Here is a 57,671-nt window from a genome sequence, read left to right as displayed (position 1 = left end):
GTACGTCCGTCTTCGGCATCCCCTGCTCCCCTTCCGTCGCCGACCTGCCCGAGCAGGCCGATCTCGCCGTGCTCCTGGTCGCCGACCCTCTTCCGGTGATCGAGGAACTGGCCGAGACCAAGGTGAAGTTCGCCGTCGTCTTCGCCTCCGGGTTCGCCGAGACAGGCGAGGAGGGAGCCGCCGCGCAGGACCGGCTGACCGCCGCCGTCGAACGGTCCGGGATGCGGCTGCTGGGCCCCAACACCAACCTCAACGCCTTCGAGCGGTTCCGCGACGACCTCGACGGCCCCGCGATCGCGCTCATCACCCAGTCCGGCCACCAGGGCCGCCCCGTCTTCGCCCTCCAGGAGCTCGGCATCCGCCTGTCCCACTGGGCGCCGACCGGCAACGAGGCCGACCTGGAGTGCGCCGACTTCATCTCCTACTTCGCCGAGCGGCCCGAGGTCGGCGCGATCGCCGCCTATGTCGAGGGCCTCAGGGACGGCCGCGCCTTCCTGCTGGCCGCCGACCGCGCCGCCCGCCGCGGTGTGCCGGTCGTCGCGGTCAAGGTGGGCCGCACCGAGACCGGCGCCCGTACGGCGGCCTCCCACACCGGCAAACTGACCGGCGCGGACGCGGTGGTGGACGCGGCGATGCGGCAGTACGGCGTGATCCGCGTCGACGGCCTCGACGAACTCCAGGACACCGCCGCCCTGCTGGCCCGCGCCCGGCCGCCCCGCGCCGACGGCGTCGTCGTCTACTCCATCTCCGGCGGCACCGGCGCGCACTTCGCCGACCTGGCGACCGAGGCGGGCCTGCGGCTGCCGGCGCTGTCGGAGGCCAAGCAGGCCGAGCTGCACCAGTGGATACCCGAGTACCTGAGCGTGGCCAACCCGGTCGACAACGGCGGCCATCCCGTGGGCGACCGGCGTGGCCGGAAGATCATCGACGCGATCCTCGACGACCCCGCGGTGGGGGTGCTGATCTGCCCGATCACCGGGCCCTTCCCGCCCCTGAGCGACCGGCTCGTCCAGGACCTGGTGGACGCCGCCGAGCGCACGGACAAGCTGGTCTGCGTGGTGTGGGGATCGCCGGTCGGTACCGAGCCCGCCTACCGCGAGGTCCTGCTCGGCTCCTCGCGGGTGGCGACCTTCCGCACGGTGGCGAACTGCATCACCGCCGTGCGCGCCTACCTCGACCACCACCGCTTCGTCAGCGGCTACCGCTCCCCCTTCGACGAGGCCGCGCGCACCCCCTCGCCGTCCTGCCGCAAGGCGCAGGCACTGATGCGCCCGGGACAGCAGCTGAGCGAGCACGCGGCGAAGCAGCTGCTGCGGGCGTACGGGATCCGGGTCCCGCGCGAGCAGTTGGTGACCAGCGCGGCGGCGGCCGTACGCGCCGCGGGGCTGGTGGGCTACCCCGTGGTGATGAAGGCGTCCGGCGCACGGATCGCCCACAAGACCGAGCTCGGCCTGGTCAGGATCGGGCTGACCTCCGCCAGTCAGGTCCGCGACGCCTACCGCGAGCTGACCGACATCGCCCGCTACGAGGACGTCTCGCTGGACGGCGTCCTGGTCTGCCAGATGGTCGAGCGGGGCGTCGAGATGGTCGTGGGCGCCGCGCACGACGAGTTGTTCGGGCCGACCGTGACGGTCGGGCTGGGCGGGGTGCTGGTGGAGGTGCTGAACGACACGGCCGTACGCGTGCCGCCCTTCGGGGAGGAGCAGGCCCGCGACATGTGCGCCGAACTGCGCGGGCGGGCCCTCTTGGACGGGGTCAGGGGGCGGCCCCCGGCGGATCTCGACGCCCTCGTGGAAGTCGTCCTGCGGGTGCAGCGCATGGCGCTGGAACTCGGGGACGAGCTCGCGGAGCTCGACATCAACCCGCTGATGGTGCTGCCCAGGGGGCAGGGCGCGGTGGCGCTGGACGCGCTGGTGGTGTGCCGCTGACATGACGGGCCGCGACGAGACCACCGCCGAAGCCGAGCCGACCGCCGAAGCCCGGTCGGCCACCGAACTCCGGCCGGCTACCGACGCCGACCTGACTACCGACCGTGAGATGAACATGCCCGATTCCCCCCGTGCATCCGGAAATTCCGTCGATTCATTGGTACAGCACGCCACTGACAGTCAGGTCTGCCGCATCACCCTCAACCGGCCCGAGGCCCTCAACGCCATCACCCCCGACCAGCGCGACCGCATCATCCAGCTGCTCGCCGGCGCCTCCGCGGACCCGGACGTGCGGGCGGTGGTGCTGACCGGCACGGGCCGCGGCTTCTGCGCGGGCGCCGACCTGCGCGGGACGCCGGCCGGCACGGAACGCGTCGCCGGTGACGTCGCCCGTACGATCCGGCTCGGCGCCCAGCGGCTGATCGCGGCCGTGCTGGACTGCGAGAAGCCGGTGCTCGCCGCCGTCAACGGCACCGCGGCCGGCATCGGCGCGCATCTGGCGTTCGCCTGCGACCTCGTACTGGCCGCGAAGTCCGCGCGGTTCATCGAGGTGTTCGTGCGGCGCGGCCTCGTCCCCGACGGCGGCGGCGCCTACCTCCTCCCGCGCCTGGTCGGCCCCCACCGCGCCAAGGAGCTGATGTTCTTCGGCGACGCGCTCACCGCCGCGGACGCCGAGCGGCTGGGCCTGGTCAACCGGGTCGTCCCGGACGGGGAGTTGGACAGGACGGCCCGCGAGTGGGCCGAACGCCTCGCCGCCGGCCCGACCCGCGCGCTCGCCCTCACCAAACAGCTCGTCAACGCCTCCCTGGAATCCGACCGCGCCTCGGCCTTCGCGGCGGAGGCCGCCGCGCAGGAGATCAACATGACGACGCAGGACGCGCAGGAGGGCGTGGCGAGCTTCGTGGAGCGCAGGAGCGCAGGGTTCAAGGGGCGTTGACGTCGGCTCGGCCCCGCCCGCCCCGGGCCGGGGGCGTGCGGGCTCAGCACCCGGATCCACACCTCCGCGGCGCCCGGGTCGCCGGCGCCGGCCATGGCGTTCCTGCGCCCTCGCACACCCCTTCCCATCTGACGATCCGTCAGTTTCAATGGGTGGCGTGATGGGACACGCAGGAATGGCGGCCGCCGCCGTCCGCTACCTGAGGTCGGCCGACGCACCGCCCGTGCAGGCGCCCCCGCGCCCGGCGCTGCGCTGCGTCGGCGAGGACGAGCGCGCACCGGTCCCGCAGGACGAGTTCCGGCGGGTGCTCGGCAGCTTCGCGAGCGGCGTGGTCGTCGTGACGGCCCCGGCAGGCACCGAACCTCCGCATCCTCCCGCGGGCTTCGCCTGCCAGTCCTTCTCCTCGCTCTCCCTCGACCCGCCACTGGTGGCCTTCATGGTCGGCCGTACGTCGGCGACATGGCCGCGCATCGCCCGCGCGGGCGTGTTCTGCGTGAACGTGCTGAGCGCCGGCCAGGGCGGGCTGTGCCGCGCCTTCGCGGTGAGCGGGGCGGACAAGTTCGCCGGCGTGGCCTACGACGCCGCCCCCGTGTCCGGCTCCCCCCGCCTCGCGGACACGCTCGCGTGGATCGACTGCACGATCCACGCGGTCCACACGGGCGGCGACCACCTCATCGTCGTGGGACGGGTGGACGCCCTCGGTGTGAGCGACGGGGACGAGCCGCCGCTGCTGTTCCACAAGGGGCACTTCCTGCAGCCCGTACGGCCACCGGACCGCCAAGCCCCTGTACCGCCAAGCCCCCGTACCGCCAAGCCCCCGTACCGCTAAGCCGCCGTCCCCACCGCCGCCGGCCGCCGCCGGATCACCAGCGCCATCAGCGCCGCCGCCGCGCACAGCGCCCCGGACGCGTACCAGACCATGTCGTACGTACCGAAGACGTCCCGCGCGACGCCGCCGACGAAGGCGACCAGCGCGGCACCCACCTGGTGGGAGGCGAGGACCCAGCCGAAGACGATGGCGCTGTCGTCGCCGTACTGCTCACGGCACAGGGCGACGGTGGGCGGGACGGTGGCGACCCAGTCGAGGCCGTAGAAGACGATGAAGAACAGCATCGGCGGGTGGACGCTCGGCGCGAGCAGCATCGGCAGGAACAGCAGGGAGATGCCGCGCAGGGCGTAGTAGACCGCGAGCAGGCGGCGCGGTTCGAAGCGGTCGGTGAGCCAGCCGGAGAAGATCGTGCCGACGACGTCGAAGACGCCGATGACCGCGAGCAGCGAGGCGGCGGCCGTGATGGGCATGCCGTGGTCGTGGGCGGCGGGCACGAAGTGGGTCTGGATGAGGCCGTTGGTGGAGGCGCCGCAGATCGCGAACGTGCCGGCCAGCAGCCAGAAGGGGCCGGTGCGGGCGGCCGAGAACAGGACGGTCACGGCCCGCCGGGCGGCCCCCTGTGCGGGCGGCGGCTTCGGCACGAACTCCTTCGCGCCGTACGGCGCAAGCCCCACGTCGGCGGGGTGGTCGCGCAGCAGCAGCCACACGAACGGGACCACCGCAAGGGCCGCGAGGGCGACCGTGACGACGGCCGGGCGCCAGCTGTGGTTCTCCACCATCCAGGACAGCAGGGGCAGGAAGATCAGCTGGCCGGAGGCGGAGGCGGCGGTGAGGATGCCGGTGACCAGGCCGCGCCGCTCGGTGAACCAGCGGTTGGTGACCGTGGCGGCGAAGGCCAGCGCCATCGAACCGGTGCCGAGTCCCACCAGCAGGCCCCAGCACAGCAGCAGCTGCCAGGCCGCCGTCATCCAGTACGTCAGGCCGGAGCCGACCGCGATCAGGGTCAGGGCCGCCGCGACGACCCTGCGTATGCCGAAACGGTCCATCAGCGCGGCGGCGAAGGGAGCGGTGAGGCCGTACAGCGCGAGGTTGATGGAGACGGCGGCCCCGATCGTGCCGCGTGACCAGCCGAACTGCTCGTTCAGCGGGTCGATCAGCAGCCCCGGCAGGGAGCGGAAGGCGGCCGCGCCGAGGATCGTCACGAAGGCGACGGCGGCGACGAACCAGGCGCGGTGGACACGGGGACGACGCGGCCTCGTCGGGGACGTGGCCGCGGTGGCGGCGGTGGCGGGGGTTGTCTGCGTCACGACAACGAGCTTCGGGCCTGCGTCGCCCCGGAGCCATTGGCCCGAAGGACAGCATTCGTTAGGATCGGGCCATGAGCAGTGTGCCGGAGCCCCGTACGCCGTCGGATTTCCGCCCGCACCGGGTGGCCGTCCTCGCGCTGGACGGGCTGCTCCCCTTCGAGCTGGGCATCCCGCACCGGATCTTCGGCCGCCCCAAGGATGCCCGCGGGCGGCACCTGTACGAGGTCGTGACCTGCTCGATCCGGCCGCCGGGCCCCGTGCGGACCGACGCCGACTTCGCCATCCAGGTCGAGCACGGCCCCGAGGCGCTGGGCACCGCCGACACGGTGATCATCCCGGCGTCGTACGAGCTCGGCCCGGTCTTCGAGAAGGGCGTGCTGACCGACGAGCTGGCCGCCGCGTTCGCCCGCATCCGCCCCGGCACCCGGCTCGCCTCCATCTGCACCGGCGTGTACGTCCTCGCCGCGGCCGGCCGGCTCGACGGGCGCCCGGCGACCACGCACTGGGCCGACGCCGAGCGCTTCCAGCGGCTGTTCCCGCGCATCGAGGTCGACGCGGACGTGCTCTTCATCGACGACGGCGACGTGCTGACGTCGGCCGGGGTCGCGGCCGGGATCGACCTGTGCCTGCACATGGTGCGCCGGGACCACGGCACGGCGATCGCCACCGAGGTGGCCCGCCGCACGGTCGTACCGCCCCATCGCGACGGCGGTCAGGCGCAGTACATCCACCGCCCGGTCCCCGACCCGCAGCAGTCGTCCACGACCACGGCCCGCGCCTGGGCCCTGGGCCGGCTCCACGAACCCATCCAGCTGCGGGACATGGCCGACCAGGAGTCCATGTCGGTGCGCACCTTCACCCGCCGTTTCCGCGAGGAGGTCGGCAGCAGCCCCGGCCAGTGGCTCACCCAGCAGCGCGTCGAACGCGCCCGGCACCTCCTTGAGTCCACCGATCTCTCGGTCGACCAGGTCGCGGACGCCGCGGGCTTCGGTACCGCCCAGTCGATGCGGCAGCACCTACAGGCGGCACTCGGGGTCACGCCCACCAGCTATCGGCGCACCTTCCGCACCGCCGGCAAGGCCGACCGCCAGGTCACCGGGCGCTCCTGAGACGTCCCGCCGGGCCTCGCCCCACCAGCCGAGCACGGTGAGCAGCAGGGTCAGCGACACACCCGCCAGGACGGCCGTGGACGGCGCGACCACCTGGAGCAGGCCGCCCGCGAGGGAACCCGTCGCCGCGTAGCCGGCCCCGGCGGCCGCGTACAGCACGGAGTACCCGGCGGCCAGGGCGCTCTTGGGCAGCGCCTCGCGCAGGGACAGGTTGCGGGTGATCAGCGCGCCCGACTGGAGCACGCCGGCGAGGACGAGGGCGACCGTGATCCCGGCCCCGCCCGGTATCAGCGCGACCAGTGCCACGAACACCGCCATGCCGCCGATCAGCACCGCACTGCGCGAGCGCAGGCGTCCCGGCCAGGACCGCAGGCCGTACAGGAACGCGCCGAGTCCCGCACCCACGGCCATGCCCGCCAGCATCGGGCCGGACCAGCCCACGCCGATGCCGCGCTGCTCCAGCAGTGCGGGCAGGGTGAGTTCGGTGAGGCCGAGCAGGGTGATGCTGGCCGCGCCGGTGACGTACACCGGCCAGGCGTGCAGCAGCACGCGGGTCTTCGCCCGGCCCGTGTCCCCGTCCTGTCCGCCGCCGGCCCAGCCCGCGGGCAGCAGCCAGTGGCCCGCGATCGACGACGCCATGCAGGCCGCCGCGAGGAGCAGCGGCACCCGGGGCGCCACCGCGAGGGCCAGTCCGGCGACGGCGACCGGGGAGACGGCCCACACGCCGGACATCAGCATCGACTCGGCGGACAGTGCCTGCGCCACGGCACGCTCCGGGACCAGTGACGTGAGCAGCGCGCGCTGTCCGCCGGCGGCCGCCGAGGGGGCGGCTCCGGCCAGGAACGCGAACGCCCCCAGCACCACGGCGTGCGAGTCGGCGAACACCCCGAGTCCGGTGAACCCCAGCGCCCCGCCCGCGAGTCCGACGACCAGATGACGCCGGCCGCGAGCCGGGTCCAGCCGCATCCCGAGGACCGGGGCGCCGATGATCTCGCCGAGCACGTAGGCCGCCGCGAGCGTCGCGCCCAGGGTGTAGCCGCCGGGCCGCTCGCGCACCAGGAACACCAGCGCGAGCGGCGTCATGGCGACCGGCATACGAGCGGCGACGGCGGTGAAGGCCCAGATCAGCACCTGCTTGGTGGCGACGTCTCGATAGGTCATGAAGATGACGGTAAGTGCCCCCACCGACAACGCGGCAGCCGTTTTCCGGGCCTGTGGAAAACCCCGCCGCGCGGTCCCCGAGAGCTCAGAACATCAGAACGTCAGCACCCCGCGCGCCACCTTCCCCGCCTCCGCGTCCGCCGCCGCCCGTTCGAACTCCTGCACCGGGTACGTCCGGGTCACCAGCTCGTCCAGCATGAGGCGCCCGGCCCGGTACAGCTCGGCGTACAGCGCGATGTCCCGCTGCGGCCTCGACGAGCCGTAGCGGCAGCCCAGGATCGACTTGTCCAGGTACATCGAGGACACCAGGAAGGACGCCTCGGCGGTGGCCGCCGGCACCCCCAGCAGTACGGCCTGCCCGTGCCGGTCCAGCAGATCGACGGCGGCCCGGACCAGCTCGACGCGCCCCACGCACTCGAAGGCGTGGTCGGCCCCCGTCGGCAGCAGGTCCCGCACCCCCTCCACCGACGTCAGGAAGTCCGTCGCCCCGAACTGCCGCGCCACCGGCTCCTTCGCCGGATTGGCGTCGACCGCCACGATCCGCAGCGCGCCCGCGATCCGCGCCCCCTGGATGACGTTGAGCCCGATCCCGCCGGCGCCGATCACCACGACCCGGTCCCCGCGGTCGACCCGCGCCCGGTTCAGCACGGCCCCCACACCGGTCAGCACCCCGCACCCGATCAACGCGGCCGACGGCAGCGGTATGTCCTTCGGGATCCGCACCACCTGAACGGCCTTCACCACGGTCCGTTCCGCGAAGGCGGAGTTGGACGCGAACTGGAACACGGCCTGCTCGCCCCGCCGGAACGGCCTTCCCGGGCGCCCTATGGCCTGTCGGCACATGGTCGGCCGCCCCCGGTCGCACTCGGCGCACGCACCGCAGTTGGCGAGCGTGGACAGTGCCACATGGTCCCCGGGTTCGACATGGGTGACCCCCACACCCACGGCCTCCACCACCCCCGCCCCCTCATGGCCCAGCACCACAGGGACGGGGAAAGGTATGGTCCCGTCCACCACCGACAGGTCGCTGTGGCACAACCCGGCCGCCGAGATGGCGACCAGGACCTCGCCCGGCCCCGGGTCCCGTACCTCCAGGTCGTCCACGACCTCGACCCGCTTGCCGTCGAACATCACTGCGCGCATCAGACGACCCCCTTGGGCTCCCTGGGCAGACCGAGCACCCGCTCGGCGATGATCGTGCGCTGAACCTGGTCGGAACCCCCGTAGATCGTGTCGGCGCGGGAGAACAGGAACAGATGCTGAGCGTCGTCGAGTTCGTACGGCGCCCCGGGCGCCCACTCCCGCGGTCCCGCGCTCGCCGACGCCCCGCGCACCTGCACCGCCAGTTCCCCGAGCCGCTGATGCCAGCCGCCCCACAGCAGCTTGGCCACGCTGGGCGCGCCCGCGTCCCCCGAACTCCCCAGGGTCCGCAGGGCGTTCCACCGCATCACCCGCAACTCGGCCCACTGGCGCACCAGCCGGGCCCGTACGACGGGATCCTCCACGGCACCGGACCGCACCGCCGCTCCCACGACCCGCGCCAGCTCTGCGGCGAATCCGATCTGCTGGGCGAGCGTGGAGACCCCCCGCTCGAACCCGAGCAGGCTCATCGCGACCTGCCACCCGGAACCCGCACCACCGACGACGTGCTCCGCGCGCGCGCCGTCGAAGAAGACCTCGTTGAACTCACTGGTGCCGGTCATCTGCCGGATCGGCCGCACCTCGACGCGTCCCGGCTGGTCCATCGGGACGAGCAGGAAGCTCAGTCCGCGATGGCGCCGTGAGTCCGGCTCGGTGCGGGCCAGCACGAAGCACCAGTCCGCCTCATGGGCGAGCGAGGTCCAGATCTTCTGCCCGGTGACGCGGTACGTCCCGTCCGAGGCCCGCTCGGCCTTCGTGCGCACCCCGGCGAGGTCCGACCCCGCCCCGGGCTCGCTGTACCCCTGGCACCACAGCTCCTCGCCGAGCGCGATCGGCGGCAGGAACCGTGCCTTCTGCTCCTCGCTCCCGTGCGCGAGCAGTGTCGGCGCGAGCAGTTTCTCCCCGATGTGCCCGGAACGCGCCGGCGCCCCCGACCGCGCGTACTCCTCGGCCCACACGACCTGCTGCGTGAGCGTGGCGACCCGGTTCCCGAACCCGCCCTCCCCCCACCCGAGCCCGATCCACCCGGCTTTCCCGAGGGTCTGTTCCCAGGCCCGCCGCTCCAGTCCTCCTGCGGCGTGCTCGGCGAGCCAGGCCCTGACCTCCGTACGAAACACGTCATCCTCAGCACTGAACCCAAAGTCCACTGACGTCTCCTCTGATCGCCGGTCAGGGGCACCGCCCCAGGAGCGCGGGGCTGTGTCGGTCTGCGGCTCCGCCGCGTGGGCGCGGCCGGCCACAGCCGGCCCGCAGCCGCCCCACGACACACCGCCCCGAGCTATCGGGCGTTCGGCCGGTCCCCCGCCCGCGCGGCCCTCTCCATCGCCTCCACCCGCGCCAGCATCGGCATCGGATCCACCCCCACGGACCCGGGCAACGCCCGCGCGATCGACTCCGGCGTCCACCCGCCGGAGGCATACGCGGAACGCAGCTCCCGCGGCTGCGCCCACACCGCGATCTTCGGCCCGGCGACGGTGTACACCTGCCCGGTCACCCCGTGCTCCCGGGCCGCGTCCGACAGCAGGTACACCACCAGCGCCGCCACGTCCTCCGGCTCCCCGATCTCCGCGAGCTCCATGGGCACGTTGGCCGACATCCGCGTACGGGCGACCGGCGCGACGGCGTTCGCGGTCACTCCGTACTTGTGCAGGCCGAGCGCGGCGCTGCGCACGAGCGAGATGATCCCGCCCTTCGCCGCGCTGTAGTTGGCCTGCGAGACCGACCCCTGGTGGTTGCCGCTGGTGAACCCGATCAACGTCCCGGCCCGCTGCCCCCGCATCACGGCCGACGCGGCCCGGAACACGGTGAACGTCCCCTTCAGATGGGTGGCGACCACCGGGTCCCACTCCTCCTCGGACATGTTGAACAGCATCCGCTCGCGCAGGATCCCGGCGACGCACACGACCCCGTCGAGCCGCCCGTACGACGACAGCGCCGTGTCCACGATCCGCTGTCCGCCCGCCATGGTCGAGACGTCGTCGGCCACGGCGACCGCCTCTCCGCCCGCCGCCTCGATCTCCTTGACCACGGCCTCGGCGACCTCGCTCGTGGGCGAGACCCCGTCCATGGACACCCCGTAGTCGTTGACGACCACGCGCGCGCCCTCGGCCGCGGCGGCGAGCGCCACCGCCCGTCCGATGCCCCGCCCGGCGCCCGTCACGGCGACGACCTTGCCTGCCAAGAAGTTCCCCACGCCCCGGCCCCTTCCCGCAGTTTCTGACGGTCCGTTAGATTCGACTTGATTCTACGACCCGTCAGATACGCGGAGACAAGCCCCGGGGAGGGACTCATGTCACTGCCGGACGCGTTCCACGAGATCGCCAAGCGCGTGAACAACTGGGGGCGTTGGGGCGCCGGCGACGAGATCGGCACCCTGAACCTCATCACCGACGACGTCGTCCGCGAGGCGGCAGCCTGCGTCCGCACCGGCCGCCGCGTCCCGCTCGCGCTGCCCCTGAAGGAGGACGGCGTGCAGACCGGGATGATCCCCGGGCGCATCAACCCGCTGCACACGATGGTGCAGATCAACCAGGAGCTGTTCGGCCCCGGAACCGTGGCGTGCAGCGACGACGCCGTGACCATGGGCCTGCAGGCGGCCACCCACTGGGACGCGCTCACCCATGTCTCGCACTCGGGCCGGCTCTACAACGGCCGCCCCGCCCACACCATCACCGCGCACGGCGGCGCCGAGTTCAGCGGCATCGACAAGGCGCGGCACGTCGTCTCGCGCGGGGTGCTGCTCGACGTGGCACGCGCGCGCGGCGTCGCCCGGCTCGACGGCGGGCACGCGGTCACCCCGGAGGACCTGGAGGCGGCCGAGGAACTCGCGGGCACGCGCGTGCGCGCGGGCGACATCGTGCTCGTACGGACGGGGCAGATCCAGGTCCTCCTCGCCGGCGACAAGCACGCGTACGGCTACCCCTCACCCGGTCTGTCGATCCGTACACCGGAGTGGTTCCACGCGCGCGACGTGGCGGCCGTGGCCAACGACACCCTCACGTTCGAGATATTTCCGCCCGAGACAGCGGATCTGTGGCTGCCCGTGCACGCGCTCGACCTGGTGGAGATGGGGATGCTCCAGGGGCAGAACTGGAACCTCGAAGAGTTGTCCACAGCCTGTGGACAAGAAGGCCGCTACGCGTTTCTGCTGTCGGCGATGCCGGAGCCCTTCGTCGGCGGCACGGGCACACCCGTCGCGCCCGTGGCGGTGCTCTGAGGTCCGGCGAGGCCGGTTGGCGGCGCGGCTCCCCCGACCTCCGGCCGCGCCCGCAGGGAGGTGCCCCGTGCTCCCCGGGCCCGGCACCGCGCGCCGCCATCCGGCTCCGGCGCACCCGCCCCGGCCTCTCCTGGCCCTGGAGAGACCGACGCCGATTCACGACCCGCTCTCGGCAAGGGCTTCCGTCACCGAAGTCCTCGTCGTCCCCTCACGGCGAATCGCTGACCACAAGCGTGATCAACCGGACACGCGACGTCAACACCCACTCGGAGATTTATTACTTACGCCCCATTTCCCGAAGGCGCGCACAGAAGCATGCCCGGGCGCATCCGTACATGCCCGAGCCGAGAGGACGGCACTTCCTGCGACCGTGCTCCGAAATCCGCCGGAGTCACCGCTCCGTGCGCCCGTCACACCGCCTCGTACGCGAGCCCTTCATAGGCCGAGGACCCGCTGCCGCAGGCTGCGGCGGCGCTCTGCGAGTCGGCGTCGCGGTCCAGTTCGCACCAGATCCGCTTGCCGCCGCCCTCGGGGCACCAGCCCCACCGGTCCGCGAGGCCGTCGACGAGGGCGAGGCCGCGGCCGCCGGTGGCATCGCCGTCGACGCAGCGCGGCACGGGCGCGCGGCCGCTGCGGTCGGCGACTTCCAGGCGGACGGTGGCGGCGTCCTGGGCCGCTCCGGGAAGGGACAGGCGCAACACGGCCGGACAGCCGGTGTGCACGACGGCGTTGGTGACCAGTTCGGACACGAGCAGGATCAGGGTCTCCGCGAGCGGCTCGTCGGCGCCTATCCCGGACCCGGCGAGCCGGTTGCGGGCCCACCGCCGGGCTCGCCCCACCTCAGCGGGGTCGGGCCGGATCTCCAGCTGCACTTGAAGCACCTGCACCGCTCACACCATCCGAACCGGCGGACACAAAGCCCCGCGCCTCACGAGGGCCACGATCCTAGCCATTCTTTTCATGACCAGATCAATGGCCGGAGCCAGGGTCACGGAACGTGAATCCCTTAGCTGACAGCATGGTTGACGTACAGTCACCCCAACAAGCGCTTCGGGCATATTCCAGCGTGAAGGAGTACCCGTGCGGCATACTGTGCGACGCTTGTCCCGGGGAGTCGAACAGGCGGGGGCGGAGCGCCCTCGCGCCTTGCGAACAGCGGCGCGCACCGCCGGATCCGGAGCCGCCTCAAGGGCAACTCCGGCATGGCTCGTGCTCGGAACCACTCGCATCTCACACAAGGTACCGGAGCGAACGCCCGACTCCAGGCCGTGACGAGTCACACGTAGGACACAACCCGATATCAACGCTCCGTAATTCCGGTATGCCACAATCCGCGACATCCACTTCGGGGCTGTCGGCGACACCGCAGACCAGGGGCCTTCAGACCGCCCCGGCGAGAAGCTCGGCGGCCAACCGCTCCTCACTCTCCGTAGCATCGCTCGCACGGTGCGTTCGCACCCAGGCCCGCTTCAGATGCAGATGGACCTCGAACTCCCAGGTGAATCCCATGCCGCCGTGCACCTGGAGACAGTCGCGGGCGCCGCGCACGGCGGCGTCGTCGGCGAGCAGCCGCGCGGTGTCGACGTCGGCCGGGTCGGCGGTGACGGCGGCCGCGTAGACCGCGGCGCGGGCGGTCTCGGTGCGCACCAGCATCTCCGCGCACAGGTGCTTCACCGCCTGGAAGGCTCCGATCGGCCGCCCGAACTGCTCACGCGTCCGGGCGTGTTGCGCGGCGAGTTCGCACGCGCGTGTGGCGCTGCCCAGTTGTTCGGCGGCGGTGAGCAGCACCGCGGCGGGGTCGACGCCGGGTGCTTCGGGAGCCCGGTCCGATGGAGGGCCGGGCACCCGGTGCAGCGGGGTCAGCGGATCGACGGACCGCAGCGGTACGGCTCCCGCACCCTCACCCCGTACGACGTCCGCCGCCGGCAGCCACTCCACCAGCCCGCATCCGCCGACGTCCGTCACCACCGTCTCGCCGGTGGCCGCGCCCGGCACCTCGCCCGCCGCGAGGTGGGTGGCCACGAGCGGTCCCGGCAGCAGCGCGCGCCCGGCCTCCTCGAAGGCCAACACCGCCTCGGGCAGACCGAGTCCGACGCCGCCCTCGGTCCCGGGCAGCCGCAGCGCGAAGAACCCGGCCGCGCCGAGCTCCCGCCACAGCCCCCTCTCCAGGTGCCCGGGTGCCTCGACGGCGGCCCTCAGCTCCTGCGGGCCGAACCGCCGCGTCAGCAGTTCCCGTACGCCTGCCCGCAACGCCCGCTGGTCCTCGGTCAGTTGGAAACGCATCCGTCACCGCTCCTTCGGCAGCCCGAGAATCCGCTCGCCCACGATGTTCCGCTGGATCTGCGAGGTGCCGGCCGCGATGGTGTACGACAGCGAGGACAGCCTCTCGGGCATCCACGGCCGGTCGAGGTCCAGCGAGGCGGGCCCCAGCACCTCGGCGGCGGCGTCGAAGAGCTCCTGGCGGGCGTGCGAGTACCTCAGTTTGAAAACCGAACCTCCGATGCCGGGTATGCCGCCGGTGGCCTCCGCCTCGCTGACGTTCCACTGCGTCAGCCGCCACAGCGCCCGGAACTCGGCGTTCAGCCGCCCGAGCCGGCGGCGCAGCACCGGGTCGCCCCAGCGGCCGTTCCCGCGCGCTTCGGCGGCGAGTTCGCGCAGCACACGGCGGCAGGCGACCACTTCGCCCACGAAGGCCGTGCCGCGTTCGAAGGACAGGGTCACCATCGTCACGCGCCAGCCGTCGTTCTCCTCGCCGACCCGGTTGGCGACCGGCACCCGCACCTCGTCGAGGAACATCTCGGCGAACTCGGTGGTGCCGGCGAGGGTCTTGAGCGGCCGCACGGTGATGCCGGGCGTGTCCATGGGCATGGCCAGCCAGCTGATGCCGCGGTGCTTGGGGGCGTCGGGGTCGGTGCGCACCAGCAGCTCGCACCAGTCGGCGACTTCGGCGTGCGAGGTCCAGATCTTGGACCCGCTGACCACGTAGTCGTCGCCGTCCCTGCGCGCACGTGTGCGCAGCGCCGCGAGGTCGGACCCGGCGTCCGGCTCGCTGAAGCCCTGGCACCAGACCTCCTCGCCGCGCAGGATCGGCGGCAGCCAGCGCGCCCGCTGCTCGTCGGTGCCCTCGGCGGCGATGGTCGGCCCGGCGTGCAGCAGTCCGACGAAGCCGGCGCCCACATAGGGGGCGCCCGCCTTCTCGGTCTCCTCCAGGAAGATCAGCCGCAGGGTCGGGGAGGCGTCCCAGTGGACCTCGCCGTACCCGGCGTCGTGGAGCATGCGCTGCCAGCCGAGGTCGTGGGCGCGGCGCCCCGGCCAGTCCTCGGGGGACGGTTTCGGCGGCAGCGTGGGCAGCGCCTTGGCCAGCCACTCCCGCAGCCGGGCCCGGAACTCCTCCTCGTCCGGCGTGTACGCGAGGTCCATGCGGCCCCTCCATATCTGATGAGTCGTCAGATACAGCTCTGCGGGAAGGCTAAGTCCCCCACCCCTGGACCGACAAGGCATCCCGCCCTACGCTCGGGCCACGATCTGACAGTCCGTCAGCTCCGATCCGGACACCACGACCGCTTGGTGGCAGGGGGCCGTCTATGAACGACACCGCGCACGCCCTGAGTTCCTCCCGCACCCTCTGGGATCTCCTCGCCCGCCGCGCCGGCCTCAGCCCCGACCGCCCGGTCCTCCTCCAGGACGACCGCACGCTGACCTTCGGCGCGCTGCAGGCGCGTGCCGAGCGCGTCGCGGCCGGCCTGTACGACATGGGCGTACGCCCGGGCACGGTCGTCGCGTGGCAGTTGCCCACCCGCATCGAGACGGCCCTGCTGTCCTTCGCGCTGGCCCGCCTCGGCGCCGTGCAGTCGCCGGTCATCCCCTTCTACCGGGACCGCGAAGTCGGCTTCGCGCTGCGGGAGTCGAAGGCGGAGTTCTTCGCGGTGCCGGGTGTGTGGCGGGGCTTCGACCACACCGAGATGGCCCGCCGCCTCGGCGCGAAGGGGATCTTCGAGGCGTACGGCACCCTGCCGGACGGCGATCCGGCCGTACTGCCCCCGCCGCCCGCCGAGGGCACCTCGGTGCGCTGGATCTACTGGACCTCGGGGACCACCTCCGACCCCAAGGGCGTCCTGCACACCGACCGTTCGCTGATCGCGGGCGGCTCCTGCCTCGGGCACGCCCTGCGTCCCACGTCCGCCGACGTCGGCTCGATCGCCTTCCCCTACGCCCACATAGGCGGCCCCGACTACATGGTGATGGTCCTGCTGTACGGCTTCCCGGCGGTGCTGTTCGAGCAGTTCGCGATGCCCGACGCGCTGGCGGGGTACCGCAGGCACGGCGTCACGATCGCGGGCGGCTCGACGGCGTTCTACTCGATGTTCCTCGCCGAGCAGCGCAGGCAGCCGGACGGCGCGAAGGCCGTCCCCTCACTGCGGCTGCTGGCGGGCGGCGGGGCGCCGAAGCCACCGGAGGTCTATCACGCGGTGGTCCGCGAGATGGGCGTGCAGCTGACGCACGGATACGGCATGACCGAGGTGCCGATGATCACGATGGGGGCGCCGGACGACACCGCGGAGAACCTGGCGACGACGGAGGGGCGGCCGCCGCCGGAGATGGAGATCCGGATCGTCGAGGGGGAGGTACGACTGCGCGGGGAGGCGGTGTGCCGGGGCTATCTGGATCCCGCGCAGACCGTGGCGGCCTTCGACGAGGACGGTTTTCTGCGCACCGGCGACCTCGGCCGGCTGACCGACAGCGGACATCTGGTGCTGACCGGCCGCCTGAAGGACGTCATCATCCGCAAGGGCGAGAACGTCTCGGCGAAGGAGATCGAGGACCTGCTGCACCGGCACCCCGCCGTCGGCGACGTCGCGGTGATCGGGCTGCCGGACCCCGAGCGCGGGGAGCGGGTCTGCGCGGTCGTGGAACAGCCGGCCGGCGCGCCGGAGCTGACCCTTCAGGGGCTGACGTCGTATCTGCGCGGGGAAGGGCTGTCGACGCACAAACTGCCGGAGCAGTTGGAGGTGGTGGACGCCCTTCCGCGCAACGAGACCCTGCGCAAGGTCCTCAAGTACAAGCTCAGGGAGCGGTACTCGTCGGGGTCGCAGGGCTACTCGGGGACGGTGAAGTAGCGGGCGAAGGCCGTGACGACCTCTCCCTCGGCCACCTTGCCGTCGCCGTCGGTGTCGAGCGTGCCGGCGGCCGTCTCGGCCAGGTCCTGCGGCACCCCGAGGCAGACCAGCACACGGGCGGTGTCGGTGACGGTGGCGGCTCCGTCGCCGTCGGGGTCGGCCACGGCGAGCGCGGCGTGCAGGAAGGGACGGGCGATCTCGGCGAACCGGTCCGGGTTGTCGCGCAGCCGCTTGACCGCGCCGTTCACGAACTCCTCGCGGGTGATCCGCTGGTCGCCGTCGCGGTCCGCTATTCCCGCCATGCCCTGCCAGAACGCCTCGGCACCGATGTACAGGGCCTGGCCCTTGTCGGAGCGGGCGGTGGTGCCGAACTCCGCGAGCAGCGCCTTGGCCGCCCCGACGAAGTCCTCGCGGTCGATGTAGCCGTTGCCGTCCTGGTCGAAGCCGGCGAACCGGGCCGCGATCCTGCGCTCGTACTCGCTGCTGACCATGTCTTGTCGGGCCGCCTCACGTCGTCGGGTGCATCTGTCACGGAGCGTACGACGTCACGGGCCGTCCGGGCGCCGGAAAGGGGCCGTTGTGCCAAGACCGGGGGAATTTCGGGACAACGATGTGGCACGGACGTGCGGAACGGCGTACGCGGGGCGGGCGCTCAGGCGGACAGCGGACCGGCCTCGTCCCGGACCGCCGAGGCCAGGTCGGGGTGCACGTCGAAGAGCCGGCGCACGCCCAGCGCGCCGAGGACCCGGTTCACGTGCGACCCCTCCGCCGCGCCCTGCGCCGGGAGTATCAGCCGCAGGCTGCCCTGGCAGGAGCGGATCAGCCGGCGGGCGGCTATGAGCACGCCGACGCCGCTGGAGTCGCAGAACAGGACCTCGGAGAGGTCGAGGACGAGGCTGTGACGTCCTTCGGCCACCACGTTGTGGATGTGCTGGCGCAACCCGGGCGAGGTCACCAGATCCAGCTCGCCCGACACCTTGAGCACGGCCCAGTCGCCGCGCTCGCCGCCGGTCACTTTGAACGTCACCACCATGCCCCTCGCTCGCTGAAACGGAAGCGACACCTACGCTTCCTTGCAGCGCGGCTGCCCAGCGGCTGTTCCCTGAAACACCCTCCAGAAAACGGTCACCGATCAGAAAAGGCTTGTTCCCATCGCATTCGATCCTGTTCGATCGTGTCTGATCATGTGGTGACCGGGTAACCGAGCGACGCGAGCCTCTCCACCGGAGTGCGAGGGGTCCCTCTATCACGAGGGCGAGGTGTGTCACCAGCCATGGCTCTACAAGGGGCGCACATTGCGACAAAGGGGCGTGCGCGTCCGGCCGTGCCGACTACATTCGGGGAGACGGCACACGCACGCTGGACCGGGACGGACCGGTGAGGGGGGCCTTATGGCGAAGAAGGACGCACCGCCCCGCTGGGACCGCAAGATGCAGCAGCGGCTGGCGCGCGGCGAGGCGGCCGCCCTCGGCGAGCTCTACGACCGGTTCGCCTCGCTCGTGCACGGCCTCGCCCACACCGTGCTGGGCGACGAGCGCGCCGCCGACCACGTCACCCGCGACGTCTTCGCGCATGTCTGGGAGCACCCGGACACCTACGACCCCAAGCAGGGCCCGCTGCGCTCCTGGGTCGCCACGCTGACCCACCGGCTCGCCGTGCAGCGGCTGCGCGCCACCGAGACCGCCGCGCTCGCCGAGGCCGGCCAGGGCTCCACGGAGGAGCTGGAGCGCAAGGTGCGGCACGCCTCGGTCGCCGCACGCGCCGACTACATCGTCCAGTCGATGCCCGTGCCGCTGCGCGCCGCCCTGGAGCTGGCCTACTTCCAGCGCCGCGACTACCGCCAGACCGCGGCCGACCTCGGCGTCACCGAGGACGAGGCCCGCCGCCGGCTGCGCCTGGGCCTCCAGCTGCTGTCCACCGCCCACGACGCCGGAACCGCCCCGGGCGCGCCACCGGGCTACGGGGGTGCGGCGTGAACGAGGCCGGACGCTTCGAGGCGTACGACAACGATGACAACGGCGACGACGACAAGCCGTACGACGACTCTCCCCACGGCGACGCACACCACAAGGACCAGGAGGACGACGGCCCCGCGGACGTACACCGCGCGGCCGACGGCATGAACAGCAGCGGCAACGGCGACGACCAGCACCCCTCGACGAAGCCGGACCCGGACGGGCCGCCCCGCATACCCCTGCCCCGCGCCTCCGTCGAGGACACCGGACGCCCGCTGCCCGACGCCGTGCCCCGGCCCGCCCCGCTCGTGCTGGACCACCGCGTGCTGAAGTCGCTGCTCGGCGCGTGGGCGCTGGCCGCCTGCTCACCCCAGGAGACCGCTGCCGTGGAGGAACACCTCGGCGGCTGCGGCTCCTGCGCGGACGAGGCACTGCGGCTGCGCGAGGCCGTCGGCCTGCTGCACCCCGCCGAGAGCCTCGACCTCGACCCGTCGCTGCGCGCCCGCGTCCTCCAGAGCTGCCTGGAGCGGCGCCCGCCGCGCATCCCGGTGCCCGAGTGGGCGACGCCGTACGACGCGGAGACGGCCCGGCTCGACGCCCTGCTCCAGGACTTCGGGGACGCCGAGTGGCACGCGCCCGTGCGGCTGCGGTGGTTCCGCGGGGACGAGCCCACGAGCCGTCGCACGACCGTCGCCGGGGTCATCGCGCACCTGCTGACGGTGGACGGTCTGGTGGCGGTCGCGCTCGGTCTCGCGGACCCGATGGGCGAGGTGGCCGCGGACCGGGCGACCCCGTCCGGGCGCACGGAGGCGTACTGGCGGGCGTCCCACTACCCGCCGACGCGCGCGGTACGCGCCCCTTGGCGGGAGCAGAGCCACGACCTGGTCCGCACGGCGGCCTTCACGGGCGGCGGCACCGGCAGACTGTCCGTGCCCTACGGCGACTTCGCACTGCCGCTGCACGACGCGATGCTGGACCGCGCCTTCGAGACGTGGGTGCACGCGGAGGACATCGCCGACGCGGTGGACTATCCGTACGAGCCGCCGTCCGGCAGCGATCTGCACCACATGGTGGACCTGGCGGCCCGCATGCTGCCGACGGTGCTGTCGGCCCGCCGGCAGGCCGGCCTCGCGTCCCCGCCGCCCGGTCCGCACCGCCACCTGGTGCCTGCCGGCGAGCCCGGCCGGAGTCTTCGGCTGGAGATCGAGGGTTCGGGCGGCGGCGAGTGGCTGATCCCGCTGGACTCCCCGGCGGCGGTGGGCTCCGCGGAGCACGAGGTGGCCCATGTGGCGCTGGACGGCGCGGAGTTCTGCCGGCTGGCGGCGGGTCATGTGCCGCCGGAGGAGGCCGCGGCGGGGCAGGTCGGCGACCGTACGGCGATCCGGGACGTCCTGTTCGCGGCGGCGAGCTTGAGCCGGATGTGAGGGGCGGGTGCCGCCGCGTCGGCGGCTGCGGGTGGGTGGGGGCCGGTCGCGCAGTGCCCCGCGCCCCTTTAAGTACGTGCACTGAACGCGCCCCTCAGGGGCGCGGGGAACTGCGCGAGCGACCACGAACGACCCGCAGCCGCCGACGCGACAGCCGAACCCGAACTGCTAGGCGAACACGACCGTCCGCCGCCCGTTCAGCAGAATCCGTCGCTCCGCATGCCACTTCACGGCCCGCGCCAGCGCCTGGCACTCCACGTCCCGCCCGACCGCGACCAGCTGGTCCGGCGTGACGTCGTGCCCGACCCGCTCGACCTCCTGCTCGATGATCGGCCCCTCGTCAAGGTCCGCGGTGACGTAATGGGCCGTGGCGCCGATGAGCTTGACGCCCCTGGTGTGCGCCTGGTGATACGGCTTCGCGCCCTTGAAGCTCGGCAGGAACGAGTGGTGGATGTTGATGATCCGCCCGCTCAGCTGCTTGCACAGGTCGTCCGAGAGGACCTGCATGTAGCGGGCCAGCACGACCAGCTCAACGCCCTCCTCGCGCACGATCTCCAGGACCTGCGCCTCGGCCTCGGGCTTGTTGTCCTTGGTCACCGGGATGTGGTGGAAGGGGATGTCGTACGACCCCACGAGCTCGACGAAGTCGGTGTGGTTGGACACCACGGCGGCGATCTCCACCGGCAGCGCCCCGATACTGGCGCGGAACAACAGGTCGTTCAGGCAGTGCCCGAACCTGCTGACCATCAGCAGGACCCGCATCTTCTCCTCGGCCCGGTGGATCTGCCACTCCATGTGGAAGGAGTCACCGATCGCCGCGAAGCTCGCGCGCAGCTTGTCCACCGTCACCGGAGCCTCCGCCGAGAAGTGGACGCGCATGAAGAACAGTCCCGTGTCGCGGTCGCCGAACTGCTGACTGTCCTCGATGTTGCAGCCGGTCATGAAGAGGTAGCTCGACACGGCGTGCACGATGCCCTGCTTGTCCGGGCAGGACAGCGTCAGGACGTACTGTTCGGCGGGGACCGCGGCTCGGGTGGACTGCTCGTTCATGCAGCACAGGGTCCCATATCCCACACCCCCGGCGGGCAGCCGTCCCGCTACCCGGACCGCCCGCCCGGCACCGGCCGGACCGTCACGCGGAACGCGTCATGATCCGCAGCACCTCAAGGGTGCGCGGCGGGGCCTCGGGGTCCTCGCCGTCGGCCATGGCCATCCGGACGTGCGCGTCCCGCGCCGCCCGCACCGCCTCCGGCCACTGCTGGTTCTCCATGTAGGCGGAGACCGGCGCGTCCGGACCGACCTGGTGCATGATCCGCAGCACCCGCAGCACGGCGGTGTCGACGAGCGCCGCCTCCTGCGAGTCCCGGAATATCGTGCCGACGTACTTCTCGGCGGACCAGTTGTCCAGCCAGGTGTCCTCGACCAGGCGGTAGACGGCGTCGGTCACGTCGCCGTACCCGTCGACGCCGGCGAGCCAGACGTCCCGCTGGAAGACCGGGTCGGAGAGCATGTGCAGCGCGGAGCGCACATTGCTGCGCCAGCGCCACCACGGCATGTCGTTGAGTGGCATGCCGCCCATGGTGGATGAGCGACGGCCGCGACGGGAAGAGCTATCCGAACCTTGCACGGTCACCGATCGTACGTTCCTGTTCATTCGCGCCTCATCCGCCCCCGCAATTCACCTTCTGGTCACCCATGGATAACCGAGGGTCACGCGCAGGTTTGTTGTGTGGCGGAATCGTGCGTGCACATGACCGGCAGGCCACGCATGCGCAGCACCTTCCTCCCAGTGATCACCGATCGGCCCGTCAGAGCGGCAGCCCGCACGGCGGCAGCGCTGGTGGCGTGTGCGTCACTCGCCGTCGGATGCGGTGTCATCCCCGGTGCCACGGGGGGTTCCGGGGATGACACGATCACCGTGATGACCTGGGCCCCGCAGGACACCAAGGCGACCAACAAGCCCGGTATGCCCGCCTTCGCGCAGGCGTACGCCCGCTGGGTCAACGCCCACGGCGGCCTCGCCGGCCGCGAGCTGAAGGTCATCACCTGCAACGACCACAACGACAGCGTGGCCGCGGCCAGGTGCGCCGACCGCGCCGTCGAGGAGAACGTCGTCGCGGTCGTCGGCTCCTACAGCCAGTACGGCGACACCTTCCTGCCCTCCCTGGAGGGCGCCGGCATCCCGTACATAGGCGGCTACGGCGTCACCAACGCCGAGTTCACCAGCCCGCTCTCCTACCCCGTCAACGGCGGCCAGCCCACCCTCCTGGCGGGCCTCGGCAGGGAGCTGGCCCGCAGCTGCGGCCCCGTCGTTCTCGTCCGGCCCGACAGCATCGCGGGCGACGAGCTGCCGCCACTGCTCAACTCGGGCCTCGGCTCGGGCGGTCACCCGGCCCCCATCGACCAGTTGGCCGACGAGGACGCGACCGCGTACGGGGGCCAGTCGGTGCGGGCGCTGGGCAACTCCGCCACCGACTCGTCCGAGAAGGGCTGCGTGGTGCCCGCACTCGGCGACCGCACCAGCACCTTCATGGACTCCTTCCGGCGCGCCCGCAAGGACTACCCCGAGGTCCGCACCGCCGCCGTCCTCGGCAGCGTCGACCAGACCGTGATCAACTCGACCGGCGGGGCGTCGACGTACGACGGCTCGTACATCACCGGCTGGTACCCGGTCGCCAGCGACCCGCGCTGGGACCCGATGAAGAAGGTCATCAGCGAACAGGCCTTCGGCGACAACCGCATCGACCCCGCGGACGCCGGCGTGCAGACGACGTGGATCGCGTACACGGTGTTCAAGAAGGTCGTCGAGTCGATCGGCGACGGCGCGGTGACCGCCGACTCCGTGCGAGGCGCGCTGAACGACGGCCTGAAGGTGCCCACGGGCGGCCTGACGCCGACCCTCCAGTGGAAGTTCCAGGACGTCCTGGCCTCCGTCGGCTTCCCCCGGCTGGTCAACCGCGCGGTGACCCTCCAGGTCGTCCGGGACGGCAGGCTGGTGGCGGCCCGCAAGGGCTTCATCGACGTGACGAAGACGCTCCAGAACGCCGACCTGAACTGACCCGCCCGGCCCGGCCGCCCCGCTTCTCGCGGGCGGCCGGTGTCCGCGGCCCCGTACTACAGCTGGGTCGGCTGCCGCTCGGTCAGCCCGTACTTCTCGGCGATCGAGTTCCACAGCCCGGCGGCCGTCTTCTTCTGCTGGCTGGCGGTGCCGCTCGCGCGGTTGCCGGCCTGGGTCTGGCCGGTGGCGCGGGCCTGGCCCTTCCTGCACAGCTTCTTGTCGCGGGCGACCTGGTCGGCCCACGCCGCGTAGTGGTTGTCCGCGGACGCCGACGCCTGCCACGCCTTGTTCAGCGCGGTGGTCAGCGCGGCGTGGTTCGGGAGCTGGTCGACGGAGAGCTTGGACAGGTCGGTCACCAGCCGGTTGCGCTGGCGGGCGGCGTCCCGCAGGTCCTGGGCGGCCTTGCCGAGGTTGTCGCAGGACTTCACGGCGTCCACCGCGTTGATCACGGACGTACGGCTGTCGCCGCTGTCGGCGAGCAGCTTGTCCAGGGCGACCGCCTGCTGCTCGGCCGGGTCGGCGGACGGCGAGGCGGACTCCTCGTCGGCCGGGGCCGTCGCGGAGACGGGCTGGTTCTCCTCGCTCTTGTCGTCGTCCCCGCCCCCGCCGGCGAGCAGCGCACCCGCGCCGATGCCGAGGGCCGCGATCCCGACGCCCACGGCGGCGATGAGCCGCAGCCGCGGTCGGGTACGGCCACCGCGGCCACCGCCGTCGTCGCCTGCGCCGTGCCCGCCGGCCGGGAAGAGCGCCGGCTCGTGCGGGTTCGCCTGCGACTGGGGCTGCTGGAAGCGCGGCAGCTGCTGGGTGGCCCCGGCGGGGGCCTGGCCGGCCGACTCGCTGCGGAAGAGGTTGTCGAAGTCGGACAGCGGCTGCCGCTCCCCGCCGCCCGGCCGGCCGGTCACCGGCGGGATGTACTGCGTGGCGTCCGCGTCGCCCCCGGAGACGGGCGGCATCGGCCCGGCGCCGCCGGCCTGCCCGGCCCGCCCGAGCACCTGGGTGCTCTCACTGGACACCTCGGGCGGCAGCGCCCCCGGTCCCACCGGCGGGATGAACTGGGTCGCCCCTTCGTCCGCGGCGGGCGCGGCGACGGGCGGGAGGAAGCTGGTGGCCTGGTCGTCGGCGCTCATCGGCGCACCGGCGACCGGGGGTATGTACTGAGTGGCGCCCTCGTCGGCGGGCGGCAGCGGGGCTCCGAAGCCACCGGCGGGCGCGGCGGGCGGCAGCGCGGCGCCCTGCCCGTGCCGCCCCTCGGGCGGCAGCGGCGCGGACGACGCCCCGCCCTGTCCGTAACCGGCCGGCGTGCTCTGGCCGTACGACGGCGCCCCGGTCGCCGGCCCCTGCGCACCGCCGCCGTACGGCCCGCCGTCCTGCGGCATCGGCTGGGCCGGCATGGCCCCGCCGGCCTCCGGCGCCGCGCCCCACGGGGCCGGCGACGGCGACTGGTACGCCTGGTCGTGCTGCGGCAACTGGTATGCCTGGTGGTCCTGCTGGGGCGTCCGGTACGCCTGGTGGTCCTGCTGGGGCAGCTGATACGCCTGCTCCGGCTGCTGGGGCAACCGGCCCGGCTGCTGCCCCTGCTCCTGCCGGCCCCAATCCGGCCCCGGCTGCGCGCCCCAGGCCTGGCCCTGCGCGGGCGGGTTCTGCTCCGGTCCCCAAGGGGTGCCCCAGGCCTGCGCGCCCGGCGGCGCCGAGGGCTGAGGTGCGGTCGGCGGCGTCGCCGGCACCGAAGTCGGCCGGCCGCCCTGGCCGCCCGTCATACCCGGCAGCAGCGGCTCACCACCGTCGGAGGGCAGCACGATGCCTTCGCGCGCGGGCCGCGCCGAGGGCTCCTCGCTCCGTCCACTCTGCGTCACCGGGGCTCCTACTAATGGGGGACCTTGTGAATCGTCGGCTCACGCTACCGGCTCCGCCGATCCAGGTGCCACGCAGCCCGGGACGTGACCGGGATCCCTGTGACCGCGCTGACACTCGGGTCCCCCAACCGCTGTCTGCCTCCCCTTGATCGGCCGGTATCTTCGTTTCCCCGCCGTTCACCTGTGGGTGCCCGGTGATTTCACGCAGCCGCCTGAAGATCCAGCCGCGCCCCAAACTCCCTGACCACCGGCTCGTCCCGGAACGGCTCCAGTCGCTGCTGGAAGTCCTCCAGATACTCGGCGCCCCGGTTGGAGCGCAGGGTCTCCAGGAGCTCGACGGCCTTCAGGCCGGTGTGGCAGGCCTGTTCGACCTCGCGCTGCTGCACCTGAGCTGTGGCGAGCAACACATATCCGATGGCCCGGCGCCGCGCCTTCGTCTCCGGGAGCCCGGCGAGCGACTCCTCCGCGCGCCGCGCCGCCGCCTCGGCCTGGCCTAGATCGCGATGGCAGTGCGCCAACTCGTCGGCGAGATAGGCCTCGTCGAAGTGCTTGATCCACGCCGGGTCGTCCCCGGACTCCGCGTCCGCCGACTCCAGCGCGCCCACCGCGCGCCCGGACGCCAGCTGGGCGGCCCGTGCGTCGCCCAGCAACGCGTGCCCGCGTGCCTCGGCCGCGTGGAACATGGCCTCCGCACGAGGGGTCACGCGCCCCCGTGCGCCCTCCTGTGCCGCCCGCGCCAGCTGCGCGATCTCCCGCGGGTTGCCGAGCTGGGCGGCGAGGTGGCTCATGGAGGCGGCCAGCACATAGCCGCCGTATCCGCGGTCGCCCGCCGCCTGTGCCAGGCGCAGCGCCTGGATGTAGTAGCGCTGGGCGAGCCCCGGCTGACCGGTGTCGACGGCCATGTACCCGGCGAGCTCGGTCAACCGCGCGACGGCCGCGAAGAGTTCCCGTCCGATCGCCTCCCGGTAGGAGCCGGCCAGCAGCCCGGAGACGACGCTGTTGAGGTAGTGCACGACGACCGGGCGCACATGCCCGCTGCCGTACTGGTGGTCGAGGTCGACCAGCGCCTGTGTCATCGCGCGCACGGCCTGCACGTCGGACTGCCCCACACGTGGGCCCGCCGAGCGCGACACCTGCGAGTCCGGGGAGGAGATCAGCCAGTCGCGGCTGGGCTCGACCAGCGCGGACGCGGCGACGGACGAGCCGGACAGGAAGTCCCTGCGGCCCACGTCGCTGCGCCAGAGCTCACAGACCTGCTCGATGGCTCCCAGTACCGTCGGCGAGAACTGGAGGCCGACGCCGGACGCGAGATTCTTGCCGTTGGCCATACCGATCTCGTCGATCGTGACCGTACGGCCGAGTTTGCGGCCGAGCGCCTCGGCGATGATCGCCGGCGCCCGTCCCCGCGGCTGCTGTCCGCGCAGCCAACGGGCCACGGACGTCTTGTCGTAGCGCAGATCGAGACCGTGCTCGGCGCCGCACATGTTGACCCGGCGGGCCAGCCCGGCGTTCGAGCAGCCCGCTTCCTGGATGAGCGCCTGCAGCCGTTCGTTCGGCTGTCGCGCGACGAGAGGCCTTGCGGCCATGGCGTACCCCCTGTGGCTGCGGTGCCTGCCCACGCACCGAGTTGACGTGTCTTCCACGGCCGGATCCGGCCCGGGGGCACTGGCTGTGCACCGCAAGGATCCGGCCGTGAAGATCAATGCCCCGTCGGCATACCGAAAATGCGAGGCTTGCGAGGATTGCCGGGGTAAAGGCGGAAGCCGACCCCACAGTGGGCTACCCACCCCCGGCCGTGGATCCTCCCGCGCGCCCCCACACATGCACCCATGCGCCCCAGATGAGAAATCAATGCTCCTCCCCCGCGCGCGCGACGCCCGTAACCGGAGGTGGGTGCGGGAGTTGTGTTGGGCGTGGAAGAGACGATCCCGGCCACCGAAGCCGCCCAGATTCCCAAGCAGCGCGGCGAAACGCTGCTGGAGACCGCCGTTCGCTATGCCGAGGAGCGTCACTGGGACGTGTTCCCCGGGACCTGGCTGGAAGCGGTCGACGGCGTGCAGTACTGCTCCTGCGGTGACGCCGCCTGCCCCGCGCCCGGTGCGCACCCCGCGCGCCCGGACTGGGCGACACAGGCCACCGGGAGCGCGACGGTGGCGCGGCGGATGTGGCAGAAGCAGCCCACCGCGTCGATCCTGCTGCCGACGGGGCGCACCTTCGACGCGATCTCCGTCCCGGAGACGGCCGGGTTCCTTGCGCTGGCCCGGATGGAGCGGATGGAGCTGTCGCTGGGGCCGGTGACGCTGGCGCCGGACCGCCGGATGCACTTCTTCGTGCTGCCGGGAGCGGCGGTGAAGGTCCCCGACCTCGTGCGCAAGCTGGGGTGGTCGGTCGGGTCGCTGGATCTGGTGGCGCTCGGCGAGGGGGCGTACGTCGCCGGGCCGCCCACGCGTTTCGGGTCGCGGGGTGCCGTGCAGTGGGCCTGCCGGCCGACGCCGGCGAACCGGTGGCTGCCGGATGCGGAGGAGTTGATCTCGCCGCTCGCCTATGCGTGCGGTCGGGACCGGTAGCGCCGGTCGATCTGCCACGCGTTCACCGTCGGCGACTGCGGGTTCGCCTTGGCTTGTCGCGCAGTTCCCCGCGCCCCTTAGGGTTGGCGTTCATGACGTCGGCCGTAAGTGTGAGTGGGCTCTGGAAGCGGTTCGGACAGCAGGTCGCTGTCGCAGGGATCGATCTCGACCTGCCTGCGGGGAAGTTCATCGGGCTGGTCGGCCCCAACGGGGCCGGGAAGACCACCACCCTCTCCATGGTGACCGGGCTGCTGCGGCCCGATCAGGGGTCCGTCGAGGTGGTCGGGCACGACGTCTGGCGGGACCCCGTCGAGGTGAAGGCGCGGATCGGGGTGCTGCCCGAGGGGCTGCGGCTGTTCGAGCGGCTCTCCGGGCGGGAACTCCTCGCGTACACCGGGCGGTTGCGCGGGCTGCCCGGCGCCGAGGTCGACAAGCGGGCCACCCAGCTGCTCGACGTACTCGATCTGGCGGGCGCCCAGCACAAGCTGGTCGTCGACTACTCGACCGGCATGCGCAAGAAGACCGGGCTCGCGGCGGCGCTCCTGCACAATCCCGAAGTGCTGTTCCTGGACGAGCCGTTCGAGGGCGTCGATCCCGTCTCCGCGCAGACCATCCGCGGCGTCCTGGAGCGCTACACCGCCTCCGGCGCGACCGTCGTCTTCTCCTCCCACGTCATGGAGTTGGTCGAGTCGCTGTGCGACTGGGTCGCCGTCATGGCCGCCGGCCGTATCCGGGCGCACGGCCCGCTCACCGAAGTGCGCGGCGAGGCGGCCTCGTTGCAGCAGGCGTTCCTCGAACTCGTCGGCGCGAACGGCCGCGACGCCGCCGCCTCCGACCTCGACTGGCTGGGCGGCGGGGCCCGATGAGCACCGACGTGACCGGCGTCTTCGTACGGCTGAAACTGTCGCTCCTCGTCAACGGACTACGGCAGTCCGGTGGCCGGCGGGCCGCTTACGTCGCGTCGGCCGTGGTGGCCCTCCTGTTCGCCGCGCTGCAGCTCCTGGGCCTGATCATGCTGCGCGGCCACGCGCATGCCGACACCGTGGTCGTCATCCTGGTCGCGGTCCTCGCGCTCGGCTGGGCCGTGATGCCGCTGTTCTTCCCCGGCGGGGACGAGACCCTCGACCCGACGCGGCTGGTGATGCTGCCGCTGCGCCCCCGCCCGCTGGTCCGGGCGCTGCTTGCGTCTTCCCTGGTCGGCATCGGCCCGCTGTTCACCCTGTGCCTGCTGACCGGTTCGGTGATCGCCCTCGCGCACGGCGGGCCCGCCCAAGTCGTCGCCGTCGTCGCCGTCGCCCTGGCCCTGCTGGTGTGCGTGGCGCTCGCGCGGGCCGTCGCCGTCGCCAACATCCGGCTGCTGACCAGCCGCAAGGGCCGTGATCTGGCGGTGCTGAGCGGGCTGGTGATCGCCATCGGCGCGCAGGTCGTGAACTTCGGCGCGCAGCGGCTCGGCTCCTCGGGCCTCGAACCGCTCGACCCGGCGGCGGACGTGCTGCGCTGGGTGCCGCCGGCGTCCGCGATCGGGGCCGTGCAGTCGGTGAGCGAGGGGTCGTACGGCATCGGGGTGCTCCAACTCGCGCTGAGCGCGGGCGCCTTGCTGGGCCTGATCGCCGTGTGGTCACGTCATCTGACCCGGCTGATGACGTCCCCCGACGGCTCCACGCTCCAGGCGGCCGGCGGGTCCGCCGTACGGGAGCGGACGCCGACGGGCCTGTCCCGTCTGCTGCCGGCCGGGCGCACCGGCACCGTCATGGAGCGCAGTCTGCGCTACGTGTGGCGCGACCCGAAGACCAAGGCCGCCTGGGTGACCTCGCTCGCCATCGGTCTGATCGTGCCGCTGTTCAACGCGTTGCAGGGCACCGGCTCGATCTACTTCGCCTGTTTCGCCGCCGGGATGCTCGGCATCCAGATGTACAACCAGTTCGGGCAGGACACCTCGGCGTTCTGGATGGTCGCGATGACGATCTCCTCGCCCCGGGACGCCTACGTCGAGCTGCGCGGCCGGGCCCTGGCCCTGCTGCTGATCACCCTGCCCTACGCCACGCTGATCACCGTCCTGACGACGGCGCTCATCGGCGACTGGCCCAAGCTGCCGGAGGTGCTGGGCCTGTCCCTGGCCCTGCTCGGCGCGATGCTGGCGACCGGCGCGTGGACGTCGGCCCGATTCCCCTACTCCATCCCGCAGGAGGGCTACAAGAACGTCGCCCCCGGGCAGTCCGGGCTGGCGTGGATCTCCATCTTCGGCGGCATGATCGCGGCCGCCCTGCTGTGCGCCCCCGTCCTCGCCGTGACGATCTGGCTGAACGTCAGTGCGGGCGGGGACGACTGGACCTGGCTGCTGCTGCCGGGCGGGGCGGTCTACGGGGCGGCGATCACGCTGCTGGGACTGCGGCTGGCGGCACCGCGCACGGCGGCCCGCCTACCGGAGATCCTGACGGCGGTGAGCAAGGGCTGACGGGGTCCGCTGACGCAGGGAGCCTGCAACGCCGCTGTTTCGGGGGCGCGGGGAACTGCGCGACAAGCCACGAACAACCCGCAGCCGCCAAGGCTCAGCACGCACCGAGCTCACAGGCGCCCGGCGTCATTCAGGCCGCACCGAGCCCAGAGGCGCCCGGCGTCACCCCGTCCGCACCGCATCCAGGAACGGCTCGATGGCCCCCCGCCACCCCTCGGGCTGGTCGTAGTGCACGAGATGCCCGGCTTCGGACACCTCCGCGTACTCCCCCCGCGGCAGCACCCGCACCATCTCCTGTGCCTCGGCCCGCCCGAGCTCACCGTCCAGCCCCCGCACGACGAGCGTGGGGCACTGCACCTGCGTGAGCTCCTCCCAGTGCGCGTCGTACACCCAGGTCTCCCGGGACCGCAGCATCTGGTCCGGCACGAAGACCGGCCGCCAGCCGTCCTCGCACTCGTGCATGACCTCGGCGTAGAACTCCCCTCGGGCGGGATTGGGGCGCTCGACCCACGGGTCGTCCTCCCCGAACCACTTGCGTACGTCGGCGAGCGTGGCGAAGGGGACGGGCCAGGCCTTGAACCAGTCCGACCACTCCCGCTGCGAGGCCGCGCCGAGCGCGGAGGCCCGCATGTCGCAGATGATCACGCCGCGTACCAGATCGGGCCGCTTGGCGGCGAGCTGCCAGGCCGTCAGCGCGCCCATGGCGTGGCCGATGAGGACGGCCGGGGCGAGGCCGAGCTGTTCGAGGGCGGCCTCGGCGTCGTCGACGTACGCCTCGCGGGTGAACGCGGCCTGCGCGGGCTTGTCGCTGCGGCCGTGGCCGCGCTGGTCCAGGGCGACGGCGCGGTGCCGCTCGGAGAGCCAGCGGGCGGTGGAGGCCCAGTGCGAGGCGCGGCCCATCAGGCCGTGCAATAACAGGACACCGAGCCGGCCGTCGTGCTCTTTGGCGGGGTCGGTCTTGGGAGGGTCGCCGAACTCCCAGGCCGCGAGACGTACGCCGCCGGTCCCGGTCACGTCGATGCGCCGCGCCATCGGTCTGGCCCCCCTAGCTCCGCTCGGACCGCGCGAGTCGGACGGTCCTGTCATCCGCGTCCTGCTTGCCGTGCCTGCCGTATCTGCCGTCGCCTCCGCGAGCACCTTGGGCCACCTGCGTCACCTGCGCCGCACGTGTCGTGGGTGCCCCCGCACGCGATGTGCATGTCCTGTGTGTCTGACGTGATCTTATGCGCACATCCCTGAAGCGCACGTTCCGCCTGACCTGTCACCCGCAGACTATCGAACTCCTATTCGAAAAAACGGGTCGCGCGGACAACACCCCTCATTCGAGTGACCCCCTCCAGGGATTGATCGCCACCGTCGAGGGGAGATCTTCACCGGGAGGCGGACCGCTCGGGGAAACCGGTCCGAAGGGGATGACCCTGAGAGCTCGGGGCTCCGGGTCAGCACAGGGGAGGACAGGCCCCGGCGCCACACGGCGCCGGGGCCCTCTCCACATCTACGGCACATCCTCGCGCCCCCTCCCCGGCCGGACGCATCACTGTCCGTCACGACCAAGAGCCCTCAGGTCATATGCCTCACGCCACAGCCTCGCACGCGAATCCGCCGGGCGCTGTGATTCCGCGCACTGAATCTTGGAATGGAAAGGATCGGCGGATCATCACAACTCCCGCTCCCCTACCGGGAATTACCCGGGCGAGAACTCGAGATGGACTACTGCCGCCGGTCAGCGCTTCGCGACGAACACATGAGAGGCGACGTCCGCCTCCAGCTCGGCCGCCTCACCACCGCTGCCCACCAGCACACCGCCCGCGGACTCGGTCACGCTCACCACCGAACCGGGCTGCACGCCCGCCCGGCGCAGCGTGTACATCAGCTGCGCGTCGGTCTGGATCGGCTCACCGATCCGGCGCACGACGACCGTCTTGCCCTCGACACCCGGGTCGAGGTCGGCCAGCGAGACCATGCCCTCGTCCAGGAACGGGTCGGCGCCGTCCTTCTCGCCGAGCTCCTCCAGACCGGGGATCGGGTTGCCGTACGGCGACTCGGTGGGGTGGCGCAGCAGCTCCAGCACACGGCGCTCCACCGCCTCGCTCATCACGTGCTCCCAGCGGCACGCCTCGGCGTGCACCTGCTCCCACTCCAGCCCGATCACATCGACGAGCAGACACTCGGCGAGGCGGTGCTTGCGCATGACGCGGGTGGCCAGCCGGCGCCCCTCGTCCGTCAGCTCCAGGTGCCGGTCGGACGCCACGGACACCAGCCCGTCACGCTCCATCCGCGCCACCGTCTGGCTCACGGTCGGTCCGCTCTGGTCCAGCCGCTCGGCGATCCGGGCGCGCATGGGGACCACACCTTCCTCCTCCAGCTCGAGGATGGTGCGGAGATACATCTCCGTGGTGTCGATCAGTCCGGACATACGTGCCCCTCGATTAGCTCTGCGATTAGCTCAGCCGGAAGCGAGACAGCTCCACGGCGCGTGCGCTGGCCCTGACGTCAATTCTGCCGGATACCGCTGACAACCGTGCCGAGCCGTGGGAACCAGAGGGCTGTACGGCCGCGCCCCGGCCCCCTCGGCCGCCTCTCGGCACCGGGAGTGACCCGCCGACGGCACTGCACCCGCACCACCGAACCCGCACAGGCGCCACAGGCACACGCACCGTATTGACACCGCACTGGTCCAGACCGCACGGTGATCCGCGACACATTCGCATCCGCGCCCCGGGAGGGCCCCGCATGAGCGACAGCACGCCGGCCGACCAGTTCTTCGACGCCGCGATCGGTCTGCTCCAGCGGGTCCGAGACGAGGAGGCCGAGAACATCGAGGCGGCCGGCACCCTGCTCGCCGACACGGCCGCCGCCGACGGCCGGCTCTTCGCCTTCGGCGCCGGGCACTCCTCCCTCGCCGCCCAGGACGTCGTCTACCGCGCGGGCGGCCTCGCCCTGATGAACCTGCTGGCCGTGCCCGGCGTCGTCGGCGTCGACGTCATGCCCGCCACCCTCGGCTCCGCCCTCGAACGCGTCGACGGCCTCGCGAGCGTGGTCCTGGAAAGCTCCCCGCTGCGCACCGGCGACGCCCTGGTGATCATCTCCCTCTCCGGCCGCAACGCCCTCCCCGTGGAGATGGCCATGGCCGCCCGCGCCCTCGGCGTCAAGGTCATCGGCGTGACCTCGGTGGCGTACGCCTCGGAGACGACGTCCCGCCATGTCTCGGGGACCTACCTCAAGGACCACTGCGACATCGTCCTCGACTCGAAGATCGCGATCGGTGACGCCGAACTCACCCTCGACACCATCCCGGCGCCCTTCGCCCCCGCCTCCACCGTCGTCACCTCGGCCCTCCTCCAGGCCGTCATGGCCACCGCGGCCGCCACCCTGGCCGACCGGGGCATCGAGCCCCCGCTCCTGCGCTCGGGCAACGTCGACGGCGGCCACGACTGGAACAGGCGGGTGTTCGAGAAGTACGGGGACCGGATCTTCTACCGGCAGTAAGGCGGGACGGGGGGCGTGCAGAGAGGCGACGGCGCGCTCCCTACTGCCCTTCCACAGCTCCCGCCAGATCCAGCGCGGCAGCGATCCGTACCGCCACGTCCTCCGCGTACACCGCGTCGCCGCGGCCGAACGCGGTCCGGCCCGAGCCGCGCAGGAACGTCACGACGCCCAGCGTCCGGCCCCGGCTCCGCAGCACCGCGCACAGCACATGCACCGCGTCCGCCGGCCACTGCCGCGCCACGGCCCACTCGCGCGCCCGCTGCGCCGGCAACTCCCCCGCGTCCGCCCGCACCGACCCGGCCCGCGCCACGCACTGCAACGCCGGGTGCCCCTCCGCGTACCGCACGGGCAACCCGGCCTCCCCGCCGAGCCGGCTCGGACCCGGCGCCCCGGACGGCGTCACGGCGACCCGGACCAGCCGTACGGGATCCGGGCTCTCCCCGCCCGCCGCCTGATCCGGCACCACACCACCCGCGACCCGGTCGATCAGCGCGTGATCGGCGAACCCGGCCAGCGCGAAGTCCAGATGCACCGTCGCCGCCTCCGCGGGGTCCTCGCACTCGGCGGCGGCCCGCGCGGCACGGTGCAGCTGATTGGTGCGGAAGCGCAGCATCGCGGCCTCCTGCTCCGCCTGCTTGGCCTCCGTCACGTCCTGGAAGAGCCAGCCCACCCCGAGCGGCACGGGCTCCTCCGCCAGCGGCGAGGCCAGCCGCACGAAACCGCACCGCCAGCAGCGACGCCGCTCACCGTCCGGCGTCCGCACACTCACCCAGACCTCGGCCGGCGCGGGCGGCGCGCCCTCCGCCAGCACATGTGTGAGCGCGCTCTCCAGTTCCTCGACCCCCTGCGCCAGCAGCTCACCCAGCGGCCGCCCCAGCACGGACGTACGCCCGATGCCCAGCGCACGAGCCGCGTGAGCGTTCACAACCGCCGGGCGCAGATCCGCGTCGACCAGCACCACGCCCCACGACGCGTCCTCGAACAACGCCTCGCTCAGCGCGATCGACCGCTCCAGATCGATCTGCGCGTGCACCTCGCTGAACGCGCAGTACACGCCCGCTGGCTTCCCGTCGGGCCCGCGCACGGCCGCCGACTGCGTACGCACGAGCACCCGCCCGCCGTCCTTGGTCAGCAGCGCGAACTCGTGCACCTGCCGCCCCGGAGCCTCCATGGCGGACATCAGCCGCCCCTCGACCTCCTCGGCGTCGGCCTCGCGCACCGCCCACCCGGCGAACCCCTGCCGGCCCACCGCCTCGGCCGCGGTCCACCCGAGGATCCGCTCCGCCTCACGGTTCCAGTGCGTGACGACACCGTCGCCGTCGAAGGCGCACAGGGCAGCGTCCATCCCGTCCAGCAGCGCGGCCAACAGATCGGAGCCGCCTGCAGAACCCTCCGAACCACCCGCCGAACCGTCCGGACCGTCCCGCTCGGGTTCGTCCGGCCCCAGCTCGTCGGTGGTCCCACTACGCCGGGAAGCACTCACCTGGACCCCCTGCCAAGCCGCGTCCGTACGTACACCACGTCGGTTCGCCCACTCGCAATCATCTAACTGGAACGTGACACAGCACACACCGAGTTCCCCAAGATTGAAGGAATCGTTGTACGAGCCGGTGTACCCCTAGGCCAACCGCAGGTCCACCCACAGATCGGGCCCGCCCTCCACCACGTACCGATCGGTCTCGACGAACCCCCGCGCCTTCGCGAACCGCAGCCCGTCCTCGTTGGCGGCCGACACACACGTCTCGATCACCCTGGCGCCCAGCACGCGCGCGTACGCGAGCCCGTGCCGGAACAGCCTCGTGCCGTACCCGTGCCCCCGGTACTCGGGCAGCACGCGCGCGATGACCGTCGCCACCGCGTCCTCGCCCACCGGCGGCCGCACGGTCGAGCAGCCGACGAGCACATCTCCCACGTACGCGTTCCGCAGCCGGTACCGCCTGCTGCGCTTGCGCACCTCACCCAGATCCATGGCCGCGGGAGGAACGATCACGTTGTGGACGTGGCGCCACTCCTGAAGCATCGCCTCGCCGTCCACCGGAACAATCCGAAGATCAGACACATGTGCCCTTTCCCCTGCGCGCGCACACCTCAATCTCGATCTTCATACGAGGATCCGCGGGCCGGCACACCAGCGAGTCACCACCGTCGACATCTCGGAAAACCGGTTGATCGGCGACCGGGCTGTTCTTAGTGTGTGGCTCACGCACGAAAGGAGGTGATCCGGTACATGTATGAATCCCGGACGAGCGAGGTGGCTGCGGGCTAGCGGCTCGCCACCACACGCAGTGCGGTGCCGGACCAGCACGTGACAGACGCGTGCAGCCGGCCCATTCCAAAGCAGTCACCCGACCCGCGGGCCGCCGGTAGTCCGACCGGCTCCTCCGATGGAGGACCAGGCTCGCGGGTCGCCTGCTGTCCTGGGGCCTTGTCGGCCTTGTCCCGCCGCACCCTCACGGACTCAGCCGCTCCACCCGCCACCCCCCGTCCTGCTCCACCACGTAGCGCAGGCGGTCGTGGAGGCGGTTCTCTCTGCCCTGCCAGAACTCGACCGTTTGGGGGGCCACCCGGAAGCCGCCCCAGTTCGGGGGGACCGGGACCTGTTCGCCCTCGGGGTAGCGGGCGGCGAGGTCGGCGTACGACGTGTCGAGTTCCGTGCGGGAGGGGATCACCGAGGACTGGGTGCTGGCCCAGGCGCCGAGCTGGGAGCCGTGCGGGCGGGTGCGGAAGTAGGCGGCGGTCTCGTCGCGTCCGGTGCGCCGGGCCACGCCCGTGACGATGACCTGGCGGGCCATCGGGTGCCAGGGGAAGAGCAGGCAGACGTACGGGTTCTCGGCGAGGTCGCGGCCCTTGCGGGAGCCGTAGTTGGTGAAGAAGACGAAGCCGTGGTCGTCGAACTGCTTCAGCAGCACCGTGCGGGAGCTGGGCCGGCCCTCGGCGTCCGCGGTGGAGACGATCATCGCGTTCGGCTCGAAGAGGTGCCCCTCCGAGGCGGCCTGCTTGAACCAGCGGGCGAACTGGGCCACCGGGGTGGCGGCCAGGTCGGCCTCGGCGAGGCCCTCGGCCCGGTAGTGCTTGCGCATCGCGGCGGGGTCGGGCGCGGGCTCGGCGGGATCGGAGGCGACGGCTTCTCGGTCGGTCACGCGGTCATCTTGCCGTATCCGAACGGGCGTCGTCCGGCGCGGTGTCCTTCGTCACTGCATGGCACTCAGTGCCGCAGGGGTGCCCAAAAGGTGGCACTCAGGGTTATCGTTCTGATGCTGTTCCGGTTGGATGACCGCCGGCCGCACGGGGCATCACAGGGGTACGCCCCGGACCGCGAGTCCACAGGGGTTCGGAGTCCCGCAAGTCCGGACTTCGAGCCCGTGACCGCGGATCCATCCGGCGTGCGCCCGTCTCCGCCGACTGACACGTGGTCGTTCCACCCACTCGTTCCGCCCTCGTTCCACCCACCAGCTCTCGTTCCACCCACTCGCTCCACCCACAACCCCATCCGTCGCACACATCACGAGGAGCCGCCTGATGTCCGATTTCGTACCCGGGCTCGAAGGAGTCGTCGCGTTCGAGACGGAGATCGCCGAACCGGACAAGGAGGGCGGCGCCCTGCGGTACCGGGGCGTCGACATCGAGGACCTGGTCGGCCATGTCTCGTTCGGCAATGTCTGGGGGCTGCTCGTCGACGGGGCCTTCCGTCCCGGGCTGCCGCCGGCCGAGCCGTTCCCGATCCCCGTGCACTCCGGTGACATCCGCGTCGACGTCCAGTCGGCGCTCGCCATGCTCGCCCCCGTGTGGGGCCTGAAGCCCCTGCTGGACATCGACGAGGAGCAGGCCCGCGCGGACCTGGCCCGCGCCGCCGTCATGGCCCTGTCCTACGTCGCCCAGTCCGCGCGCGGGCAGGGCCTGCCGATGGTCCCGCAGCGCGAGATCGACAAGGCCCAGTCCGTCGTCGAGCGGTTCATGATCCGCTGGCGCGGCGAGCCCGACCCCAAGCACGTGGCCGCCGTCGACGCCTACTGGACGTCCGCCGCCGAGCACGGCATGAACGCCTCCACCTTCACGGCCCGCGTCATCGCCTCCACGGGCGCCGACGTGGCCGCCGCGCTCTCCGGGGCCGTGGGTGCCATGTCCGGCCCGCTGCACGGCGGCGCGCCCTCCCGCGTCCTGCACATGATCGAGGAGATCGAGCGCACGGGCGACGCCGAGGCGTATGTGAAGCAGACCCTCGACAACGGCGAGCGGCTGATGGGCTTCGGCCACCGCGTGTACCGCGCCGAGGACCCGCGGGCCCGCGTGCTGCGGCGTACCGCACGGGAGCTGGGCGCGCCCCGCTTCGAGGTCGCCGAGGCGCTGGAGAAGGCGGCTCTTGCGGAGCTCCACGCCCGCCGCCCGGACCGTGTCCTGGCGACGAACGTCGAGTTCTGGGCGGCGATCGTCCTGGACTTCGCTCAGGTCCCGGCGCACATGTTCACGTCGATGTTCACATGTGCCCGTACGGCGGGCTGGTCGGCGCACATCCTGGAGCAGAAGCGCACCGGCCGCCTGGTGCGTCCTTCGGCGCGCTATGTGGGTCCGGGCTCACGCAACCCGCGCGAGATCGAGGGCTACGCGGACATCGCGCACTGAGCCCCACGCACCACCCTCCCCTCCGGCGGGCCGGTCATCACGCGGGCCGCAGTGCCTCGCGTGGTGCCGCTCGGCGGCGGGCGCGCTCCCTGCCCGCCTCGGCCGGTCGACGACGGCACACGGAACGTGACTGATCCACTCCGCCAGTATGCTGGGGCGGCTCTCGGCATCCCACCATCACCCGTCCCTGCGTGGTGAGTTACGGCCTGCGGCGTCGAGATCTCCTACGGCATGAGGGATGGGGAACAGGTGCTGATAGCGGGCCGCTACCGGCTGGGCGAGTCGATCGGGCGCGGCGGGATGGGGGAGGTCTGGCGGGCCTACGACGAGACGCTGGGCCGGCATGTCGCCGTCAAGCTGCTGCTGCCGCAGGACTCCGACCCCACCGCCACGTCCCGGTTCCGGCTGGAGGCGCAGACCGCCGCGCGGATCGACCATCCGAACGTGGTGGGTGTGCGGGACTTCGGCGAGTACGACAACCGGCTCTTCCTGGTGATGGAGCTCGTCGAGGGCGACAACCTGGCGCGGCTGCTGACGCAGTCGGGGGCGCAGCCCGCGGAGCGGGTGGCGCGGATGGCCGCGCAGGCCGCGGCGGGGCTGGCCGCCGCGCACCGGCAGGGCATCGTCCACCGTGACATCAAGCCGGGCAATCTGCTGCTGGACGCCGACGGCACTCTCAAGATCGGTGACTTCGGTATCGCCCGTTTCGTCGACGACCCGGGTGCCGCGCTCACCGCGACCGGGCAGATCGTCGGCACGAGTCTCTACCTCGCCCCGGAGCGGGCGCTGGGCAAGCCGGCCGGTCCGGCCTCCGACGTGTACGCGCTGGGCTGTGTGCTCTACCAGCTGCTGACCGGGCGCCCGCCGTTCCAGGCCGACTCCGCCGTCGCGATCCTCCACCAGCATCTCGACGCGGCTCCCGTGCCGCCGCGCGAGCTGGGTGTCGCCGGTCTGCCGCCCGCGTTCGAGAACTATCTTCTCGGTCTGCTCGCCAAGGAGCCCGAGCACCGTCCGGCCGCCCAGCGGGCCGCCGACTGGTTCGCCGAGGGTGCCTGGCTGGGCCGCTCCGAGCCGCTGCCGGAGGTGACGGCCCCGTCCCGCCCGTCGCCGGCCCCGGCGGCCGGTGCCCCCGGCCCGAACCGGAGGGGTGGGGCCGGCCACGCGACGACCTACGCGCTGCCCTCGAACCAGGGCACGCCGTCGCCCCGCGGCGGGCCGGGCCGCTCCCACAACCGGTCGCGCTCGGCGCCCACCGCCCGGTCGCACTCGGCGCCCACCGCCCGGTCCCACTCGGGGTCCCCGGCCCGGTCGCACGGCGTGTCTGCCTCCCGCGCCGGGTCCAGGGCCCGCTCCCGTCCTCGGGCGGCCTCCGGCAAGGGAGTCAGGAACCTGCTGATCACGGTCGCCGCGGCAGCGCTGTTCGTGGCCGCGATGCTGCTCGGGATGCTGTGGTTCTCCCCCGACAAGAGCGCCGCGGAGAGCACGAAGTCCGACACCTCGCCCGACCCGAGCGCCTCGGCGTCCGTGTCGCCGCTGGAGTCGAGCCCGTCGCCGATCACCTCCGCGACGGCCGACGGCAAGGCGCACGGCGTCCAGGAGCGGCGGGAGCAGGAGCGGCAGCGCGACGCGCGGCACGACGGTGACGACGACGAGGGCGACAAGGGCGAGGACGACTGACGGGACCGGCCCGGCGACAGGCGACCCGCGACGCCGTCAGCCCAGTGCCTCGTCCAGCAGCAGGCCCCACTGCGCCACCACGCGGTCGCGGCGTCCGGCGTCGTCGGTGAGGAGGTTGGCGAGGCCCAGGCCGCGTGCCATGTCCAGCACGCCCTGGACGGTTTCGCGGACGCCGGGGCGGGACTCGTCGACGCCGAGCAGGTCGACGGCTATCCGGTGGGACTCGCGGCCCACCCGGGCCTCCAGCTCGGTGACCCGGGGCCGCAGCTGGTCCTCGTTCGACGCGGCCACCCACAGGTGCAGGGCCGCGCGGAACAAGGGGCCGGTGTAGAGGTCGACCAGGGCGGAGACGACGGCCCGGCGGTCGCCCGCCGCGCCCTTGGGGAACAGGGCGCGCAGGGCTGTGGAGCGTTCCTCGGCGACATATTCGACGGCCGCGGTGAAGAGGTCCTCGCGGGTCGGGAAGTGGTGCTGGGCCGCGCCCCGGGAGACGCCGGCGCGTTCGGCGACGACGGAGACCGTGGAGCCCGCCCAGCCGTGTTCGGCGAGACAGGCCACGGCGGCTTCCAGGAGGCGTCTGCGGGTGGCGCGGCTGCGGTCCTGTTTGGGCACGCGGTCCACGCGGTCGCCGACTGTGCTCACACCACCCATTGCGGATCCCGTCGTTCGAGGAAGGCCGTCATCCCCTCGCGCGCGTCGGCGGAGGAGAACAGCCGGGCCGAGAGTGCGGTCAGGTCGGCCGCGTCCCGGTCGAAGGTTTCCAGCACCTTAGCCGTGAGCAGCGCCTTCGTCTCGGCCAGGGCCTGGGGTGCGGCCCGGCGCAGGCCGTCCAGGACGGGTTCCAGTACGGCGTCGACGTCGTCGCCCTGTGCCGTGAGCAGGCCGATCCGGGCGGCCTCCGGCGCGTCGAGGCGTTCCCCGGTGAGGTAGTAGCGGGCGACGGCGCGCGGGTCCACGCGCGGGAGCACCGGCAGGGAGATCACGGCGGGGGCCACCCCGATGCGGACCTCGGTGAAGGCGAAGGTGGCCTCGCGGGCGGCGGCGGCGATGTCGCAGGCGGTGAGCAGGCCGAGGCCGCCCGCGCGGACGTGGCCGGTGACGCGGGCGACCACGGGTTTGCGCAGCTCGACGATCTGCCGGAGCAGGGCGACCAGTGCGTCCGGATCCGGCGGGTCGCGCAGGTCGGCGCCGGCGCAGAAGGTGTTGCCGGTGTGGGTGAGGACGACGGCGCGGACGTCGGCGTCCTTGGCGCAGTCCGTCAGCGCGTCGGCCAGCTCGCCCACCAGCGCCGCGGAGAGCGCGTTGCGGGTGGCCGGCGAGTCGAGGCTGAGGGTCTCCACACCGCGCGTGCGGGTGCGGCCGATCGACGTCATGCGCTCTCCTTCGGCGCGCGCAGTTCGCGGCGCAGGATCTTGCCGGAGGCGGCGCGCGGGACACCGTCGATGAAGGTGACCTGGCGGACCCGCTTGTAGGGGGCGACGCGTTCGGCGACGTACATCATGACCTCGCCCTCGGAGAGGTCGGTCGCGGAGGGTTGGCGGACCACATAGGCGTGCGGCACCTCGTTTCCGTCGTCGTTGTAGGCGCCGACCACAGCCGCGTCCGCGATGCCGGGGTGGGTGAGCAGGAGTGCCTCCAGTTCGGCGGGGGCGACCTGGAAGCCCTTGTACTTGATGAGCTCCTTGACGCGGTCCACGACGAACAGCCAGCCGTCGGCGTCCACATGGCCGACGTCGCCGGTGTGCAGCCAGCCGTCGGGGTCGATCATCGCGGCGGTGGCGTCGGGGCGGCCGAGGTAGCCCTTCATGACCTGGGGGCCGCGGATGAGGATCTCGCCGGATTCGCCGGTGCCGAGGTCCTTGTCGGGGTCGTCGAGGGAGACGATGCGCATCTCGGTGCCGGCGATGAGCCGGCCGACGGTGCCGGCGGGCGCGTCCCGCATGGCGGCGAGCGGGACGACGTGGGTGCCCGGGGACAGTTCCGTCATGCCGTACGCCTGGCCGACCGGTGGCAGGCCGAGGCGCTGGGAGCAGGCGCCGGCGAGGTTGGCGTCCAGGGGCGCGGCGGCGCTGACGATGTACTTCAGCGACGACAGGTCGTACTGCGCGACCAGCGGGTGTTTGGCGAGGGCCAGGACGATCGGCGGGGCCACGTACAGGCCGGTGATGCGGTGGTTCTGGATGGCCGCGAGGAAGGTCTCCAGGTCGAAGCGGGGCAGGACGACGACCGTGGCGCCGACCCGCAGCGGGGCGTTCATCAGGGCGGTGAGGCCGTAGATGTGGAAGAAGGGCAGTACGGCGAGGATGCGGTCGCCGGGGCCGGCCGCGATCGCCGGTTCGAGCTGGGCGAGGTTGGTGGCGATCTGGCGGTGGGTGAGCATCACGCCCTTGGGGATGCCGGTGGTGCCGGAGGAGTACGGCAGGGCCGCGACGTCCGCGACGGGGTCGATGCCGACCTGTGGCTCGGGGGCGGCGGAGGCCAGCATGTCGATGAGCGAGCGGTGTCCGGGCGCGCTGTCGCACACGAAGATCTCCTGCACGCCGCCCGCGAGTTCGGCGGCCCGGCGCGCGCTCTCATGCAGCGGTGAGACGGTGACGATCCAGCGGGCCGCCGAGTCCTTCAGCTGCTTGGCGAACTCCTCGGGCGTGGCGAGCGGGTGCACGGTGGTGACGGAGGCACCCGCGCGCGTGGCGGCGTAGAACGCCGTGGGGAAGGCGACCGTGTTGGGGCTGTGCAGGGCGAGGATGTCGCCCTTGCGCACGCCCGCCTCGGCGAGACCGGCGGCTATGCGCCGGTGGAAGCGGTCGAGCTGTTCGTAGGTGAGGGTGGTGCCGTCCGTGCCGTCGATGAGCGCGGGGGTGTCCCCGAACTCGGCGGCCCGGCCCAGGACGGCCTCGTGGATGGGGAGTTCTACGGCCGGGACGTCTGCGTACTCGCTGCGGAACACGGTTCCTCCTCGCGACACGGCGCCGGACGGGCGCGGTCAGTACGACTTGGGCAGGCCCAGGGTCTGGTGGGAGACGTAGTTGAGAATCATCTCCCGGCTCACCGGAGCAATACGAGAGACGCGTGCCGCGGTTATCAACGAAGCGAGCCCGAATTCGCGCGTGAGGCCGTTCCCGCCGAGGGTGTGCACGGCCTGGTCGACGGCCTTCACACAGGCCTCCCCGGCCGCGTACTTGGCCATGTTGGCGGCCTCGCCCGCGCCGGCGTCGTCCCCGGCGTCGTAGAGGTGGGCCGCTTTCTGCATCATCAGGCGGGCCAGTTCCAGGTCGATGTGCGCCTGCGCCAGGGGGTGCGCGATGGCCTGGTGGGCGCCGATGGGGGCCTTCCAGACGGTGCGGTCGCGGGCGTACTCGACGGCGCGGGCGAGGGCGTAGCGGCCCATGCCGATCGCGAAGGCGGCCGTCATGATGCGTTCGGGGTTGAGGCCGGCGAAGAGCTGGAGGAGTCCCGCGTCCTCGTCGCCGACGAGGGCGTCGGCGGGGAGCCGTACGTCGTCGAGGGTCAGCTCGAACTGCTTCTCGGCGGCGCTGAGTTCCATGTCGATCTGGCGGCGCGTGAAGCCTTCGGCGTCGCGCGGGACCATGAACAGGCAGGGCTTGAGATTGCCGGTGCGGGCGTCCTCGGTGCGGCCGACGATGAGGGTGGCGTCGGCGATGTCCACGCCGGAGATGAACACTTTGCGGCCGGTCAGCAGCCAGTCCCCGGTGTCCGGGTCACGGCGGGCGGTGGTGGTGATGCGGTGGCTGTTGGAGCCGGCGTCGGGTTCGGTGATGCCGAAGGCCATGGTGCGGGTGCCGTCGGCGAGGCCGGGGAGCCACTCCTGTTTCTGTGCCTCGGTGCCGAAGCGGGCGATGACCGTGCCGCAGATCGCCGGGGACACGACCATCATCAGCAGGGGGCAGCCCGCGGCGCCGAGTTCTTCGAGGACGATGGAGAGTTCGGCTATGCCGCCGCCTCCGCCGCCGTACGCCTCCGGCAGGTTGACGCCGAGGTAGCCGAGTTTGGCGGCCTCGGTCCAGAGGGCCTCGCGCTCGTAGGTGCGGCCGTGGCGTTTGCCGAGGGCGGCTACCGCGGATCGTAGGGCCTTGTGTTCTTCGGTTTCGATCGTGGCCATGTGACTCCTTCGTCGTGGCTGGTCGCGCTCACGCGGCGGCAGCCGCACATTGATACAGCCCCGCGCCCCTAGGCTTCTTGCACTACCGCCAGCAAGGCGCCGACCGTCACCTGCTGGCCAGGTACGGCGTGCAGGGCGCTCAGCGTTCCCGAGGACGGCGCTGTGATCTTGTGTTCCATCTTCATCGCCTCCAGCCACAGGAGGGGCTGACCGGCCTCTACGGCCGATCCCTCCGTCAGGCCCTCGGCCACGCGCACCACCGTTCCCGGCATCGGTGCGAGCAGCGAGCCCGGCGCGTGCTGGGCCGTCGGGTCGGGGAAGCGGGGCAGCGCCGTCAGGCGGGTGGTGTTGACGTGGATCTCGTCGCCGTATCTCGCGACCTCGAAGTTCCTTCGTACGCCGTCCACTTCGAGTACGACCAGGGCGGCGCCCGCGTGTACCACGCGCACTCCGTCGGCCTCCAGGCCCGTGCGGGTGTGGCGGTAGTGGACCTCGGTCTCCTCGCCGGCCATCAGGTAGCGCTTGGTCTGGGGCCGGGAGGGGACGTTGCGGAAGCCGCCGAAGCGGGAGCGGGCGTGGGTGTCGGCGAGGGCCGCGGCGAGGGGGGCGTGCGGGTCGGGGGCCGGCTCGGTGAGTTCGGTGAGGTGGCGGTCGTAGAAGCCGGTGTCCATGCGGGCGGTCGTGAACTCCTTGTGCCGCAGGGAGTTCACCAGGAGGTCGCGGTTGGTGGGCGGGCCGTGGACGGCGGCGCGGGCCAGGGCGCCGGCGAGGGCGCGGATCGCCTCCGCGCGCGTGGGGGCGTGGGCGACGGCCTTGGCGAGCATCGGGTCGTAGTGGACGCCGATCTCGTCGCCGTCGGTGAAGCCGGTGTCGAGGCGGATGCCGGCGGGGACGGCGAGGCGGTGCAGGGTGCCGGTCTGCGGGGCCCAGTCGCGGGCCGGGTCCTCGGCGTACAGGCGGGCCTCGACGGCGTGGCCACGCGCGTGTGGCGGTTCGTCGTCGAGGGCGTGTCCTTCGGCGACGCGGAGCTGCAGGGCGACCAGGTCGACGCCGTACACGGCCTCGGTGACGGGGTGTTCGACCTGCAGGCGGGTGTTCATCTCCAGGAAGTGCGCGGTGTCGCCGGCGACGAGGAACTCGACGGTGCCCGCGCCGACGTAGCCGACGGCCCGCGCGGCGCGTACCGCCATCTCGTACAGGGAGTCGGTGAGTTCGGGGGTCAGGCCCGGTGCCGGGGCCTCCTCGATCACCTTCTGGTGGCGGCGCTGGAGGGAGCAGTCACGGGTGCCGAGGGCCCAGACGGTGCCGTGGGTGTCGGCGAGGATCTGCACCTCGACGTGCCGGCCGTCCTCCAGGTAGGGCTCGACGAAGACCTCGCCGTCGCCGAAGGCGCTGTGGGCCTCGGCGCGCGCGGCCTGGAGTTCGGCGTCCAGGTCGGCGAGTCGCCGTACGACGCGCATGCCGCGTCCGCCGCCGCCCGCGGCCGCCTTCACCAGGACCGGCAGGTCGGCCTCGGTGACCTCGCGCAGCGGCTGGACGCCCATCAGTTCCTTGGCGCGCGTCTTGGACGCCATCGCCTCGATCGCCTCCGGGGCCGGCCCGATCCAGGTGAGTCCGGCGTCGAGGACCGCGCGGGCGAAGCCGGGGTTCTCGGAGAGGAAGCCGTAGCCGGGGTGCACGGCGTCCGCGCCGGCGGCGAGCGCCGCCTTCACGATCAGGTCGCCGCGCAGATACGTGTCGGAGGGCGCCGCCCCCGGCAGCCGTACCGCGGTGTCGGCCACGCGCGTGTGGAGGGCGTTCGCGTCGGCGTCCGAGTGCACGGCGACCGTCCGGATTCCCAACTCACGGCAGGTGCGGAAGACCCGGCAGGCGATCTCGCCCCGGTTGGCCACGAGTACAGAAGTGATCACTGGTGGTCCCTCACATCCGGAAGACGCCGAAGCCACCGCGCGCGCCCTCGTAGGGCGCGGTGTGGATGGCGGACAGACACATGCCGAGGACCGTGCGGGTGTCGCGCGGGTCGATGACTCCGTCGTCGTACAGCCGCCCGGACAGGAACATCGGCAGGGACTCGGACTCGATCTGCTGCTCCACCATCGCCCGCAGCGCCGCGTCGCCCTCTTCGTCGTACGGCTGCCCCTTCGCGGCGGCCGACTGGCGGGCGACGATCGACAGGACACCGGCGAGCTGCTGCGGGCCCATGACGGCGGACTTGGCGCTGGGCCACGCGAACAGGAAGCGGGGGTCGTAGGCGCGGCCGCACATGCCGTAGTGCCCGGCTCCGTAGGACGCGCCCATGAGGACCGAGAGGTGGGGCACGCGGCTGTTGCTGACCGCGTTGATCATCATCGCGCCGTGCTTGATGATGCCGCCCTGTTCGTACTGGCTGCCCACCATGTAGCCGGTGGTGTTGTGCAGGAACAGCAGCGGGATGTCGCGCTGGTTGGCGAGCTGGATGAACTGCGCGGCCTTCTGGGACTCCTCGCTGAACAGGACTCCCTGGGCGTTGGCGAGCACGCCGATGGGATAGCCGTGCAGGGAGGCCCAGCCGGTGGTCAGGCTGGTGCCGTACATCGGCTTGAACTCGTCGAAGTCGGAGGCGTCGACGATCCGGGCGACGACCTCACGCGGGTCGAAGGGGGTGCGCAGGTCGCCCGGCACGATCCCGAGCAGCTCCTCGGCGTCGTACTTGGGCGGCTCGGCCGGGCCCGGATCGCCGTACGCCTTGCGGTGATTGAGGCGGGCGACCACGCGTCGCGCCTGGCGCAGGGCGTCCGGTTCGTCGACGGCGAAGTAGTCCGCGAGACCCGACACGCGCGCGTGCATCTCCGCACCGCCGAGGGACTCGTCGTCGCTCTCCTCGCCGGTCGCCATCTTCACCAGGGGCGGGCCGCCGAGGAACACCTTGGCGCGCTCCTTGACCATGATCACGTGGTCGGACATGCCGGGGACGTACGCGCCGCCGGCCGTCGAGTTGCCGAAGACGACCGCGACGGTGGGGATCCCGGCCGCCGACAGCCGCGTCAGGTCCCGGAAGATCGCGCCGCCGGGGATGAAGATCTCCTTCTGCGACGGCAGGTCGGCGCCGCCGGACTCCACGAGGTTGATCACCGGCAGCCGGTTGACGAGCGCGATGTCGTTCGCGCGCAAAGCCTTCTTCAGCGACCAGGGGTTGCTCGCCCCGCCGCGCACGGTCGGGTCGTTGGCGGTGATCAGGCACTCCACGCCCTCGACGGTCCCGATGCCGGTGACGAGGGACGCGCCGACGGCGTAGTCGCTGCCCCAGGCCGCCAGCGGGGACAGCTCCAGGAACGGGGTGTCGGGGTCGAGGAGCAGCTCGATGCGCTCGCGGGCGAGCAGCTTGCCGCGCCCCCGGTGCCGTTCGACGTACTTGGGGCCGCCGCCGGCGAGGGCCTTGGCGTGCTCGGTGCCGAGTTCGGCGAGCTTGGTGAGCATGGTCTCGCGATGGGCCCGGTAGTCGGAGCCGTTGGTGTCCAGGGTGGACGGCAGCACGGTCACAGCAGGATCTCCGGGATGTCCAGGTGGCGGGAGCGCAGCCACTCGCCGAGGGCCTTGGCCTGCGGGTCGAAGCGGTGCTGGGCGGCGACGCCCTCGCCGAGGATTCCTTCGACGACGAAGTTGAGGGCGCGGAGGTGGGGCAGGGCGTGCCGGGTGACCTTCAACTCGCGGCTCTCGGGGATCAGCTGCCGGAACCGGTCGACCGTGAGCTCATGGGCGAGCCACCGCCAGGCGTCGTCCGAACGCACCCAGACGCCGACGTTGGCGTTCCCGCCCTTGTCCCCGCTGCGGGCTCCCGCAACGAGCCCGAGCGCGGCCCGCTTGGTGGGCCCGTGCGACAGCGGCTGCGGCAGTGGCGGCTCGGGCACTTCATCGAGTACGACGGTGTCGTGGGCCGGCGGCACAGGGATCCGGCGTCCGTCGTGGAGGACGGCCACATGGTCGACGCCACCTTGGGGGACGTACACATCCTCGAAGACCCCATAGGGCGAGCCCTTTCCGGGTGGGGCCAGCACATGGAAACCGGGGTAGCCGGCGAGCGCCAGCTCGATCGCGGCGCCGCTCAGCGCCCGGCCGACGGGCTCCTGGGACGGGTCGCGCACGACGAGCCGCAGCAGCGCGCTCGCCGTCTCCTCGCTGGGGGCGTCGGGCCGGTCGGTGCGCACCAGGTCCCAGCGGACCTCGGCGGGCGGCGACTTGGCGAGCGCGTCGGTCAGCTGCTCGCGCACGAGGGCGGCCTTGGCCTCGATGTCGAGGCCGGTGAGCACGAAGGTGACCTCGTTGCGGAAGCCGCCGAGGCGGTTGACGCCGACCTTGAGCGTCGGCGGCGGAGCCTCGCCCCGCACGCCCTCGACACGGACGCGGTCCGGTCCGTCCTGGGTGAGCCGCACGGTGTCCAGGCGGGCGGTGACGTCCGGCCCGGCGTAGCGGGCGCCCGCCGTCTCGTACAGCAGCTGGGCGGTGACGGTGCCGACGTCGACGAAGCCGCCGGTGCCGGGGTGCTTGGTGATGACGCAGGTGCCGTCCTCGTGCAGCTCGGCGAGCGGGAAGCCGGGTCGCCGCAGATCGGCGCCTCTGTCGGAAGCCTCGTGGAAGAAGGCGTAGTTGCCGCCGGTGGCCTGCGCCCCGCACTCCAGCACATGTCCGGCGACCACGGCTCCCGCGAGCCGGTCGTGGTCGCCGGGGCCCCACCCGAAGTGGGCGGCGGCCGGTCCGGTGACGAGGGCCGCGTCGGTCACCCGGCCGGTGACGACGACGTCGGCGCCCTCCCGCAGACACGCGGCGATCCCGAAGCCGCCGAGGTAGGCGTGCGCGGCGAGGCTGCCGGGATTGGCGGCGGTGAGGTCGTCGCCCTCCACATGGGCGACCCGCACGGGCAGGCCGAGCCGGTCGGCCAGTTGCCGTACGGCGTCCGCCAGTCCGGCCGGGTTGAGGCCGCCGGCGTTGGCGACGATCCGCACGCCGCGCTCCCGGGCGAGGCCGAGGCACTCCTCCAGCTGCCGCAGGAAGGTGCGGGCGTATCCGGCGCCGGGGTCCTTCAGCCGGTCGCGGCCGAGGATCAGCATGGTGAGCTCGGCGAGGTAGTCGCCGGTGACGACGTCCAGTTCGCCGCCGGTGAGCATCTCGCGCATGGCGTCGAAGCGGTCGCCGTAGAAGCCGGAGGCGTTGCCGATGCGCAGCGGGCGGGGTTGCCGCGTCACCGCGTCGCCCCCTTCGGCGCGCGGCCCTCTCCGGGTGGGCCGGCGAAGACCTGGGCGATGTCGAACCAGCGGTCGGCGTCCGGGCCTTCGGCGCGCAGCGCGAGGTCGGAGCGGTGCGCGCGCTGGGTGACCAGGAGGCAGAAGTCGAGCGCGGGGCCGGTGACCCGCTGCGAGGCGTCCTCGGGGCCGTACGTCCACAACTCGCCGGAAGGTGCGACGAGTTCGATGCGGAAGTCGTCGAGCGGCGTCGGGAGCCCGTTCGCACCGAAGGCGAAGTCACGCGTGCGTACCCCGATCCACACCACATGCCTGAGCCGGTCGGTGGGTGTGCGCACCACACCGAGTGCGTCGGCGATGTCCAGACCGTGGGCCCAGGTCTCCATGAGCCGGGCCGTACCCATGGAGGCGGTCGACATGGGCGGGCCGTACCAGGGGACCTTCATGCCGGGCGGGGCCTCGCGCAACGCCGTGTCCAGGGCGACCCGTCCCTCCCGCCACCGCGCCAGCAGTTCGGCGGGCGGCAGCGCGGCGCCCTCCTCGGCGCCGTTGTCCACGAAGGACCCCGGCGACTTCAGCGCCTCCTCCACCAGTTGGTGGAACGCCTGCACGTCGGTCACCGCCAGCAGCGCCGAGTGGTCCGTCCAGGCGAGGTGCGCGATCTGGTGGGCGACGGTCCAGCCGGGGGCCGGTGTGGCGAGCGCCCACTGCTCGGGGCTCGAATCGGCCACGAGCCGTTCGAGCTCCTCGCTCTCCTCGCGCAGATCGTCGAACACGGGCGTCGGATCGGACACGGTGCGCTCCCCTCGGGGCACGGCGGTGTGCGGTGTGGTGCGGCGTGGTGTGGTGCGGCGTGGTGTGGTGCGGCGTGGTGCGGTGCGGCGTGGTGCGGTGCGGCGTGGTGCGGTGCGGCGTGGTGCGGCGTGGTGCGGTGCGGCGTGGTGTGGTGCGGTGCGGTGCGGTGCGGCGTGGTGCGGTGCGGTGCAGTGCGGCGTGGTGAGGAGCATGGCAGCGGGATGGAAAACAAGCAAGCGTGCTTGCATTAATTCGACGCGAGTGCGCTCGCGCCACTTGCGAGTGTGCACCGCTCACATGTGGATCGGGCACATGTGGATCAGGCACATGTGGATCGGGATCAGGCACATGTCGATCACGCACACAGGCCACGTCGGGGGAGACACATGGATGAGCAACCGGAACCCGGGCGGGCAGCCGCCCTACGACCCGAACGGCGGATGCCGGGCGCCCCGGTCTCGGTGACCGCGGTGGGCCTGTGGGAACTGAGCCGACTGCGCTCCCGGCACGGTCCGGTCGTGCGGGATCTGCTGATGCGTGAGGGGGCGCCGAGGGCTGGGGCGGCCGCGTAGCCGACGGCGCGGTCGCGACGCCGGAGCCCGGGGCTTCGGCGTGACCCGGTAGCCGCCGCCGGTCCCGCCCCGCGCGACGGCCGACGTGCCGGCCCGGGAACGTGCCTAGCGGTTCTCGGGCTCGGCGACCGCAACAGGTTCGGCGACGGCGGCAGCCCCGGCGGCAGCGGCGGAACCGACGGCCGCCACGGAGTCGGCGGCGGCTGCCGCGACGGGCTCGGCGGCGGCTGTCGCGGCGGGCTCGGCATCCGGGAGCTTCGCCTTGCCCCGTCCCACCTGGGTCCGCACCGCTCCCATGCTCGCCGCGATGACCAGGGCGATGGCGAGGGCCTGCAGGGCGGAGAGGGCCTGGTCGAGGATGAGGAAGCCAGCGGTGGCGGCGACGGCCGGTTCCAGGCTCATCAGGATGGCGAAGGTCGCCGCGGGCAGTCGGCGCAGGGCGAGAAGTTCGAGGGTGTAGGGCAGGACCGAGGAGAGGATCGCCACCGCCGCGCCCAGCCCGATGGTCACCGGGTCGGTGAGCTTCGTACCGGATTCGGCGATGCCCAGGGGCAGGAACAGCACGGCTCCCACCGCCATCGCGAGGGCGAGTCCGTCGGCCTGGGGGAAGCGTCGTCCCGTGCGGGCGCTGAAGACTATGTAGGCGGCCCACATGGCGCCGGCAGCCAGGGCGAATACGACACCTATGGGATCGAGGCTGTCGAAGCCTCCGCCGCCGAGGAGGAAGACGCCTGCGAGGGCCAGTCCGGCCCAGACGAAGTTGACGGCGCGGCGCGAGCTCAGGACGGAGAGCGCGAGCGGGCCGAGGACCTCCAGGGTGACCGCGGGACCCAGGGGGATGCGGGCCACCGACTGGTAGAAGAGGCCGTTCATCGCGGCCATGGTGATGCCGAAGACGATCACCGTGCCCCAGTCGGTGCGGGAGTGGCCGCGCAGCCGGGGACGGCAGACCACCAGCAGAACGATCGCCGCGACCAGCAGCCGCAGCGCCACCACACCGAGCGCACCGGCCCGCGGCATCAGGCTGACCGCGAGGGCGCCGCCGAACTGCACCGAGATCCCGCCGGCCAGCACCAGGCCCACGGGACCGAGCGAACCCCAGCGACGCGGGGCACCGGCCGACGGCTCCGGGACGGCCCGGGTGAGGGTCGGTGAGGGCGTGGCGGCGGCGTCAGGGGTGCTCACGGGCGTTCCAGGGGCTCGACTCGGGTTCGTTCATCGCACTGCACTTCCGAGTCCAGGGTAGTGGACTCCGTCAGGTGTGTGAACCTGTTATGCCACTGTCCCAGAGTGTGGACCGGCGGGCGGGCGCAGCAGGGCCCGAAGGCGGGGTGGGGTGGTGGTGGCGCCGGCGGTGACTAGCGGCGCGCCATGTACAAGTCCAGTGCCTTGTGCAGCATCCGGTTGAGCGGGAAGTCCCACTCCCCCAGGTACTCGACCGCCTCACCGCCGGCGCCCACCTTGAACCGCAGCAGGCCCAGCAGGTGGTCGGACTCCTCCAGCGTGTCGGTGATGCCTCGGAAGTCGTAGACGGCGGCGCCGAGTTCATGGGCGTCGGTCATCATGCGCCACTGCATGGCGTTGTTGGGCTGGACCTCGCGCTTGCGGCTGGTGGAGGCGCCGTAGGAGTACCAGACGTGCTCGCCCACGGTCAGCATCGTGGCGGCGGCGAGGGTGTCGCCGTCGTGGTGGGCGAGGTAGAGCCGCATCCGGTCGGGGTGCTCGGCGGTGAGGGCGGTGAACATGCGCTGGAAGTAGGGCAGCGGGCGCGGGATGAAACGGTCGCGCTCGGCGGTCTCGACGTAGAGGTCGTAGAACACGGGCAGGTCCTCGTAGCCGCCCTGCACGACCTTCACGCCCGCCTTCTCGGCCTTCTTGATGTTGCGCCGCCACTGCTGGTTGAGGCCGCGGTGGATGTCGTCCGGCGTCCGGCCGGCGAACGGCACCTGGCAGACGTAGCGCGGCTGGCCGGCGGCGAAGCCGTCCTCGCCGCCGGGTTCGGTCTGCCGCCAGCCGGACCGCCGCAGCCGGTCGGCGATGTCCTGGGCGCCCGGTCCGTACGACGTCGGCTCCGCGTCCCGCAGCCGTCGGGCGGCCGGGTCCGCGATGGCCGCCTTGACCGCCTCGGTGCTCCAGCGCCGCGCGACGACGGGCGGACCCATCTTCACGGAGAAGGCGCCCTGGCCCTTGAGGTACGCAAGCATCGGCTCCAGCCACCGCTCCACGAGGTCGGGCGCGTGCCAGTCGATCAGCGGGCCCTCGGGCAGATACGCCAGGTAGCGCTTCAGCTTCGGCAGCGGCCGGTAGAGCACGAGCCCCGCGCCCGTCAGGCGCCCCTCCTCGTCGAACCAGCCGACGCTCTCCGCTCTCCAGTCCGGCTTCACGTCGCCCCAGGACGGGACCTGCATGTGGCTGGCGGACGGGCGTGCCGCGACGAAGGCCAGATGCTCGTCGCGGGTGATGGGCCGGAGGAGGAGGGGCATGGGCGGGCTCCCTGTCGGTGCCGGGCGAGGCGGCCGGGGTCGACGGCCGCGACCTCAGAGGTCGAACAAGCTGGTGATCATCCAGCCTATGCGGGCCCCCGCACGGCCTCACCTCGTAGGCGCGGCTCCCTCACGATCGGCGTACACCCCCTGGCCGACGGCCATGCAGTCCCCAGGGGCGCGGGGACCTGCGCGACCAGCCCCCACTCACCCGCACCCACCACACCCCCCGTCCCCCCTCCCCGATACCCCTGTCACCCCCGTCACCACCCCCCGTCACCCCCCGTAACCACCCCCCACCACCCCCAACTACCCAGACGACCCCAGCCCCTCCACCAGCCCCTCCACCAACACCTCCTCCAACACCTCCGCCAAATGCCGCCCCCGCACCCCCGCCAACTGCTCCAACTGCGTCCGGCAGGAGAACCCGTCCGCCAGCACCACAGCCCCTTCCTGCGCTCCCCGCACCGCCGGCAGCACCTGTTCCTCCGCGCACGCCACCGACACCTCGTAGTGCCCCTTCTCGAAGCCGAAGTTGCCCGCGAGGCCGCAGCAGCCACCGCTCAGCTCCCCTGACAGTCCCGCGGCCTCGCGCAGGCGGCGGTCGGGCGTGTCTCCCAGGACCGCGTGCTGGTGGCAGTGGGTCTGGCCGACCACGGACCGTTCGACGCGGGGCGGCGTCCAGTCGGGTGCGAGCCGCTCCAACGCCTCCGCGAAGGTCAGAACCCGGTCGGCCAGCCGACGGGCCCGGGGATCGTCGTGCAGCAGTTCCGGCAGGTCCGAGCGCAGGGCCGCGGCACAGCTCGGCTCCAGGACCACGACCGGCGCGGCCGTCCCCAGCACCGGCTCCATCAGGTCGAGCGTGCGCCGCAGCACCGCGCGGGCCCGGTCGAGCTGCCCCGTGGAGACGTACGTCAGGCCGCAGCACACCCGCTCCCGGCCGCGCACCAGCGACACCGGGTCCATCGCCACCCTCACCCCCTCCCCGCCGCCGGACGGTGTCCGCCACCGCACCGTCGGCGGCAGCGCCACCCGCAGCCCGGCCGCCTCCAGCACCCGTACGGCCGCCTGCCCCACGGACGGTGACAGGTGTTCGGTGAAGGTGTCCGGCCACAGGAGGACGAGGTCGCCGCCGGTGCCGACGGGGGCCCTCTCCCGCCGCTCCCACCAGCGGCTGAACGTCCGTGCCGCCAGCCGCGGGATGTCCCGCTCCGGCGCGATCCCGCCGAGCCGCTTCGCCACCCACGCAAAGGGCCGTACGGCGGCGAGGGCGTTGACCAGCGGGGCGGTACGCGTGCGTGCCACGAGGCGCAGCCACTGCGGCAGCCGGCCCATGCTGTGGTGCGCGGCCGGGCGCCTGCGGCCCTCGTAGTGGTGGTGCAGGAACTCCGCCTTGTACGTGGCCATGTCGACCTCGACCGGGCAGTCGGACCGGCAGCCCTTGCAGCCCAGGCACAGGTCGAGTGCGTCACGCACCTCGGTCGAGCGCCATCCGTCGGTCACCAGTTCCCCGGCGAGCATCTCGTGCAGCAGCCGGGCACGGCCGCGGGTGGAGTGCTCCTCCTCGCCGGTCGCCCGGAACGACGGGCACATGACGGCCGGGCCCGCCGCCGATGTCGTACGGCACTTGGCGACCCCGACGCAGCGCCGTACGGCCGCCGAGAAGTCGCCGCCGTCGGCCGGGTAGCCGAACGCGACGTCCACCGGCTCGCGGGGCAGGACGGAGAAGCGGAGGTTGGTGTCGAGGGGCGCCGGGCGCACCAGCATCCCCGGGTTGAGCAGGTCGTCGGGGTCCCACACCCCCTTGGCCCGTTCGAAGAGCCGGACCATGTCGTGGCCGTACATCTTCGGCAGCAGCTCGGCACGTGCCTGCCCGTCCCCGTGCTCCCCGGACAGCGAGCCGCCGTGCGCCACGACGACCTCGGCGAGTTCCTGCGAGAACCGCCGGAAAGCGGCGACCCCGCTCTCCGTCAGCAGGTCGAAGTCGATACGGACGTGGATGCAGCCGTCCCCGAAATGCCCGTACGGCGTCCCGCGCAGCCCGTGCGCGGTCAGCAGCGCCCGGAAGTCCCGCAGGTACGCCCCGAGCCGGTGCGGCGGCACCGCGCAGTCCTCCCAGCCGGGCCACGCCTCTCCCCCGGGCTTTCGGCTTCGCTCAAGCGGGGAGGTGCCCCCACCATCCGCCAAACGGGTCGCCATCCCGCTGGCGTCCTCCCAGCCGGGCCACGCCTCTCCCCCGAGCTTTCGGCTTCGCTCAAGCGGGGAGGTGCCCCCACCATCCGCCAAACGGGTCGCCGTCCCGCTGGCGTCCTCCCGGATGCGCCACAGGGCCCGCTGCCCGTCCGGGTCGGTGACGACCGTCGACCCGACGACGTCGGCGGCCCGCACGATCGCCTCCGCACGCGCGCGTGCCTCGGCCTCCGACTCCCCGCCGGTCTCGACGAACAGCCAGGCGCCGCCCCTGGGCAGCAGCTCCGCCGAGGGCACCAGGTCGGCGGCCATGCCCTCCACGGTCAGCGGCCCGTACGGCAGCAGCCCGGCGGCGGCCTCGGCGGCCGCGCTCTCGTCGCCGTACCCCAGCACGGCCAGCGCACGCGCGCGTGGCGCCTCGACGAGCCGTACGACGGCCTCGGTGAGGATGCCCAGGGTGCCCTCACTGCCGCAGAAGGAACGGGCGACGTCGGCGCCCTTCTCGGGCAGCAGCGCGTCGAGCGCGTAGCCGGAGATACGGCGGGGCAGCTCGGGGAAGCCGGTGCGCAGCCGGGCCAGTTCCCCGTCCACCAGCTCCCGCAGCCCCTGCGGCGCGCCGGCCCAGTCCTGTCCGAGCCGCAGCCGCTCCCCGCGCGCGCTGATGACGTCCAGCTCCCGCACGCTGTCGGCGGTGGTGCCCCAGGCCACCGAGTGCGAGCCGCAGGAGTTGTTGCCGATCATGCCGCCGAGAGTGCAGCGGCTGTGCGTGGAGGGGTCGGGTCCGAAGCGGAGGCCGTGCGGGGCGGCGGCTTCCTGGAGCCGGTCGAGGACGAGGCCGGGCTGGACCACGGCGGTGCGGGTGTCCGGGTCCAGGGACACGAGTCGGTTCATGTGCCGGGTGAAGTCCAGGACGATGCCGGTGCCCGTGGCCTGCCCGGCGATCGACGTACCGCCACCCCGTGCCACCACCGGCACCATGTGGTCCCGACACACCCTCAGTACGGTGGCGACGTCATCGGCGTCATGTGGTGCGACCACACCGAGTGGGACTCGCCGGTAGTTGGAGGCGTCCATCGTCGTCAACGCCCGAGCGGTGACGTCGAACCTGACCTCGCCCTGGACGGCCTTGCGCAGCTCTGCCTCAAGTTCCGACATACGTCCACTCAATCAGCCCGGCCGGTAATCGATCAGCCCGTCCGGCGTTTGAGGACGAGGACCTTTCGGGCCGAAGCGGGGGTCAGGGGGCGGCAGCCCCCAGGTCCGACGCCCGCCGAAACGCCGTCTCACCCGACGGACGAGGTTTCACCCAGGTTTCCCGAAACGGCTAACCTCACCCCGTGGCTGAGATCCAGATTCCCGCTGACATCAAGCCCGCCGACGGACGTTTCGGCGCGGGCCCCTCCAAGGTGCGGACGGAAGCGCTGGACGCGCTGGCCGCGACCGGAGCCTCCCTCCTCGGTACCTCCCACCGCCAGGCACCCGTCAAGAACCTGGTCGGCCAGGTGCGCGAGGGCATCCGCGAGCTGTTCCAGCTGCCGGACGGCTACGAGGTGATCCTCGGCAACGGCGGCTCCACCGCGTTCTGGGACATCGCGACGCACGGCCTGATCGAGAACAAGTCGCAGCACCTCACCTTCGGTGAGTTCAGCTCCAAGTTCGCCAAGGCCGCCAAGCTCGCCCCGTGGCTCGCCGAGCCCGACGTCATCACCAGCGACCCGGGCACGCACCCGGAGCCGGTCGCCGAGACGGGCGTCGACGTCTACGCCTTCACCCACAACGAGACGTCCACCGGTGTGGCCATGCCGATCAAGCGCGTGGCCGGCGCCGACGAGGGCGCGCTGGTCCTGGTCGACGCCACCTCGGGCGCCGGCGGCCTGCCGGTCGACGTCTCCGAGACGGACGTCTACTACTTCGCCCCGCAGAAGTCCTTCGCCTCCGACGGCGGCCTGTGGATCGGCGTCTTCTCCCCGGCCGCGATCGAGCGCGCCGAGCGCATCCACGCGTCCGGCCGCCACATCCCGGAGTTCTTCAGCCTCCCCACGGCGATCGACAACTCCCGCAAGAACCAGACGTACAACACCCCGGCTCTCTCGACCCTGTTCCTGCTGAACCAGCAGCTGGAGTGGATCAACGGCCAGGGCGGCCTGGACTGGGCGGTGCGCCGCACGGCCACCTCCGCCCGCACGCTGTACGGCTGGGCCGAGGACATCAAGTACGCCAACCCGTTCGTCACCGACCCGGCCAAGCGCTCGGCGGTCATCGGCACGATCGACTTCACCGACGAGGTCGACGCGGCGGCCGTCGCCAAGGTCCTCCGCGCCAACGGCATCGTCGACACCGAGCCCTACCGCAAGCTCGGCCGCAACCAGCTCCGCGTGGCGATGTTCCCGGCGATCGACCCGGCGGACATCGAGGCACTGACGAAGTGCGTGGACTACGTGATCGAGAAGCT

Annotated in this window: 47 protein-coding genes (1 of these 47 running past the window's edge); 17 read left to right on the top strand and 30 right to left on the bottom strand. The window is 72.4% G+C overall.

Annotation, left to right across the window (positions count from 1 at the left end):
• The 3 genes from AC3ETA_RS12775 to AC3ETA_RS12765 form a co-directional block, all read left to right on the top strand.
• A protein-coding gene (locus AC3ETA_RS12775) for an acetate--CoA ligase family protein (protein WP_432192967.1) crosses the window boundary here: on the top strand, positions 1-1,928 show its 3' portion. Its footprint begins 298 nt before the window's first position; the window shows 1,928 of its 2,226 coding nt (coding positions 299-2,226); its start codon lies beyond the left edge, outside the window; it ends in the stop codon at positions 1,926-1,928.
• Positions 1,929-2,043: 115 nt separating this feature from the next.
• Complete coding sequence (locus AC3ETA_RS12770) at positions 2,044-2,865, top strand: enoyl-CoA hydratase/isomerase family protein (RefSeq protein WP_432193087.1); 822 nt, start codon at positions 2,044-2,046, stop codon at positions 2,863-2,865.
• A gap of 160 nt (positions 2,866-3,025) precedes the next feature.
• Positions 3,026-3,694 carry a flavin reductase family protein gene (locus tag AC3ETA_RS12765; RefSeq protein WP_432192966.1) on the top strand — a complete coding sequence of 223 codons (669 nt, stop codon included), beginning with the start codon at positions 3,026-3,028 and terminating at the stop codon, positions 3,692-3,694.
• On the opposite strand, the gene AC3ETA_RS12760 is transcribed toward AC3ETA_RS12765, so the two are convergent.
• Positions 3,691-5,001, bottom strand: a complete 1,311-nt coding sequence (locus AC3ETA_RS12760) for an MFS transporter (protein WP_432192965.1) — start codon at positions 4,999-5,001, stop codon at positions 3,691-3,693. The two genes, AC3ETA_RS12765 and AC3ETA_RS12760, sit on opposite strands and share 4 nt — an antisense overlap.
• Before the next feature lie 71 nt (positions 5,002-5,072).
• On the opposite strand from AC3ETA_RS12760, the gene AC3ETA_RS12755 reads away from it, so the two are divergent.
• Positions 5,073-6,110 (top strand): GlxA family transcriptional regulator, encoded by a 1,038-nt coding sequence (locus AC3ETA_RS12755; RefSeq protein WP_432192964.1) that lies wholly within the window; start codon positions 5,073-5,075, stop codon positions 6,108-6,110.
• On the opposite strand, the gene AC3ETA_RS12750 is transcribed toward AC3ETA_RS12755, so the two are convergent.
• The 4 genes from AC3ETA_RS12750 to AC3ETA_RS12735 all read right to left on the bottom strand — a co-directional run bounded on the left by AC3ETA_RS12750 (position 6,018) and on the right by AC3ETA_RS12735 (position 10,605).
• Complete coding sequence (locus tag AC3ETA_RS12750) at positions 6,018-7,271, bottom strand: MFS transporter (protein WP_432192963.1); 1,254 nt, start codon at positions 7,269-7,271, stop codon at positions 6,018-6,020. The two genes, AC3ETA_RS12755 and AC3ETA_RS12750, sit on opposite strands and share 93 nt — an antisense overlap.
• A gap of 93 nt (positions 7,272-7,364) precedes the next feature.
• A complete protein-coding gene (locus AC3ETA_RS12745; RefSeq protein WP_432192962.1) occupies positions 7,365-8,414 on the bottom strand; it encodes an alcohol dehydrogenase catalytic domain-containing protein in 1,050 nt (349 codons plus the stop codon).
• Entirely contained in the window at positions 8,414-9,559 is a 1,146-nt protein-coding gene (locus AC3ETA_RS12740) for an acyl-CoA dehydrogenase family protein (protein WP_432192961.1), read from the bottom strand. Before AC3ETA_RS12740 ends, AC3ETA_RS12745 begins: the two co-directional genes overlap by 1 nt.
• A 131-nt stretch (positions 9,560-9,690) precedes the next feature.
• Positions 9,691-10,605, bottom strand: a complete 915-nt coding sequence (locus AC3ETA_RS12735; RefSeq protein WP_432192960.1) for an SDR family NAD(P)-dependent oxidoreductase — start codon at positions 10,603-10,605, stop codon at positions 9,691-9,693.
• Positions 10,606-10,701: 96 nt separating this feature from the next.
• Here AC3ETA_RS12735 and AC3ETA_RS12730 point away from each other — a divergent pair, with 96 nt between their 5' ends.
• A complete protein-coding gene (locus AC3ETA_RS12730; protein ID WP_432192959.1) occupies positions 10,702-11,628 on the top strand; it encodes a cyclase family protein in 927 nt (308 codons plus the stop codon).
• A 410-nt stretch (positions 11,629-12,038) separates the two neighbouring features.
• Here the strand turns inward: AC3ETA_RS12730 and AC3ETA_RS12725 are convergent, their stop codons facing one another.
• From AC3ETA_RS12725 to AC3ETA_RS12715, 3 genes are all read right to left on the bottom strand, one after another.
• A complete protein-coding gene (locus tag AC3ETA_RS12725) occupies positions 12,039-12,500 on the bottom strand; it encodes an ATP-binding protein (protein ID WP_432193086.1) in 462 nt (153 codons plus the stop codon).
• Between the two features lie 508 nt (positions 12,501-13,008).
• Complete coding sequence (locus AC3ETA_RS12720; protein ID WP_432192958.1) at positions 13,009-13,911, bottom strand: acyl-CoA dehydrogenase family protein; 903 nt, start codon at positions 13,909-13,911, stop codon at positions 13,009-13,011.
• Positions 13,912-13,914: 3 nt separating this feature from the next.
• Positions 13,915-15,048, bottom strand: coding sequence for an acyl-CoA dehydrogenase (locus tag AC3ETA_RS12715; protein ID WP_432192957.1), 1,134 nt, complete (start codon positions 15,046-15,048; stop codon positions 13,915-13,917).
• Positions 15,049-15,212: 164 nt separating this feature from the next.
• Here AC3ETA_RS12715 and AC3ETA_RS12710 point away from each other — a divergent pair, with 164 nt between their 5' ends.
• A complete protein-coding gene (locus AC3ETA_RS12710) occupies positions 15,213-16,745 on the top strand; it encodes a class I adenylate-forming enzyme family protein (RefSeq protein WP_432192956.1) in 1,533 nt (510 codons plus the stop codon).
• Here the strand turns inward: AC3ETA_RS12710 and AC3ETA_RS12705 are convergent.
• The gene (locus tag AC3ETA_RS12705; protein WP_432192955.1) at positions 16,724-17,236 is read right to left on the bottom strand and encodes an EF-hand domain-containing protein; all 513 of its coding nucleotides are present in this window, start codon (positions 17,234-17,236) and stop codon (positions 16,724-16,726) included. The genes AC3ETA_RS12710 and AC3ETA_RS12705 overlap by 22 nt on opposite strands.
• A 161-nt stretch (positions 17,237-17,397) precedes the next feature.
• The gene (locus AC3ETA_RS12700) at positions 17,398-17,778 is read right to left on the bottom strand and encodes an STAS domain-containing protein (RefSeq protein WP_432193085.1); all 381 of its coding nucleotides are present in this window, start codon (positions 17,776-17,778) and stop codon (positions 17,398-17,400) included.
• Positions 17,779-18,136: 358 nt separating this feature from the next.
• On the opposite strand from AC3ETA_RS12700, the gene AC3ETA_RS12695 reads away from it, so the two are divergent.
• Both AC3ETA_RS12695 and AC3ETA_RS12690 read left to right on the top strand, forming a co-directional pair.
• Positions 18,137-18,721 (top strand): sigma-70 family RNA polymerase sigma factor, encoded by a 585-nt coding sequence (locus AC3ETA_RS12695; protein ID WP_432192954.1) that lies wholly within the window; start codon positions 18,137-18,139, stop codon positions 18,719-18,721.
• Complete coding sequence (locus AC3ETA_RS12690) at positions 18,718-20,124, top strand: zf-HC2 domain-containing protein (RefSeq protein ID WP_432192953.1); 1,407 nt, start codon at positions 18,718-18,720, stop codon at positions 20,122-20,124. The genes AC3ETA_RS12695 and AC3ETA_RS12690 overlap by 4 nt, the downstream gene beginning before the upstream one ends.
• Before the next feature lie 168 nt (positions 20,125-20,292).
• Here AC3ETA_RS12690 and purU read toward each other — a convergent pair whose 3' ends face one another.
• Both purU and AC3ETA_RS12680 read right to left on the bottom strand, forming a co-directional pair.
• The gene (purU, locus tag AC3ETA_RS12685) at positions 20,293-21,174 is read right to left on the bottom strand and encodes a formyltetrahydrofolate deformylase (protein WP_432192952.1); all 882 of its coding nucleotides are present in this window, start codon (positions 21,172-21,174) and stop codon (positions 20,293-20,295) included.
• 82 nt (positions 21,175-21,256) lie between these two features.
• Positions 21,257-21,757 (bottom strand): SCO4402 family protein, encoded by a 501-nt coding sequence (locus tag AC3ETA_RS12680; protein ID WP_380866073.1) that lies wholly within the window; start codon positions 21,755-21,757, stop codon positions 21,257-21,259.
• A gap of 117 nt (positions 21,758-21,874) precedes the next feature.
• Here AC3ETA_RS12680 and AC3ETA_RS12675 point away from each other — a divergent pair, with 117 nt between their 5' ends.
• Entirely contained in the window at positions 21,875-23,182 is a 1,308-nt protein-coding gene (locus AC3ETA_RS12675) for an ABC transporter substrate-binding protein (RefSeq protein WP_432192951.1), read from the top strand.
• 56 nt (positions 23,183-23,238) lie between these two features.
• Here the strand turns inward: AC3ETA_RS12675 and AC3ETA_RS12670 are convergent, their stop codons facing one another.
• Positions 23,239-25,035, bottom strand: coding sequence for a hypothetical protein (locus AC3ETA_RS12670; RefSeq protein WP_432192950.1), 1,797 nt, complete (start codon positions 25,033-25,035; stop codon positions 23,239-23,241).
• A gap of 200 nt (positions 25,036-25,235) precedes the next feature.
• Positions 25,236-26,621 (bottom strand): NsdA family TPR-like regulatory protein, encoded by a 1,386-nt coding sequence (locus AC3ETA_RS12665; RefSeq protein WP_126902287.1) that lies wholly within the window; start codon positions 26,619-26,621, stop codon positions 25,236-25,238.
• A gap of 318 nt (positions 26,622-26,939) precedes the next feature.
• Between AC3ETA_RS12665 and AC3ETA_RS12660 the strand changes: the two genes are divergently transcribed.
• The 3 genes from AC3ETA_RS12660 (at position 26,940) to AC3ETA_RS12650 (ending at position 30,057) form a co-directional block, all read left to right on the top strand.
• Positions 26,940-27,602, top strand: a complete 663-nt coding sequence (locus tag AC3ETA_RS12660) for a bifunctional DNA primase/polymerase (protein ID WP_432192949.1) — start codon at positions 26,940-26,942, stop codon at positions 27,600-27,602.
• A gap of 92 nt (positions 27,603-27,694) precedes the next feature.
• On the top strand, positions 27,695-28,468 hold the full coding sequence (locus tag AC3ETA_RS12655; protein WP_432192948.1) for an ABC transporter ATP-binding protein: 774 nt from the start codon (positions 27,695-27,697) through the stop codon (positions 28,466-28,468).
• Positions 28,465-30,057, top strand: a complete 1,593-nt coding sequence (locus AC3ETA_RS12650) for a transporter (protein WP_432192947.1) — start codon at positions 28,465-28,467, stop codon at positions 30,055-30,057. Before AC3ETA_RS12655 ends, AC3ETA_RS12650 begins: the two co-directional genes overlap by 4 nt.
• A gap of 162 nt (positions 30,058-30,219) precedes the next feature.
• Here the strand turns inward: AC3ETA_RS12650 and AC3ETA_RS12645 are convergent, their stop codons facing one another.
• Complete coding sequence (locus tag AC3ETA_RS12645; protein WP_432192946.1) at positions 30,220-31,089, bottom strand: alpha/beta fold hydrolase; 870 nt, start codon at positions 31,087-31,089, stop codon at positions 30,220-30,222.
• 691 nt (positions 31,090-31,780) lie between these two features.
• Positions 31,781-32,473, bottom strand: coding sequence for an iron-dependent transcriptional repressor DtxR (locus AC3ETA_RS12640; protein WP_004000347.1), 693 nt, complete (start codon positions 32,471-32,473; stop codon positions 31,781-31,783).
• Between the two features lie 317 nt (positions 32,474-32,790).
• Between AC3ETA_RS12640 and AC3ETA_RS12635 the strand changes: the two genes are divergently transcribed.
• On the top strand, positions 32,791-33,546 hold the full coding sequence (locus AC3ETA_RS12635) for an SIS domain-containing protein (RefSeq protein WP_432192945.1): 756 nt from the start codon (positions 32,791-32,793) through the stop codon (positions 33,544-33,546).
• Positions 33,547-33,586: 40 nt separating this feature from the next.
• Here AC3ETA_RS12635 and AC3ETA_RS12630 read toward each other — a convergent pair whose 3' ends face one another.
• From AC3ETA_RS12630 to pdxH, 3 genes are all read right to left on the bottom strand, one after another.
• Positions 33,587-35,029, bottom strand: coding sequence for a PAS domain-containing protein (locus AC3ETA_RS12630; protein WP_432192944.1), 1,443 nt, complete (start codon positions 35,027-35,029; stop codon positions 33,587-33,589).
• A gap of 135 nt (positions 35,030-35,164) precedes the next feature.
• On the bottom strand, positions 35,165-35,605 hold the full coding sequence (locus tag AC3ETA_RS12625; protein ID WP_432192943.1) for a GNAT family N-acetyltransferase: 441 nt from the start codon (positions 35,603-35,605) through the stop codon (positions 35,165-35,167).
• Positions 35,606-35,996: 391 nt separating this feature from the next.
• Positions 35,997-36,686, bottom strand: coding sequence for a pyridoxamine 5'-phosphate oxidase (gene pdxH / locus AC3ETA_RS12620; RefSeq protein WP_432192942.1), 690 nt, complete (start codon positions 36,684-36,686; stop codon positions 35,997-35,999).
• A gap of 379 nt (positions 36,687-37,065) precedes the next feature.
• Between pdxH and AC3ETA_RS12615 the strand changes: the two genes are divergently transcribed.
• Together AC3ETA_RS12615 and AC3ETA_RS12610 are read left to right on the top strand one after the other, a co-directional pair.
• Positions 37,066-38,166, top strand: coding sequence for a citrate synthase 2 (locus AC3ETA_RS12615; RefSeq protein WP_126902712.1), 1,101 nt, complete (start codon positions 37,066-37,068; stop codon positions 38,164-38,166).
• Positions 38,167-38,415: 249 nt separating this feature from the next.
• Positions 38,416-39,843, top strand: a complete 1,428-nt coding sequence (locus AC3ETA_RS12610; protein ID WP_488187636.1) for a serine/threonine-protein kinase — start codon at positions 38,416-38,418, stop codon at positions 39,841-39,843.
• 36 nt (positions 39,844-39,879) lie between these two features.
• Here AC3ETA_RS12610 and AC3ETA_RS12605 read toward each other — a convergent pair whose 3' ends face one another.
• The 8 genes from AC3ETA_RS12605 to AC3ETA_RS12570 all read right to left on the bottom strand — a co-directional run bounded on the left by AC3ETA_RS12605 (position 39,880) and on the right by AC3ETA_RS12570 (position 49,973).
• A complete protein-coding gene (locus tag AC3ETA_RS12605; RefSeq protein ID WP_432192940.1) occupies positions 39,880-40,494 on the bottom strand; it encodes a TetR/AcrR family transcriptional regulator in 615 nt (204 codons plus the stop codon).
• On the bottom strand, positions 40,482-41,216 hold the full coding sequence (locus AC3ETA_RS12600) for an enoyl-CoA hydratase family protein (protein WP_432192939.1): 735 nt from the start codon (positions 41,214-41,216) through the stop codon (positions 40,482-40,484). Before AC3ETA_RS12600 ends, AC3ETA_RS12605 begins: the two co-directional genes overlap by 13 nt.
• Positions 41,213-42,790 carry a 4-coumarate--CoA ligase family protein gene (locus AC3ETA_RS12595; RefSeq protein ID WP_432192938.1) on the bottom strand — a complete coding sequence of 526 codons (1,578 nt, stop codon included), beginning with the start codon at positions 42,788-42,790 and terminating at the stop codon, positions 41,213-41,215. The genes AC3ETA_RS12600 and AC3ETA_RS12595 overlap by 4 nt, the downstream gene beginning before the upstream one ends.
• A gap of 36 nt (positions 42,791-42,826) precedes the next feature.
• Complete coding sequence (locus AC3ETA_RS12590) at positions 42,827-43,963, bottom strand: acyl-CoA dehydrogenase family protein (RefSeq protein WP_432192937.1); 1,137 nt, start codon at positions 43,961-43,963, stop codon at positions 42,827-42,829.
• A 68-nt stretch (positions 43,964-44,031) separates the two neighbouring features.
• Positions 44,032-45,873 carry an acetyl/propionyl/methylcrotonyl-CoA carboxylase subunit alpha gene (locus AC3ETA_RS12585; protein ID WP_432192936.1) on the bottom strand — a complete coding sequence of 614 codons (1,842 nt, stop codon included), beginning with the start codon at positions 45,871-45,873 and terminating at the stop codon, positions 44,032-44,034.
• 10 nt (positions 45,874-45,883) lie between these two features.
• The gene (locus tag AC3ETA_RS12580) at positions 45,884-47,482 is read right to left on the bottom strand and encodes an acyl-CoA carboxylase subunit beta (protein WP_432192935.1); all 1,599 of its coding nucleotides are present in this window, start codon (positions 47,480-47,482) and stop codon (positions 45,884-45,886) included.
• Positions 47,479-49,182: an acyclic terpene utilization AtuA family protein gene (locus AC3ETA_RS12575; RefSeq protein WP_432192934.1), complete on the bottom strand. Its 1,704-nt coding sequence runs from the start codon at positions 49,180-49,182 to the stop codon at positions 47,479-47,481. The genes AC3ETA_RS12580 and AC3ETA_RS12575 overlap by 4 nt, the downstream gene beginning before the upstream one ends.
• Positions 49,179-49,973 carry a TIGR03084 family metal-binding protein gene (locus AC3ETA_RS12570; protein WP_432193084.1) on the bottom strand — a complete coding sequence of 265 codons (795 nt, stop codon included), beginning with the start codon at positions 49,971-49,973 and terminating at the stop codon, positions 49,179-49,181. Before AC3ETA_RS12570 ends, AC3ETA_RS12575 begins: the two co-directional genes overlap by 4 nt.
• Positions 49,974-50,360: 387 nt before the next feature.
• Here AC3ETA_RS12570 and AC3ETA_RS12565 point away from each other — a divergent pair, with 387 nt between their 5' ends.
• Positions 50,361-50,546, top strand: a complete 186-nt coding sequence (locus AC3ETA_RS12565) for a hypothetical protein (RefSeq protein ID WP_432192933.1) — start codon at positions 50,361-50,363, stop codon at positions 50,544-50,546.
• Between the two features lie 105 nt (positions 50,547-50,651).
• Here AC3ETA_RS12565 and AC3ETA_RS12560 read toward each other — a convergent pair whose 3' ends face one another.
• The 3 genes from AC3ETA_RS12560 to AC3ETA_RS12550 all read right to left on the bottom strand — a co-directional run bounded on the left by AC3ETA_RS12560 (position 50,652) and on the right by AC3ETA_RS12550 (position 56,374).
• Positions 50,652-51,731, bottom strand: coding sequence for an EamA family transporter (locus tag AC3ETA_RS12560; RefSeq protein ID WP_432192932.1), 1,080 nt, complete (start codon positions 51,729-51,731; stop codon positions 50,652-50,654).
• A gap of 173 nt (positions 51,732-51,904) precedes the next feature.
• Complete coding sequence (locus AC3ETA_RS12555) at positions 51,905-53,029, bottom strand: lipid II:glycine glycyltransferase FemX (protein WP_432192931.1); 1,125 nt, start codon at positions 53,027-53,029, stop codon at positions 51,905-51,907.
• Positions 53,030-53,338: 309 nt separating this feature from the next.
• On the bottom strand, positions 53,339-56,374 hold the full coding sequence (locus tag AC3ETA_RS12550; protein WP_432192930.1) for an FAD-binding and (Fe-S)-binding domain-containing protein: 3,036 nt from the start codon (positions 56,372-56,374) through the stop codon (positions 53,339-53,341).
• Positions 56,375-56,556: 182 nt separating this feature from the next.
• Here AC3ETA_RS12550 and serC point away from each other — a divergent pair.
• Positions 56,557-57,671 (top strand): phosphoserine transaminase (gene serC / locus AC3ETA_RS12545; RefSeq protein WP_432192929.1); only part of this gene is annotated, 1,115 nt, incomplete at its 3' end.

The sequence above is a fragment of the Streptomyces sp. bgisy027 genome, assembly GCF_057710365.1.
Note: the sequence above shows the minus strand (reverse complement) of the source record. Positions and strands in the feature narration are given on the sequence as shown.

Bases quoted from the DNA above. Each gene is read 5' to 3' on its own strand.
- AC3ETA_RS12770 (WP_432193087.1), top strand. From the start codon at position 2,044: ATGCCCGATTCCCCCCGTGCATCCGGAAATTCCGTCGATTCATTGGTA.
- AC3ETA_RS12765 (WP_432192966.1), top strand. From the start codon at position 3,026: ATGGGACACGCAGGAATGGCGGCCGCCGCCGTCCGCTACCTGAGGTCG.
- AC3ETA_RS12755 (WP_432192964.1), top strand. From the start codon at position 5,073: ATGAGCAGTGTGCCGGAGCCCCGTACGCCGTCGGATTTCCGCCCGCAC.
- AC3ETA_RS12750 (WP_432192963.1), bottom strand. From the start codon at position 7,271: ATGACCTATCGAGACGTCGCCACCAAGCAGGTGCTGATCTGGGCCTTC.
- AC3ETA_RS12745 (WP_432192962.1), bottom strand. From the start codon at position 8,414: ATGCGCGCAGTGATGTTCGACGGCAAGCGGGTCGAGGTCGTGGACGAC.
- AC3ETA_RS12730 (WP_432192959.1), top strand. From the start codon at position 10,702: ATGTCACTGCCGGACGCGTTCCACGAGATCGCCAAGCGCGTGAACAAC.
- AC3ETA_RS12720 (WP_432192958.1), bottom strand. From the start codon at position 13,911: ATGCGTTTCCAACTGACCGAGGACCAGCGGGCGTTGCGGGCAGGCGTA.
- AC3ETA_RS12715 (WP_432192957.1), bottom strand. From the start codon at position 15,048: ATGGACCTCGCGTACACGCCGGACGAGGAGGAGTTCCGGGCCCGGCTG.
- AC3ETA_RS12710 (WP_432192956.1), top strand. From the start codon at position 15,213: ATGAACGACACCGCGCACGCCCTGAGTTCCTCCCGCACCCTCTGGGAT.
- AC3ETA_RS12705 (WP_432192955.1), bottom strand. From the start codon at position 17,236: ATGGTCAGCAGCGAGTACGAGCGCAGGATCGCGGCCCGGTTCGCCGGC.
- AC3ETA_RS12700 (WP_432193085.1), bottom strand. From the start codon at position 17,778: ATGGTGGTGACGTTCAAAGTGACCGGCGGCGAGCGCGGCGACTGGGCC.
- AC3ETA_RS12695 (WP_432192954.1), top strand. From the start codon at position 18,137: ATGGCGAAGAAGGACGCACCGCCCCGCTGGGACCGCAAGATGCAGCAG.
- purU (WP_432192952.1), bottom strand. From the start codon at position 21,174: ATGAACGAGCAGTCCACCCGAGCCGCGGTCCCCGCCGAACAGTACGTC.
- AC3ETA_RS12675 (WP_432192951.1), top strand. From the start codon at position 21,875: ATGACCGGCAGGCCACGCATGCGCAGCACCTTCCTCCCAGTGATCACC.
- AC3ETA_RS12665 (WP_126902287.1), bottom strand. From the start codon at position 26,621: ATGGCCGCAAGGCCTCTCGTCGCGCGACAGCCGAACGAACGGCTGCAG.
- AC3ETA_RS12655 (WP_432192948.1), top strand. From the start codon at position 27,695: ATGACGTCGGCCGTAAGTGTGAGTGGGCTCTGGAAGCGGTTCGGACAG.
- AC3ETA_RS12650 (WP_432192947.1), top strand. From the start codon at position 28,465: ATGAGCACCGACGTGACCGGCGTCTTCGTACGGCTGAAACTGTCGCTC.
- AC3ETA_RS12645 (WP_432192946.1), bottom strand. From the start codon at position 31,089: ATGGCGCGGCGCATCGACGTGACCGGGACCGGCGGCGTACGTCTCGCG.
- AC3ETA_RS12640 (WP_004000347.1), bottom strand. From the start codon at position 32,473: ATGTCCGGACTGATCGACACCACGGAGATGTATCTCCGCACCATCCTC.
- AC3ETA_RS12635 (WP_432192945.1), top strand. From the start codon at position 32,791: ATGAGCGACAGCACGCCGGCCGACCAGTTCTTCGACGCCGCGATCGGT.
- AC3ETA_RS12615 (WP_126902712.1), top strand. From the start codon at position 37,066: ATGTCCGATTTCGTACCCGGGCTCGAAGGAGTCGTCGCGTTCGAGACG.
- AC3ETA_RS12605 (WP_432192940.1), bottom strand. From the start codon at position 40,494: ATGGGTGGTGTGAGCACAGTCGGCGACCGCGTGGACCGCGTGCCCAAA.
- AC3ETA_RS12600 (WP_432192939.1), bottom strand. From the start codon at position 41,216: ATGACGTCGATCGGCCGCACCCGCACGCGCGGTGTGGAGACCCTCAGC.
- AC3ETA_RS12590 (WP_432192937.1), bottom strand. From the start codon at position 43,963: ATGGCCACGATCGAAACCGAAGAACACAAGGCCCTACGATCCGCGGTA.
- AC3ETA_RS12565 (WP_432192933.1), top strand. From the start codon at position 50,361: ATGGATGAGCAACCGGAACCCGGGCGGGCAGCCGCCCTACGACCCGAA.
- AC3ETA_RS12555 (WP_432192931.1), bottom strand. From the start codon at position 53,029: ATGCCCCTCCTCCTCCGGCCCATCACCCGCGACGAGCATCTGGCCTTC.
- AC3ETA_RS12550 (WP_432192930.1), bottom strand. From the start codon at position 56,374: ATGTCGGAACTTGAGGCAGAGCTGCGCAAGGCCGTCCAGGGCGAGGTC.